At 59.5% G+C, this 41,647-nt stretch carries 37 protein-coding genes (1 of these 37 running past the window's edge); 13 read left to right on the top strand and 24 right to left on the bottom strand.

The window, feature by feature from the left end; all coding sequences use genetic code 11:
• Window positions 1-403, bottom strand: a 403-nt coding sequence (locus EPD60_RS12465) for a hypothetical protein (protein ID WP_131449805.1), incomplete at its 3' end; no start/stop codon positions are given.
• 228 nt (window positions 404-631) lie between these two features.
• Here EPD60_RS12465 and EPD60_RS17010 point away from each other — a divergent pair.
• The 4 genes from EPD60_RS17010 to EPD60_RS12450 all read left to right on the top strand — a co-directional run bounded on the left by EPD60_RS17010 (window position 632) and on the right by EPD60_RS12450 (window position 5,670).
• The gene (locus EPD60_RS17010) at window positions 632-1,144 is read left to right on the top strand and encodes a hypothetical protein (protein WP_131448565.1); all 513 of its coding nucleotides are present in this window, start codon (window positions 632-634) and stop codon (window positions 1,142-1,144) included.
• Complete coding sequence (locus EPD60_RS12460) at window positions 1,065-2,282, top strand: aminopeptidase (protein WP_131449804.1); 1,218 nt, start codon at window positions 1,065-1,067, stop codon at window positions 2,280-2,282. The genes EPD60_RS17010 and EPD60_RS12460 overlap by 80 nt, the downstream gene beginning before the upstream one ends.
• A gap of 487 nt (window positions 2,283-2,769) precedes the next feature.
• A complete protein-coding gene (locus tag EPD60_RS12455) occupies window positions 2,770-5,046 on the top strand; it encodes an ATP-binding protein (RefSeq protein ID WP_131449803.1) in 2,277 nt (758 codons plus the stop codon).
• Window positions 5,047-5,268: 222 nt separating this feature from the next.
• Entirely contained in the window at window positions 5,269-5,670 is a 402-nt protein-coding gene (locus tag EPD60_RS12450) for a GxxExxY protein (RefSeq protein WP_131449802.1), read from the top strand.
• Window positions 5,671-5,804: 134 nt separating this feature from the next.
• On the opposite strand, the gene EPD60_RS12445 is transcribed toward EPD60_RS12450, so the two are convergent.
• From EPD60_RS12445 to EPD60_RS12405, 9 genes are all read right to left on the bottom strand, one after another.
• Window positions 5,805-6,566: a LytR/AlgR family response regulator transcription factor gene (locus tag EPD60_RS12445; protein ID WP_131449801.1), complete on the bottom strand. Its 762-nt coding sequence runs from the start codon at window positions 6,564-6,566 to the stop codon at window positions 5,805-5,807.
• Between the two features lie 371 nt (window positions 6,567-6,937).
• The gene (locus EPD60_RS12440; RefSeq protein ID WP_243647825.1) at window positions 6,938-8,347 is read right to left on the bottom strand and encodes a TolC family protein; all 1,410 of its coding nucleotides are present in this window, start codon (window positions 8,345-8,347) and stop codon (window positions 6,938-6,940) included.
• A gap of 13 nt (window positions 8,348-8,360) precedes the next feature.
• Window positions 8,361-11,528, bottom strand: a complete 3,168-nt coding sequence (locus EPD60_RS12435) for an efflux RND transporter permease subunit (RefSeq protein ID WP_131449799.1) — start codon at window positions 11,526-11,528, stop codon at window positions 8,361-8,363.
• A gap of 21 nt (window positions 11,529-11,549) precedes the next feature.
• Window positions 11,550-12,632 (bottom strand): efflux RND transporter periplasmic adaptor subunit, encoded by a 1,083-nt coding sequence (locus EPD60_RS12430; protein WP_131449798.1) that lies wholly within the window; start codon window positions 12,630-12,632, stop codon window positions 11,550-11,552.
• Between the two features lie 132 nt (window positions 12,633-12,764).
• Window positions 12,765-13,154 carry a hypothetical protein gene (locus tag EPD60_RS12425; RefSeq protein ID WP_131449797.1) on the bottom strand — a complete coding sequence of 130 codons (390 nt, stop codon included), beginning with the start codon at window positions 13,152-13,154 and terminating at the stop codon, window positions 12,765-12,767.
• A gap of 93 nt (window positions 13,155-13,247) precedes the next feature.
• Window positions 13,248-14,621, bottom strand: coding sequence for a glycoside hydrolase family 5 protein (locus tag EPD60_RS12420; RefSeq protein ID WP_131449796.1), 1,374 nt, complete (start codon window positions 14,619-14,621; stop codon window positions 13,248-13,250).
• Between the two features lie 38 nt (window positions 14,622-14,659).
• The gene (locus tag EPD60_RS12415) at window positions 14,660-15,979 is read right to left on the bottom strand and encodes a glycoside hydrolase 5 family protein (protein WP_131449795.1); all 1,320 of its coding nucleotides are present in this window, start codon (window positions 15,977-15,979) and stop codon (window positions 14,660-14,662) included.
• A 46-nt stretch (window positions 15,980-16,025) separates the two neighbouring features.
• Window positions 16,026-16,238, bottom strand: a complete 213-nt coding sequence (locus EPD60_RS12410; RefSeq protein ID WP_165871531.1) for a hypothetical protein — start codon at window positions 16,236-16,238, stop codon at window positions 16,026-16,028.
• A gap of 142 nt (window positions 16,239-16,380) precedes the next feature.
• On the bottom strand, window positions 16,381-16,743 hold the full coding sequence (locus EPD60_RS12405) for a hypothetical protein (RefSeq protein ID WP_131449793.1): 363 nt from the start codon (window positions 16,741-16,743) through the stop codon (window positions 16,381-16,383).
• A gap of 460 nt (window positions 16,744-17,203) precedes the next feature.
• Here EPD60_RS12405 and EPD60_RS12400 point away from each other — a divergent pair, with 460 nt between their 5' ends.
• The 3 genes from EPD60_RS12400 (at window position 17,204) to EPD60_RS12390 (ending at window position 18,512) form a co-directional block, all read left to right on the top strand.
• Entirely contained in the window at window positions 17,204-17,491 is a 288-nt protein-coding gene (locus tag EPD60_RS12400; RefSeq protein WP_131449792.1) for an RNA recognition motif domain-containing protein, read from the top strand.
• Window positions 17,492-17,556: 65 nt separating this feature from the next.
• Complete coding sequence (locus tag EPD60_RS12395) at window positions 17,557-17,802, top strand: RNA recognition motif domain-containing protein (RefSeq protein ID WP_131449791.1); 246 nt, start codon at window positions 17,557-17,559, stop codon at window positions 17,800-17,802.
• 44 nt (window positions 17,803-17,846) lie between these two features.
• Complete coding sequence (locus EPD60_RS12390) at window positions 17,847-18,512, top strand: YceI family protein (RefSeq protein ID WP_131449790.1); 666 nt, start codon at window positions 17,847-17,849, stop codon at window positions 18,510-18,512.
• 225 nt (window positions 18,513-18,737) lie between these two features.
• On the opposite strand, the gene EPD60_RS12385 is transcribed toward EPD60_RS12390, so the two are convergent.
• Window positions 18,738-19,493: a DUF6089 family protein gene (locus EPD60_RS12385; protein WP_131449789.1), complete on the bottom strand. Its 756-nt coding sequence runs from the start codon at window positions 19,491-19,493 to the stop codon at window positions 18,738-18,740.
• Window positions 19,494-19,673: 180 nt separating this feature from the next.
• On the bottom strand, window positions 19,674-21,359 hold the full coding sequence (locus tag EPD60_RS12380; RefSeq protein ID WP_131449788.1) for a sensor histidine kinase: 1,686 nt from the start codon (window positions 21,357-21,359) through the stop codon (window positions 19,674-19,676).
• A gap of 134 nt (window positions 21,360-21,493) precedes the next feature.
• Between EPD60_RS12380 and EPD60_RS12375 the strand changes: the two genes are divergently transcribed.
• A complete protein-coding gene (locus EPD60_RS12375; RefSeq protein WP_131449787.1) occupies window positions 21,494-22,300 on the top strand; it encodes an aldo/keto reductase in 807 nt (268 codons plus the stop codon).
• A 186-nt stretch (window positions 22,301-22,486) separates the two neighbouring features.
• Here EPD60_RS12375 and EPD60_RS12370 read toward each other — a convergent pair whose 3' ends face one another.
• On the bottom strand, window positions 22,487-22,789 hold the full coding sequence (locus EPD60_RS12370) for a GIY-YIG nuclease family protein (RefSeq protein ID WP_131449786.1): 303 nt from the start codon (window positions 22,787-22,789) through the stop codon (window positions 22,487-22,489).
• Window positions 22,790-23,048: 259 nt separating this feature from the next.
• Here EPD60_RS12370 and EPD60_RS12365 point away from each other — a divergent pair, with 259 nt between their 5' ends.
• Window positions 23,049-23,423: a hypothetical protein gene (locus EPD60_RS12365; RefSeq protein WP_131449785.1), complete on the top strand. Its 375-nt coding sequence runs from the start codon at window positions 23,049-23,051 to the stop codon at window positions 23,421-23,423.
• A gap of 95 nt (window positions 23,424-23,518) precedes the next feature.
• Here EPD60_RS12365 and EPD60_RS12360 read toward each other — a convergent pair whose 3' ends face one another.
• The 3 genes from EPD60_RS12360 to EPD60_RS12350 form a co-directional block, all read right to left on the bottom strand.
• Complete coding sequence (locus tag EPD60_RS12360; RefSeq protein ID WP_131449784.1) at window positions 23,519-23,734, bottom strand: hypothetical protein; 216 nt, start codon at window positions 23,732-23,734, stop codon at window positions 23,519-23,521.
• 169 nt (window positions 23,735-23,903) lie between these two features.
• Window positions 23,904-24,353 (bottom strand): hypothetical protein, encoded by a 450-nt coding sequence (locus EPD60_RS12355; protein ID WP_131449783.1) that lies wholly within the window; start codon window positions 24,351-24,353, stop codon window positions 23,904-23,906.
• Window positions 24,354-24,595: 242 nt separating this feature from the next.
• Window positions 24,596-25,045 (bottom strand): hypothetical protein, encoded by a 450-nt coding sequence (locus EPD60_RS12350; RefSeq protein WP_131449782.1) that lies wholly within the window; start codon window positions 25,043-25,045, stop codon window positions 24,596-24,598.
• A 657-nt stretch (window positions 25,046-25,702) separates the two neighbouring features.
• On the opposite strand from EPD60_RS12350, the gene EPD60_RS12345 reads away from it, so the two are divergent.
• Together EPD60_RS12345 and EPD60_RS12340 are read left to right on the top strand one after the other, a co-directional pair.
• Entirely contained in the window at window positions 25,703-26,395 is a 693-nt protein-coding gene (locus EPD60_RS12345) for a hypothetical protein (protein ID WP_131449781.1), read from the top strand.
• A gap of 156 nt (window positions 26,396-26,551) precedes the next feature.
• Window positions 26,552-28,978 (top strand): AAA family ATPase, encoded by a 2,427-nt coding sequence (locus tag EPD60_RS12340; protein ID WP_131449780.1) that lies wholly within the window; start codon window positions 26,552-26,554, stop codon window positions 28,976-28,978.
• A 43-nt stretch (window positions 28,979-29,021) separates the two neighbouring features.
• Here EPD60_RS12340 and EPD60_RS12335 read toward each other — a convergent pair whose 3' ends face one another.
• From EPD60_RS12335 to EPD60_RS12315, 5 genes are all read right to left on the bottom strand, one after another.
• Window positions 29,022-29,249, bottom strand: a complete 228-nt coding sequence (locus tag EPD60_RS12335; RefSeq protein ID WP_131449779.1) for a hypothetical protein — start codon at window positions 29,247-29,249, stop codon at window positions 29,022-29,024.
• Window positions 29,250-29,478: 229 nt separating this feature from the next.
• Window positions 29,479-29,919 (bottom strand): hypothetical protein, encoded by a 441-nt coding sequence (locus tag EPD60_RS12330; protein WP_131449778.1) that lies wholly within the window; start codon window positions 29,917-29,919, stop codon window positions 29,479-29,481.
• Between the two features lie 301 nt (window positions 29,920-30,220).
• Window positions 30,221-33,724, bottom strand: a complete 3,504-nt coding sequence (locus EPD60_RS12325) for an error-prone DNA polymerase (protein WP_131449777.1) — start codon at window positions 33,722-33,724, stop codon at window positions 30,221-30,223.
• A gap of 215 nt (window positions 33,725-33,939) precedes the next feature.
• Complete coding sequence (locus tag EPD60_RS12320; RefSeq protein WP_131449776.1) at window positions 33,940-35,439, bottom strand: Y-family DNA polymerase; 1,500 nt, start codon at window positions 35,437-35,439, stop codon at window positions 33,940-33,942.
• A 476-nt stretch (window positions 35,440-35,915) separates the two neighbouring features.
• Window positions 35,916-36,641, bottom strand: a complete 726-nt coding sequence (locus tag EPD60_RS12315) for an ImuA family protein (RefSeq protein ID WP_131449775.1) — start codon at window positions 36,639-36,641, stop codon at window positions 35,916-35,918.
• Window positions 36,642-37,018: 377 nt separating this feature from the next.
• On the opposite strand from EPD60_RS12315, the gene EPD60_RS12310 reads away from it, so the two are divergent.
• A complete protein-coding gene (locus EPD60_RS12310) occupies window positions 37,019-37,303 on the top strand; it encodes a hypothetical protein (protein WP_131449774.1) in 285 nt (94 codons plus the stop codon).
• Window positions 37,304-37,334: 31 nt separating this feature from the next.
• Complete coding sequence (locus EPD60_RS12305) at window positions 37,335-37,553, top strand: hypothetical protein (RefSeq protein ID WP_131449773.1); 219 nt, start codon at window positions 37,335-37,337, stop codon at window positions 37,551-37,553.
• A 161-nt stretch (window positions 37,554-37,714) separates the two neighbouring features.
• Here EPD60_RS12305 and EPD60_RS12300 read toward each other — a convergent pair whose 3' ends face one another.
• The 3 genes in view from EPD60_RS12300 to EPD60_RS12290 are tightly spaced (at most 30 nt apart) and all read right to left on the bottom strand, a layout consistent with a single transcriptional unit that may run on beyond the window.
• Window positions 37,715-38,542, bottom strand: a complete 828-nt coding sequence (locus EPD60_RS12300) for a hypothetical protein (RefSeq protein WP_131449772.1) — start codon at window positions 38,540-38,542, stop codon at window positions 37,715-37,717.
• A 30-nt stretch (window positions 38,543-38,572) separates the two neighbouring features.
• On the bottom strand, window positions 38,573-39,610 hold the full coding sequence (locus EPD60_RS12295; RefSeq protein WP_131449771.1) for a polyprenyl synthetase family protein: 1,038 nt from the start codon (window positions 39,608-39,610) through the stop codon (window positions 38,573-38,575).
• Window positions 39,607-41,647, bottom strand: partial view of a hypothetical protein gene (locus EPD60_RS12290; protein WP_131449770.1) — the 3' end only. It continues 2,090 nt past the right edge of the window; 2,041 of the gene's 4,131 nt are visible here — the last part of the coding sequence; its start codon lies off the right edge, out of view — the gene reads right to left on this strand; its stop codon occupies window positions 39,607-39,609. Before EPD60_RS12290 ends, EPD60_RS12295 begins: the two co-directional genes overlap by 4 nt.

The following is a 41,647-nucleotide window of genomic DNA, read 5'->3' as shown; positions in this document are numbered from 1 at the left end:
TCTTCGAGAAAACGCCGCCCGCCGTGAGGGCGTTCTTCAGCAGGGTCGTCTGCAGCATTTTGCTGTAGGTCTGGGTCTGCGAAGCGGAGGTCACTTTCCAGTAGGCGGTGGGGCCGAGGTCGGCGCTTGCCTGCGTCTGGCTGTAGAGACCGTCGGCGCGGCCGTCCCAGTTGATGGAGCGGTAGTAAGGCAGCACAAATCCGGTGTTGGCGGTGGTGGCTGTCGTAGCGAGGGTGTTGGTCCCTGTAGCATTGGCGGCGAGGCCTTCGGTGCTGATGCCGGGAGTGGGGGTCGCTGTCACTTGCTGATCGGCCGGGAGAATGTCATCCTTCTTACAGGAGATGACTGTCGTACTCAGTGCGAGGCACAGGAATGCCAGGCTCGAAACGCGGTGTTGTTTCATCGGAGGTTAGGTTAAGTGGTGAACGGTTAGGTTAATGCCTTGCGGCGGTCAATGCCTTGCGGCGCGGTGTAAAAGTAGTCCCCACAAATGGCGATTTGCTTTGACTTTAGATGGGCCCGGCCGATCACGGGGCCAACAGGGATTTTTGGGGGGTGAGGCCCTTTTTCAACGGGTACGCATGCCCGAAAACCCGCGCCAGTATTAGGTTTTAGCGATTAGAGGCCTCTAATGAAGCGATGGTCCAAAGCCGCATTTTTACATGGTTTCGGCGCTTTTTTGAAGCTTGCCCGGAGTATCGCATTAGCCGCAAACAGGCAGAAACCATTAGATGGCGAATGGAAAGCTTTATGCTTGCCCGGAGGCGTTCACAAGGTGTTAACAATCTGCGGCAACACCGGGCCTGCGACCCGTTGGTTCACGACGGCACGGCGGCACAACGGCACGACGGAGGAAAAAACTTATGGGCACTTTTTCGTCAATAATGTTGAACCCGGTTTATCCAAAATCACTTTTCTCCAGCCAAATGACGATGAGCGTTTTTTATCAAAAGAAAAAAACGTTGTGCCGTCGTGCCGTCGCGCCGTCGTGATCCAAGGCTGCTTGCAGCCTCCGCCACTGGCGACAAGACCGCCCCACCCTATCTTCGTCGAAACCCCTTTCCATGCAATTATCAAAGGACCTTCTTTCCAGATACGCCCAGGTAATGGTGCGCTATGCCCTCAACCACGGCAAGGGCATTAACGCGGGTGATACCGTCTTCCTCGTAGGGCAGGAATGCACCCGTGACCTCTTTCTCGCCATCGGCCGCGAAGTGTATGCCGCCGGCGGCAATCTCATTACCAATTACAGCCCCGATAATACGCAGGCCGACTCGCTGGCCCGCTACCTGCTGCAGCAAGGCTCCGAAGAGCAGGTGGGCTTCTTTGCCGCACCCTACTGGCGCGGCATCGTCGAGGCCACCGATCATATCCTGTTCATCGTGTCGGAGCCCGACGTGCACTACCTCGAGGGCATCCCCGCGGCACGTATCAGCCGCATGATGAGCGCCCGCGCGCCCTACATGAAGATGCGCGAGGAAAAGGAAGCCGCCGGCAGGCTGTCGTGGACGCTCTGCCTCTATGGCACCCGGTCGATGGCCGACGAGGCGGGCCTGTCCCTCGAAGACTACTGGGAGCAGATCATCGAAGCCTGCTACCTCCGCGAAGACGATCCCGTGGCCCGCTGGCGCCAGGTGCAGGCCGAGATCGAAACCATCAAGGACAAGCTCGACGCCCTCGCCATCGAAAGCCTCCACCTCACCGGCGCCGACCTCGACCTGCGCGTGCAGATCGGCCCCAACCGCAAGTGGCTCTCCGGTGGCGGCAAGAACATCCCGAGCTTCGAGATCTTCACCTCGCCCGACTGGCGCGGCACCGAGGGATGGATCCGCTTCAACCAGCCCCTGTATTATTCGGGCAAGCGCATCGCCGGCATCGAGCTGAATTTTGAAAAAGGCATCGTGGTGTCAGCCACCGCCACCGAAAATGAAGAGGCACTCCGGGAAATGATCGCGCAGGAGAATGCCGACAAGGTGGGCGAGTTCTCCCTCACCGACCGCCGCCACTCGCGCATCACCCGCTTCATGGCCACCACGCTGTACGATGAGAACATGGGCGGCGCCAACGGCAACACCCACATCGCGCTGGGCAACGCCTACAAAGACACCTACCCCGGCGACTTCTCCGCCATCCCCGACGAGCAGTGGGCAGCCATGGGTTATAACAGCTGCCCCAAGGTGCATACCGATATCATCAGCACCGCCAACCGCACCGTAACGGCTACGCTTGCGGATGGCAGCGAGCGGGTGATTTATAAAGACGGGGAGTTTCAACTGGATTAAGTCAGCGAGGGCCTTGCGGCCCTTTTTTTTGCACAAAGGCACTACGGCCCGACGGCGCGACGAAAAAACCTTGCCTGTAAGCAAACCCATCCCGGGGTGTAGGTTGAAGGTCAATCGAGCTCCTGAAGCGCTTATAAAACATCGTCTCTAAATTTCTTCCGGGGCCGCGGCGGTAATAGGATCCCGATCGCAAGCGATCAGGATGACAGGGGCTTAAAGAAAGGAACAGGGCGGCCCGTGGTGCTGCTCCCGGACTTGCGACTGCCGCCCGGTATATTACCCAAGACTTGTCATCCCGATGCGCGGCATCGGGATCTCTCCACGGCGATTCAGAGACGCCTTCCTGATAACGTCGTGCCGTCGTGTCGTCGTGCCGTAGCGAACAGCGGCCGCTTGCGGCCGTCACATCAACCCGCTAGAAACCCTAACTTTACAGACTACCCTTCACCCGCCGCCGACGAAGCCCACCAAACTTAGCTGCATTCACATGAGACGATTGTGCGTTATCCTGCTTCTATTGTCCGGACTGTACGGCAGCGCCCAGCAGGCGCCCATCGACAGCCTGCTGGCCATCGTGGCGGCCAACCCGAGGCAGGACTCCGCCAAGGTGATGCAGCTAACGGCCGTCCTTCGCCAGTATGCGCGGATGAAGAATTACACGCAGATGGAGGCCTGGGGTGCCCGCGCGGTGGAGGTGGCACGCGCCCTTCCCGGGCAGCGCCTCCTGCCCGGCGTATACCGCCGCCTCGCCGTATGCTACCACGGCGCTGCCAACTACCTGGCCGCCGTGGGTTATTACGAAAAAGCCATCGCAGCGGCACAGCGCACTGGCGACAAGCCTTTTCTCGCGGGCATTTACCTGAACCTGAGCGCGCTTTATTCGTCCATCACCGACTATCCCAAATCGCTCGACGCCAGCCAGCAGGCCATCAACCTGTACAACGAAATGGGCGACACCGAAAATGCCAGCAGCTCGTATATGAACATCGGCATTGTGTATGGCGACATGCAGCAGCAGGACAAGGCCATCGAGTACAAGCGCAAGGCACTGGCCATCTTCAACACGGTAAGCAAGGGCCTGCATTATGGCACCGCGCTCGCCTATAGCAGCCTCGCCGGCAGCCTCTCCTCCGCCAGCGACGCCGACCTGCGCCACAACGGCATCGACCCCGCCGAAAAAAGGAAGCTCGCCCTCGAATACCTGCAGCAGGCCCTGTACATCACCGAGCATGCCGAAAGCGCAAAGTCGCTGCAGGCCGAAGTGTACACCAATATCGCCCGCTGGTACCAGGACGAAGGCAACCTGTCGTCCGCCGCGCGTCACTTTGAGCTGGCGGTGCAGATCGCGCGGCGCAGCGGCGACATCCCCGACCTGGTCAACGTGCTGCTGGCCACGGGCAGTTTCGGGCTCCGCACCGGCGAGCTGGACCGCGCCCGCGCCGCCCTGCTGGAATGCCTCCGGGTGAGCGCCGGCGCCGGCATCCTCAGCAACGAGCAGGAAGCCGCCGAAGCCCTCAGCACCCTCTACGAGCGCAAAGGGATGGCCGACAGCGCCCTTTATTATTTCCGCAGCCACGTGGCGCTCAAAGAGCAGGTGCTCAACGCCGAAAAGGAAAAAGACATCACGCGCCGCCAGCTGAAGCTCGATTTCTCCATCCGCGAAAACGACTACCGCCTGCAGCAGCAACTCACCGACGGCAAGCTGAAGCAGCAACTGCTGCTCGCCGCCCAGCGCCAGCAACAGCTGCTGGTGGAGCAACAGAAAGTGGAGTTGATCAGCAAGGAAAAAGACCTGCAGCGCCTTTCCTACCTGCAGCGGCAGCAGGCGCTCCAGATCGCCCGCGACCGCAAGGAGGCCGAGCTCGACAAGCACCTGCTGCGCGCCGGCTTCGAGCGCGCCGAAAGCAACCGCAAGATCAGCAGCCAGCAGCTGCAGCTCGCCACCGACAAAAAAGTGCAGGGCGTTTTCATCATCGCCCTGCTGCTGCTCACGGGTCTTGCCGGGTTGATTTTTTACGATCGCGCCAAAACAAGGCGCCTCAACCGCATCATCAACGCGCAGAAAGAAGAACTGCAGCAGCTGTCCGTGGTCAAAGACAAGATATTCGGCGTGGTAAGCCACGATATGCGCGCGCCGGTGAGCTCGCTGGTATCCTTCATCCAACTGCTCGAAGGCGGCAACCTGCGGCAGGAAAAGCTTGCTGCTTATGCCGGCGAACTCAAGTCGAGCCTCACGCATACCTCCACGCTGATGAACAACCTGCTTATCTGGGCCGCCTCGCAGATGAAAGGTTTCCGTGCGTCCACCGAGCCCGTAGCGCTGCGCCCCCTGGCCGAAGAAGTGCTGCACACCATCAGCCACCACCTGGAAAGCAAGCATGTGCAACTGCAGCTGGCCATCCCGGAAAATCTCGTGGTCCACACCGACCGCAACATGCTGAGCGTGGTGCTCCGCAACCTCCTGAGCAATGCCGCCAAATACGCGAACGACGGCGGCACCGTAGGCGTGCGCGCCCTGTCGACGGGCAAGGACGTCTGCATCGATATCATCGACGACGGCATCGGGATGAGCGAGGAGATGGCCGCACGCTTCAACAGTAATTATACAGGGGTCACCGACAGCCGCCGTGGCACCGCCAATGAAAAAGGCACCGGCCTCGGCCTGCTGCTCTGCAAGACCTTCGTGGAGCAGCTCCAGGGAAGCATCACGGCCAGCCGCCAGGAGCAGGGCACGCGTTTTAGTGTGACGCTTCCCAATAGCTAGATGGATAGGCTGCAGGCAGCCTTGAGTTCACAACGGCGCGACGGCACAACGGCACGACGTTTTCATTTTTTTACAAAATGCTGTAGGTCGGATCGTTGCGCTCTTTCGGAATGGCCCGGAGAACTTTCAGCACGATTTCTTGGGAAAAACACCACTGATTCCTGAATGTTTACACAAGGTTCTACAGAAGAATGGAAAGAACTTGCGTGTAAATCAAAATCTATGATCACAGACCAGGAAGTGATTGCGGCGGCGATTCTGGACGTTGCCTATTACCTGCATCGCCTTTATGGCCCGGGGCTGCTGGAAAGTATTTACGAAGACCTGATGGAATACGAGCTAAAGAAGCGAGGGTTTCATGTACAGCGCCAGCAGCATATTCCTCTTGTACACGAAAGTTTGCGGCGACCAAGAGCCTGCCGTGCCGACCTCATTGTAAACCACACTGTGCTGGTAGAGCTCAAGTCGCAGACCGACCTGCATAAGGAATATTACAGAACGGTCATCTCCTATCTCCGGCTTTCGCGAATCCGGCTTGGTTTGCTGATCAACTTCGGAGTGCCGTTGCTGCGCGATGGCATTCGCCGGGTGGTAAATGACTTTATCATCCCCGTGCAGGAATGAGCGCCGCATGCTTTTTACGGCACGACAGTTACTTGATATGAGCCGCTATGTTCTGTGGTGAACAAAAAATCCCCGTCGTGCCGTAGTGCCGTCGTGCCATCGTGAAAAATGAGAGGCCGCAGGCCTCGAAAGCCTCAACGCTGCAAGGTCCGGCGGTTGACCAGCTCCAGCAGCTTAGCGCGGTAAAGGCTACCGGTGGCGATCGGCTCGTCGTTGCGCATCGTGATCTGCCCGTCGGCCGACAGGGAGACGATGTGCCGCAGGTTGACGATGTATTGCTTGTGCACGCGCAGAAATTCCGTCGCCGGGAGCTGTTGCTCCATGTTCTTGAGACCCACCAGGGTCATCAGCTTTTTCCCCGAAACCGTCTGTATGCGGCTGAAGTTGCCCATGCTTTCGATATAGAGCACATCGGCATAGGCCACCTGCACATAGCCGGTGCCTTCCTTGATATAGAAGTAATTGTCGCCGGCATCGGGCGCCGCTGTTTCGGTGCCCGTTGCACCCGGCGCGGCCTGTTCTTTTTTGAGCCGCAGGTAGGTGATGGCCTTTTCGGCGGCCTTCATTACGCGGGGCAGCGTTACCGGCTTTACGATGAAGTCGATGATGTCGAGGTTGAAGCTCTCGGCGGCATGCTCGGGGTGGGCGCTGATGAAGATGAATACCGGCGGGTTCTGCAGGCTTTGAATGAGTTCCATCCCCGAGAGCTCGGGCATATCGATATCGCTGAAGACGATGTCCACCGGCTTGCCCCGCAGGATGTTGGCGGCCTCCAGGCCATTGGCGCACACTGCCACGAGCTCGAGCGCCCCGATTTTGCTGATGTGCAGCTCCAGCAGGTCGCGGTCAATCATGGAGTCGTCGGCAATAAGGCAGGTATATCTTTCGGCGGGCATCAGCTAAAATAAGGTATCGCGAATGTACGGCCGCATTTCATCCACCGGCCACCCGGTTTGCTCCACGACAATAAGCACTACGTCAATTTGTAAAAATGCGATGAATAATAGCCCGCACCTTCATATCCGAAGCAGCCGGGGTCGCCTGGACCACACAAAGTCGCTCAATAAACCAACTAATTCCGAATCTGTTCACTTCATTACCATAGCTGCTTTGGATGGATGAAAGGCCGGCGGTTTGCCAGTAAGTAGAATGACCGTCGCCTTCAACCTCCTTCTAGCCGCTTCCGCAAGGACGGCTTTTTTTTATGCCCTCCACGCAATAAGGGCCGGCAATGCCGGCCCTTATCTATGATGGTCTTTCGTGGATTTTAACGCCAGCCACCGCCCAGCCCGCGGTACATATTGATCGCCGCCGCCAGCTGGCCGCGCTTCGTTTCTACCAGCTCCAGCTTCGCCGCCAGCACGTCGCGCTGCGTCATCAGCACCTCCAGGTAGTCGGCACGCGCCGAGGTGAAGAGGGTGTTGGAGATGTCGATCGACGTCGTCAGTGCCGCCACCTCCTGCTCCTTGTAGCCATAGCTTTTGCCCAGGTTCTCGATGTTGGACAGCTGCGTGGCCACTTCCAGGTAGGCATTGAGCACGGTGCGCTCGTAGTTGTACAGGGCCTGCAGCTGCCGCGCGTTGGCGCTGCTGAATTCAGCCTTGATCGCCGACTTGTTGATCAGCGGACCCGCCAGGTCGCCGGCCAGCGAAAAGAGCACCGACTCGGGGAACTTTACCAGGTAGGAAGGGCGGAAAGCCTGCAGGCCGAGTCCGGCCGTGATGCCCAGGGAGGGGAAGAACTCGGCTCGTGCCACCTGCACGTCCAGCCTGGCGGCGGCCAGCTCCTGCTCGGCGCGCCGGATATCGGGGCGGTTGGCGAGCAGCTGCGCCGGAAGTCCGGCCTGCACCGGCGGCGGCGCCAGCTCCAGCAGCGGCGTGCGGCTGCGCGGTATCGGCTGCGGAAAGCGGGCCAGCAGGAAGTTGATCCGGTTTTCGGTCTCCACGATCCGCTGCCGCGTTTCCCATTCGAGGCTTTGCGAGTGCAGCACTTCGGCGGCAAACTTCTGCACCGCCAGCTCGGTCACGCGCGCGGCCTGCTTCTGCACCCGCACGATCTCGAGGCCGTTCTGCTGCAGCTGGATGTTCTGGCGGATGATCGCCAGCTGGTTGTCGAGCGCCAGCAGTTCATAATACGCCTCGGCCACCTCGCCCACCAGCTCGGTCTGCACGAAGTTGCGGCCTTCCACGCTGGCCAGGTAGCGCCGCACGGCAGCTGCCTTGGCGTTGCGCAGCTTCTTCCAGATGTCGGCTTCCCAGGTGGCATACACCGCGCCGGTGTAATCCTTCAGCACTTCGGGCATCTCTTTGCCGGGTTCGATCTCGGTGGCGGCGTCGCCCGCGCCCTGGCTGGTGTAGCGGCCTACCTTCTCGGCGCCGACGCCTACGCGGCCGGTTACAAAAGGCAGGAGCCGTCCCTGCCGGATGCGGATGTCGTTGCGGGCGATGGTGAGCTCCTGCAGGGTGATCTGCAGCTCCTGGTTGCGGGCCAGCGCCGTGTCGATGAGGCGCACCAGGTCGGGGTCGGTGAAGACGGCCCGCCAGGGTGTTGCCGCGGTGGAAGTGGTGTCGCTGCCGCCGCCCGCAAAGCGGGCCGGCGTATCCCGGTTCTCCTTCACCTGCACCAGCGCCGGGGCCTTGCAGCTCGCCAGCAGCAGGCACCCGATCGCAGCGGCCATTCCTATAGTTTGCTTAAGCATATTCATGTTCTATTTCTTCTGTTAGTGGTTCTTCTTTTTCACCGCGCACCAGTACAAAGCGCTGTGCAATGGATCCGAAAATGTAATAGAGTCCGGGTATGATGAGCACGCCGAAGATGGTGCCGAACAGCATGCCGCCCGCGGCGGCGGTGCCGATGGTGCGGTTGCCGATGCGGCCCGGGCCGCTCGCCACTACCAGCGGGATAAGACCTGCGATGAAGGCAAAGGAGGTCATCAGGATGGGACGGAAGCGGATGACGGCGCCCTGCATGGCGGCGCGCAGCACCGTTTCACCCTCCGAATGCTTCTGCGTGGCAAACTCCACGATGAGCACCGCGTTCTTGCCGAGGAGGCCGATCAGCATCACCAGCGCCACCTGCGCATAGATGTTGTTTTCGAGGCCCATCACCTTCAGCAGCAGGAAGGAGCCGAACACACCAACCGGCAGCGACAGGATCACAGCCAGCGGCAGGATAAAGCTTTCGTACTGCGCGGCCAGAACGAGATAGACGAAGCCGAGGCAGATGAGGAAGATGTAGATCGCCTCGTTGCCGCGCGCCACCTCGTCGGCCGAGATACCGGCCCAGTCGATGCCGAAGCCGCGGGGAAGCGATTTAGCGGCCACCTCGCGTATCGCTGCGATGGCGGCACCCGAGCTGTAGCCCGGCGCGGATGCGCCGCTGATCTCGGCGGCGTTGTACAGATTGTGCCGCGTGATCTCCGACAGGCCGTATACCTTTTCAATCTTCATGAATGCAGAGAACGGCACCATCTCGCCCTTTTCGTTCTTCACGTACAGCTTGAGGATGTCTTCGGGCAGGGCGCGGTATTCGGGCGAAGCCTGCACGATCACCTTGTACTGGCGGTCGAACTTGATAAAGCTTGTTTCGTAGTTGGAGCCAATCAGGGTCGACAGCGTGTTGAGGGCATTGTCGATGGACACGCCTTTCTGCTGCGCGATGTCGTTGTCGATCCGCAGCATGTATTGCGGGAAGGAGGCACTGTAAAAGGTGAACACCGATGCGAGCTCGGGGCGCTTCTCCAGCTCCTTCACGAAGTCGTTCGCCACGGTTTCCATCCGCTTGTAGTCGCCGGAGCCGGCCTTGTCGAGCAGGCGCAGCTCGAAGCCACCCGCGGCGCCATAGCCGGGCACGGCCGGCGGGCCGAAGAACTCGATGTTGGCGCCGGTGATCCCGCTGGATTTTTCTTCCAGCTCCTTCATGATCTCGGCGCAGGAATGCTTGCGCTCCGACCAGTCTTTAAGGTTGACAAGACAGGTGCCGGTGTTGGAGCCGGTACCTTCCGACAGGATCTCGTAGCCCGCCAGCGACGACACCGACTGCACGCCTTCCACGTCTTCGGCAATCTTCTGCAGGCGCAGTGCCACGTCGTTGGTGCGCTCGAGCGAAGAGCCCGGCGGCGTCTGGATGATGGCGTAGAACATGCCCTGGTCTTCGTTCGGGATGAAACCCGTGGGCAGGCTGTTGCTTACGAAGTAAGTGCCGACGCAAAAGGCAAGCAGCACCCCGAAGGTGAGCACACGGCGGCTGATGATCTTGCCGAGCAGGCGCTGGTAGCGGCCCTGCGTGCGGTCGAAGCCGCGGTTGAATGCCCCGATGAAGCGGGCCACGGGTCCGCGAGGGGCCTTGCCGTGGTTGTTCTTCAGGATCATGGCGCAGAGCGCCGGCGTCAGCGTCAGGGCCACCACACCCGAAAGGATGATGGATGTTGCCATCGTGATGGAGAACTGGCGGTAGAAGATGCCCACGGGTCCCGACATGAAGGCCACGGGGATGAACACCGCCGCCATCAGGAAGGTAATGGCGACGATGGCGCCGCTGATCTCGTGCAGGGCCATCTTGGTTGCCTTGTAGGGCGAGCAGTGCTCCTGCTCCATCTTGGCGTGCACCGCCTCAATCACCACGATCGCGTCATCCACCACGATACCGATCGCGAGCACGAGGGCGAAAAGCGTGATGAGGTTGAGCGTGATGCCGAAGAACTGCATGAAGAAGAAGGTGCCGATCAGCGACACCGGTACGGCGATGGCCGGTATGATGGTGGACCGCAGGTCGCCGAGGAAGAGGAACACCACGATGCCCACGAGGATAAAAGCTTCCACGAGGGTGTGGATCACCTTCTCGATGGAAGCGTCGAGGAACTTGGATACGTCATAGGAAATTTCGTAGTCGAGTCCTTTCGGGAAGGAGGTGGCCTTGATTTCTTTCAGCTTCGCTTTTACATCGGCGATCACCTGGCTGGCGTTGGAGCCGTAGGATTGCTTCAGCACGATGGCCGCGGAGGAGCGCCCGTTGAGGGTCGAGTAGATATCGTACATGGAGCTTCCGAACTCCACGTTGGCCACGTCTTTGAGGCGCAGCAGCTCACCGTCGGCGCTCGAGCGCAGCACGATGTTCTCGTAGCCTTCCTTGGTGGTGAAGCGGCCGGGGTACTTCAATACATACTCGAACGACTGGGAGCGCTTGCCCGAGCTCTCACCGGTCTTACCGGGCGAGGCTTCGAGGCTTTGCTCGTCGAGGGCCTTCATCACTTCGTCGGCGGAGATCTTGTAGGCCTGCATGCGGTCGGGCTTGAGCCAGATACGCATCGCGTATTCGCGGTTGCCGAGGATGTCGGCGAAGCCCACGCCGTTGACGCGCTTCAGCTCGGAGAGGATATTGATGTCGGCGAAGTTGAACAGGAACTTCTGGTCCATATCCTTGTCGGTGCTGTACAGGTTTACGTACATCAGCATGTTCGACTCTTCGCGGGTGATCTTGACGCCTTCGCGTACCACCAGCGGCGGCAGCTTGTTCACCACCGAGGCCACGCGGTTCTGCACGTTCACGGCGGCGATATTGGGGTCGGTGCCGAGGTTGAACACCACCTGGATGGAAGCTTCACCGTCGTTGCCGGCGTCGGAGGCGATGTACTTAAGCCCGGGAATGCCGTTGATGGCGCGTTCCAGCGGGATGAGCACCGCCTTGGTCATGAGCTCGCCGTTGGCGCCGGGATAATCGGCGGTGACGTTCACCTTCGGCGGCGAGATGTTGGGAAACTGTGTCACCGGCAGGCTGTGGATCGCCAGCGCGCCGAGGAACACGATGATGAGGGAAATAACGATGGAAAGGACGGGCCTTTTTATAAATCGGAGAAACATGGGGATCGGTTTGGGGAAGCCTTATTCGGCCTTCAGGCGGAGACGCGCCATTACTTCCCGGGGTGACTGGTATTCGGTTTCGATCTTGCTGTCGTCTTTTACTTTCTGCACGCCTTCGAGCAGGATCTGCTCGTCGGCTGAAAGACCGCCCGTCACGACATAGAGGTCGGGCATCTCACCGGCCACGGTGATGTTGCGCGATTTCACCACGCCGTTACGACCCACCACGAACACGTAGATCTTGTCCTGGATCTCGTAGGTTGCCTTTTGCGGGATAATGAGCACGTTCTTCATCGGCACGGTCATCCGCACTTTGCCGGTCTCGCCGTTGCGCAGCAGCTGGTCGGGGTTGGGAAAGCGCGCGCGGAAGGCGATATTGCCCGTCTCGTGGTCGAACTCGCTTTCGATGGTTTCCACGTTGCCCGCATAGCGGAGCGGCTGGTTGTTGGCCATGAGCAGGTTCACGGTGCTGCTGCCCCGCTTCGCCGAGTTAGTTTTATAATCGAGGTATTCCGGCTCCGATACGTTGAAGTAGGCAAACATCTGGCTGTTGTCCGACAGGCTGGTGAGCAGGGCGCCTTCGTCTACGAGGCTACCGAGCTTCAGCGGCAGGCGGTCGATGGTGCCGGCAAACGGCGCGCGGATCTCGGTGAACGAAAGGTGCAGCTTCGCGAGCGACACCTCGGCGCGCTCCTTATCGAGCTTCGCGGCCGCCATGGCCAGCTCGTTCTTCGACACTACGTTCTTGTCGGCGAGCACCTTGGTGTTCTGGTATTCGATCTCCGCCTGGCGTGCTTCGGCCTGGGCCTTCAGGTATTCGGCCTCGTAGAGTTTGGGCATGATGCGGAACAGGAGCTGCCCGGCGCGTACCGACTGGCCTTCGTCGACATAGATATTCTGGAGGTAGCCCTTTTCCTGGGCGCGGATCTCGATGTTGCGGACGGAGCGGATCTGCGACACGTACTCCTTAACGAAGGTGGTGTCGGTTTCGAGCGGCTTGGTCACGGCGTACTTCGGCGTCTCTTCTTTTTCGGTGTGACGCGATGCGCAGCTGCAAAGGCACAGCAGGGCCAGCAGGCCCGGGAGCAATACAAATTGTTTCATGGAAAGCTAAATGATTATTAAGCGGGAAAGGCTTCAGGGGAAAAAACACAAGGCACTGCCCGGCGGGTTGGGGCATGCGCATACGTTGGCCTCAGGGCACAGGGTGGCCCGGCAGCGGATATAGATAGGAAATCAGAGACGGAGCACGCGCTGGGCGATGTATATCGCGGTGCCAAAGAAGAGCGGCTGCCGCGAGATGATGAACGATTGCTCGTAGGTGCTGCTGAGGCAACTCAGGATGAGTGCGCGGGAATCGTCGGGCACATAGTCGGCCAGCTGGAGCTGCCTGCGGGTGATGGGATCGTCGTCGTCGTCGGGATCCTCGGCGCTGTCGAAGCGGGCAAACTCCTCACCCGGCTCCTCGGCGGTGGCAATGTCCGCCTGCGCTTTCGTGGTATTGATGATGTGGGTTACCGCCTTTCCAGTCCTTACTTCGGAAGCGCGGCTCCCGGCGTACGCATGCACCGGCACACCCAGCAGGTGCACACAGAGAAACGTCAGGATGGAAAATAGCAGTCTCATCAGCGGGGCCAAAATTAAGCGGACATTAGAAAGCACCGAAATCTCAATGCGAAAACTTCGTGAAAGTTGCCTTTAACCACGGCGAACGGTCGCTTATTTATACCCGGATGGAGATTTTTGGAGACCGGCGCGCTGCGCGGTAATCAGCGGCTTCAGGGCCTTGCCGCGCACTTCGCGGATAAATAAGGAGCCGGTTTCGGGGTCGGTGCCCACCCAGGCGCGGTGCGGCCCGCCCGCGCCGCCACGGATCAATACCGTATCGGACCCTGCACGCAACGGCACCCGGACGACCTTCCGGCCGTCGACCGCCAACTGCAGGTAACCGTTCGGCTGGCCCGCCGGCACCTCCGTCACCACCCGGCATTCGGGCCCGGTGAAGGCAATAGCGAAGCAGGCCGCAGGCGCCGTCAGCTCAAGACCGCCCAGGCGGCGCAGTGCCGCCGCGCCGGCCGGGCGCAGCTCACCGGCCACCAGCAGGTCGCCGGCACTCTTCCCGTTATAGCGCCGCAGGTACGCCCGCGCCAGCCGGCCCGACTCGCTCAGGTCCTTTTCCTGCCAATTGCCGTCGGAAGGTGCCGTCTTCAGCAGCACCGAGCAGAACTCCACTTTGTCCGACACCGACCAGATCACCCAGCTGATGCGCCGCGCCTCCGCCCATTCGATGTAGCGGTTCCATTCGTCGAGGTCGAAAGAGCCGTCGCCGGTGGCTTCCGTGCCGGCGCATTCCGAAATAAAGATGGCCAGGCCTTTGCGCAAAGCCTCTTCGCAGCGCTCGCGCAGCCAGCCTTTGTGCACGGCCGCGTAGAAGTGCATCGTGTACATCAGGTTGCGCACGCTGCGGATGGGATCGGCGGCGGCCAGGTGCAGGTCCTGGTCCCAGTGCGGGCTGCCCACGAGGATGACATTATCGGGATCCTGTGCGCGGATGGCCGCGATCACGGCCTGCGCATATTGCTTCACCTCGGCCCAGGATTCGTGGTCGGGCTCGTTGAAGAGCTCCCAGATCACATTCGGGTAAGCACCCCACTTCTTCGCCATCTCCGAAAAGAAGGCAACCGCTTCTGCTTCGTTGCGGTTGTGACTGTGCCAGTCTACGATCACGTAAATGCCCGCATCGATTGCACCGCGGATGACGGCCTCCACGCGTGCCTTCGACGCCTCGGGGTTGTCGCGGTAGCCCCGCTCCGGCTCGATACCCATGGCGGCGCGCACCACACTGCAGCTCCAGTCGCGGGCCAGCCAGCCCACAGCACCTTCATTATAGAAGCGTGGGTGCCACATATCCCAGCCAAAGCTCATGCCCCGTAGAACTACGGGATGCATCCCACCATCAACCAGCTGCGTGCCCTTCACCGAAAGCGCGCCGTGCACCCGCACCGGCTGTGCCTGCACCAGCAAGCCCACAGCCAGCAGCATGAGCAGCAAGACCCATTTTTGTTTTAAAACGCATTTAAATTCGATACCCATAACCCCGGAGATTTTGGCGTGGGTGAAAGGTAGCGACGTTACTTCTTCGCGCGATTGCCGGGCTTTGCGGCAACACGCGGCAGCCGCTTGCTGTATCGGTCCAGCAAGGCCCAGGTGCTGCTGTCGTTGTCGTACACACCATAAAGGCTCTGCTCTTCCATGGGCGGGTCGCCCATATAATCATCACCAGGCTTCCAGAATACCTGCCCCGGCATGGGACGTGCGCTCCCGTTGAAGGCCCAGAAGCTCGCGCCGGCGATCACCCCGCTGCTGTCGGCGCTGCGCTGCAGGTAGCCGTATACAAGGTCATAATAGTGATCGCGGAGGGTGGTGGCGGTGCCGGGTGTAAAACGCGTGTCGTTGCGCGGGAAGCCGAACTCCTCCAGCACGAGCGGCTTGCGGAGCCGCTCCGCGATGGCGATGTGCTCGCGGATGTAGGCCCCGGTCTTTGCCGCGGCCTGCCCGTAACCGGCGGCGAGGCTGTCGCGTTGCACCCAGCCCCAGTTGCGCGGCCAGATGTGAATGGTCAGGTAATCCACGTTGGGGCCGCTGTGCACCTGCTCAAACAGGGTGGCGCTCTCCGTGCCGATGACGCCTTCGTGGCCCAGCGTTACGAGGTGGCGGCGGTCTTTTGACTTGATGAAGGCGGCCGTTTCGCGGATCCAGGCGGCATAAGCCTCGTTGGCGGCCGGACGCATGGGCCGCGGCTCGTTCACCAGCTCCCAGGCCATGATAGCCGGGTCGTCCACGTAGCGCCTGCCGGTGACGGTATTTCTACGGGCCAGCACATAAGCCACCTGCCTGCGGTAGTCGGCAAGGCAGGGTGCGCAGGTATAAAAGCGGCTGATGATGTCGCGCATCTCGTCCCAGCCCAGCTGCCGCCGCAGCACGCTGTCGGCCAGCTGCCCGTTCCAGTTGAGGTATTGCAGGAAGCCGCCACTCCACTCCCAGTTGTTGCTGAAGAAAAGCACCGCCTTCATATCGCGCTTGGCAAGCTCGGCCAGCAGCACGTCGAGTCCGTCGAGGACATGGGCGTCGAAAACGCCTTTTTGCGGCTGCAGCGGCGGTCCCACGCGGGGCACGCCGTTGATGAGGCCCCTCCCTTCGGCGCCGGCCAGCACGCGCAGGTTGGTGATGCCGTGGGCTTTCAGAAAGTCGAGCTCGCGGCGGAGGCGGCCGATGCCCCGCGCCGGGTCGGGCAGCAGCGGCAGCAATCCGCCGTACCAGTAGTTGGTGCCGGAAAAATAATAGGGATGCCCGTCCAGCCAGAGCCGGCCTTCCTTCCGGGATACAAAGCCCGGCTGGGCGGCGGCCAAAAGCGGGATCAGGAAGCAGGATAACAGAAGGGCGCGCAGCATGGCGGTATTTTAGGTGAAGCCGATGTTCGCCCTAAAACTACTTTTTTTATGCACCCTTGCCGCCGTTGCGGAGAGCTTCATCACCCGGGGTAAACGACAGGGCACTGTCGCCGATGGTGCCGCTGTAGCTCCAGCCGTTGGCTTCGGCCCATTGACGGAAAAGCCGGAAAACGCTTTCGGGAGACTGGGTGTCGGGGATCTCGAGCACCATATTGATACGGACTTCCTGGGGCATGGGCAGTTTTGGTTGGAGGCGCAAAATAGTAAATTTACGCAAAACCGCACGTGTTTTTACGATATGCAAAACGCCCGCGGGATGGCGGGCGTTGCAGCGGGAGCGTTGCTCCCAACTTATTTATTACAACTCTGCGGACGAAAACGCGGTCCCGTCCGCAGGATGATCAGGCATTGGAATCGCTCACGGGCGCGTCCTCGTTGAGGGCCACGCGGCTTACCGACAGTTCAAAGCGGGGGCTGAGGCTGAGGGTGTAGGCGCAGTTGGCGGAAATGGTGCGAACCGTCTCATCTTCCACCAGCACCTGGCCGAGGGCGGCGGCAAAGGGGAAGTCGACGATCACATTGGTGAGCTTGCCGTTGCTGACGCCGAGGCTGAACTTATAGCCGGCCTTGCGGGTGAGGCCAAGGCGCTCGAAATCCTGCACATTCAGTTTGAGAACCTGGTCGCCGGCCAGTGCACGCTTCATAACGATGCGGATCACGGGCAGGTATTTTTGCCAGATGTTGATATACATTTCTTGTGTCATAACTTGTTCATTTTAACGGTCCGGCGGCGGCACCGGTTCCCGGGTAAAGCTTGTATGACGGTTGGTCGCAGGGAAGCTTTCAGGGACGCGGGGCCCGCGGCACAGGCGCGTTTCATCCGGCAGCCGGCCAGCCAGGCAAAGAACCTGGATGCCCCGGGCGAAGATCGGTTTGGGTAAAGCGATTAAGTGCGGAAGAAGCGATTTGTGTCCGGAAACAAACAATGAAGGTAGCCCCGTTTCGCCGCAAAAAGGCATTTTATTTCTGCCCGCGGGGGCATCTTAGCAAATAATTAGCGGCAATTGGGTTTATTTAGACTAGCTTCACCTGGTTAACATCTGCGCCTACGCATCTAGTATCGGCTAATTATCCTGCTTCGCACTTCAACCTGCCTCCGCACTTTAGTTACACGCTTACTCTCTGCTTTCCTCAGATCATTTTTTATTGCATCAACTCCCACGTATGAACATCTACGTATCAAACCTCAACTTCAACATTCAGGATGAGGACCTGAAATCGTTCTTTACTCCTTATGGCGAGGTAACGTCTTCCAAAGTAATCATGGACAAGCTGACCGGCCGCTCTAAAGGCTTCGGCTTTGTAGAAATGAGCGACGACACCGCCGCCACCAAGGCAATCGCCGAGCTCGACAACGGCTCCGTTGAAGGCCGCAACATCCGCGTAACCGAAGCGCGTCCGCGCGAAGACCGTCCGTCCAATAACGGCGGCGGCTCCCGCAACCGCTGGTAAGCATACCGAGAGGCCTCCTACGGGAGGCCTCTTTCTTTATACACGCTTCACCTTTTACATCTGCGATGCAGCTACTGGTTAACAACGTGGACCCCAATCTCCTCGAATCGGATTTACGGCGCCTCTTCCGGCCTTATGGCGAGATCAGCGACGTAGTAGTTATGCGGGACAAGAACAGCCATCGCCACCTCGGCCGTGCACTGGTGGAGATGCCGGTTACCCGGCAAGCCGAAGCCGCCCTCAGCAACCTCAACGGCTGCCGTTTCGGCAACCGCAGCCTCGCCGTTTCCATTGCTCCTCCCACCTGGTAGCGCTCGCGTGCGCATGGTTTTTGCCTCAAGGCGGGAAAAACAATATGATCCGCACGCTTCTCCTCCCCCTCCTGCTGGGCTTACTGGCGGCCTCCTGCTCCGACAACCAGCCGAAGGGCGACAATGCGACCATCACCGACAAACAGGCTACCGCGGCTGCCACCGGTACGGTGTTTACCATAGATACCGCGGCCTCGCGGATCCGCTTTACCGGTCATGGCGTGGGCAAGAACCACCCGGGCATCTTCCGCCTTTCGTCCGGCACGGTGGCCCTTAACGGCAACACGGTGAGCGGCGGCAACTTCGTCATCAATATCCACTCGATGGAGCTCGAGCAGAAAGGATCGATGTTCGAAGACAAGCTGCGGCCGCACCTCATGAGCGGCGACTTCTTCGACGCCAACAAATTCGGCAGTGCCCGCTTCGAGATCACCAAAGTAGCACCCTATCAGCCCGGCAGCAAGGACACGTCCATCGTGCAGGGCGCCAACTACTCCGTCAGCGGCAACCTCACCCTCAAAGACGTGACGAAGAACATCACCTTTCCCGCCCGCATCGACCTCGATGGCAATACCCTCAAGGCAAAGAGCAATTTCGACATCGACCGCCGCCAGTGGAAAATGAATTACGGTAACGATAAAACGCTCGGCGACAAGTTCATCTCCGAAACCGTGAACATCGAGCTCGACCTGCAGGCGCGGAAGCAATAAAAAAACCGGTGCGAACAACTAAATGGCCTCCCTGCGGGAGGCTTTTTCATGTGGTGGAGAAGCGGGCCGCAAACGGCCCGGGTCGCGAAGGCACGGCGGCACAACGACACGATGTTTTATTTTCCTGCTTACCCGGACGGGCAACATTTGCGAAAGCAAAAAAATGTATTCGTCGCGCCTTCGTGCCGTTGCGCCGTTGTGAAAAAGGCCGCTCGCGGCCATCCATCACCACCGCGGGCAACCGATACCTTTCGACTTTCCTCTTCCGCCACCCGGTGAGCCGAAGCGCCAGCTGGCTCCGAGTATGTAAGACTGGTAATGATCGAGGCGCTTCGGGTTGCCCACGGCGCTGAAGCCGTCGAGGTAGTCGGTGCGGGCGAGGCGGTAGGAGGTTTCGAGGTGCAGCGAGAGGGCTTCGGTGAGGTTGTAGCGCAGCCCCGCGCCGAGGGGCACCACGGGCACGGCCCGCGGCGGCGCGGTGGCCAGGTCGGTGGCGAGGCCATCCATCACCCGCTTGTCGCCATTGAAAAAGGCCGTGTTGAAGGCACTGGCATCGCGGTTCACCTTTACAAAGGCGTAGCCGACGCCCGCAAAAAGGTAGGGCTGCAGCAGCCAGCGGTTGTCGGGGCGGTAGACGGCCTGCAGGGAAATCTCGGAAACCGACGTGCTGAACCGGAGGGCCCGCTCGCTGCGCCAGGCCGGCACTGTATAGCGCGCATCGTCGCCGTACACCGAGCCGTGCTGCAGGGTGGCGCGAAGCGCGAGGCGCGATGTCAGCTGCCGGGCGGCCCAGAGAGCAACCGCCGGACGTGCCGTGCGGTACGAGCCGGCGGGCGATGGTGTGAGGTCGCCCTGGTAGATCATCGCGCCCAGCCCGGCGCCGACCTCGTTGGGTGTTTCGGTGCTTTGGGCAGAAGTGCGGGCGGCAAGTGCGATGGCCGCGGCCAGCAGGTAAGGGCGAAGCATTGGACGGTGTTTCATTGGTTATGGGGTTGCCCCGGCGATCGTTTCGCACAGCTTGCGGCTGCGCCCGGGAGGCTTCCGCCCCCATAACGCCGCAGGGTGCCCCGGGCGTATCGGCAAACGATGAACGGGTGCAGAACGTCGGTGAAGAAGCTAAAAAGGATGGATGGTGTATTGGCGAAATGAAAGCCCGCCGGGTCAGAGCGGCAGCCAGAGCCGGAAGGTGGCGCCTTCGCCGGGACGACCTTCGGCCTCCACGCGGCCGCCGTGCTGCTCGGCCACACGCTGCACGATGGAAAGCCCGATGCCGGTGCCGGCATACTGGTCGCGGGTATGCAGGCGCGAAAAAAGCTGGAAGATCTGCGTGGCGTATTGGGGATTGAAGCCGATGCCGTTGTCGGCAACAGAAATGACGGCGAAGCGGCCGCTGTCCGAAACGTCTTCGGTTGCCCATACACGGATGTGGGGCGCCACGCCGGGGCGGCGGTACTTAAGGGCATTGCCCACCAGGTTTTCGAACGACTGCAGCAGTTGCCGGTGGTAGCCGGGCACCACGGGAAGGGGCGCTACTTCGAGGTGGGCGCCCTGGTCGGCGATCTCCAGCTCAAGGTCTTCGCGCACCCGTTCAAACAAGGCGCCGAGGTCGACGGGCACCTTTTGCTGCCCCTGCTGGCTCAGGTGCGAGAAGCGCAGCAGGTCGTTCACCAGCTCGCTCATGCGCGCGGTGGCGAGCTCCATCTTGTTGAAGGCGCCGTGCTGCTCTGCGCCGAGCTGGGCGCGGAGCTGCTCGCGCAGCATACTGGTAAACACCTTCACCTTGCGGATCGGCTCCTTGAGGTCGTGCGAGGCAGCGTGCGCGAACTCTTCGAGCTTCGAGTTGGAGCGCTCCAGCTCGGAGATCTTTTGCACGAGCTCGTGCTCCAGCTTCTTCACACGGGTGAAGTCGGTAAAGTGCACCAGCACTTCGTCGCCAAAGCGCTGCGCGCTCATCTGGTTATAAAGGTCGAGGCCGTCCTGGTCGTAGTGGATTTCCCAGGTGCGGGCCCTGCCGTCTTCGTAGGCAGCCACCACCTCGGAGAAGGAGCTCGTCTGGAAGTAACCGGGAAACACCTCGCCCACGCGCTTACCGGCGATGTCGGCCGGCCTGGCGGCGGCGTATGCGGCATAGGCCTCGTTGGTAAGCACATAGCGAAAATCCACGAGGCGGCCGTTCTCGAACACCGGGCTCAGGATCTGCAGCGGCTCCTTAAAGAGATTGATCACCTGCTGGAGGTAGTGGTTGGCGGCCTCGAGCGAGCCGGTGGCGGCCTGCAGCTCGCGGGTACGCTCGGCCACGAGCTCATTCACCGCAATGCGCGCCTGCACCTGGAGGGTCGTTTCCATACAGGTAACGAGCACGCCGGCGATGTTGCCGTCCTCGTCGTTGGCGGGGCTGTAGCTGAAGGTCCAGTACACCACTTCGAGTTGCCCATTGCGCCAGATGTCGAGACGCTCGTCTTCGCGCCACGTGGGGCCTTCGCCGTCGAGCACGCGGCGGATCATGGGGCCAATATGCTCCCAGATCTCGGGCCACAGCTCTTTGCCTTTGCGCCCCACGGCAGGGTGTTTCCCGGTATTGCCCAGCGAGGGGCGATAGGCATCATTATAAAAACAGTAGTGCTCGGGGCCCCAGAAGAGAAACATCGGGAAGGGGCTTGCCAGGATGGTGCCTACGTGGATGCGCAGGGCGGCGGGCCAGCTGTCGATGGGCCCGAGGGCCGTAGCCGCCCAGTCGAAATCACGGGTGATACGGGAGAGTTCGCTGTCGCCCTGCAGGAAGGCGGGTGTTTTCTTTATGGTGGAGGTGGTGGGCACGAGGCGATTTGCGGCACCAAGGTAGCGCATATGGATGGGATGACCATGGAAGAGCGGAGGAGATCTCGGATCTGGTGTGGAATCTGGCAAATACCGAAATTCATCACCTCACACATCGACAAACAAATCCGAGATCCGACATCGGAGATCTAAAAATTCCCCCCATGCGCTCTCGTCCTATTCCCTCATCCGGTGAACCTCTTCCCGTTATCGGCCTCGGCACCTGGCAGACCTTCGACACCGACAGCAATGACGCGTCGCTCACCGAAGTGCTGCACACCTTTCATGCGGGCGGTGGCCGCCTCATCGATTCCTCGCCCATGTACGGCCGCGCCGAAAGCACAATCGGCCGCCTCACCGCGGCGATGCCCCAGCGCGATGACTTCTTTTACGCCACCAAGGTTTGGACCACCGGCCGCGCCGAAGGCATCGCGCAGATGGAGCAGTCGTTCCGCCGCATGGGGCGCCCCACCATCGACCTGCTGCAGATCCACAACCTGGTAGACTGGAAGACGCACCTGTCCACCCTGCGTAAGTGGAAGGAAGAAGGCCGCGTGCACTATATCGGCATCACCCACTACACCGACGGCCAGCACGCCGAGCTGGAGCGCGTGCTGCGGCAGGAGCGCTTCGACTTTGTGCAGTTCAACTACTCCATCGCCGACCGCCATGCGGAGCAGCGCCTCCTCCCCACCGCCGCCGACCTCGGCGTGGCCACCCTCATCAACCGCCCCTTCGGCGAGGGCGCCCTGCTGCGCCGCCTCGCCGGCACGCCCCTCCCCGGCTGGGCCGTCGCCCGTGGCATCAAGAGCTGGGCGGCGTATTGCGTCGCGTTCATCCTGGCGCATCCCGCCGTTACCTGTGTCATTCCCGCAACATCGAAGGCGGAACATATGCGGGAGATATTGGAGGGGGATGTGGAGCTAACGAGGGAGGAACTGGAGAAGGGTTTTAGGGTTCTGGGGTTCTAGGGTTCTGGGTTTTAAAAGGTTCTAGGATTACCAAGGTTTCGAGGTTGACAGGATGCGAAACCGTTAGTGAGTCGCGAAGCCGTTAGTAGGTGGCGGAGCGACGGCGCAGCCGTCATTGCGAGCGCAGCGAAGCAAACTCCCAGACCTTAGGACAGTTCGCCGCAGAAGAAGATTTTGATCAAAGACCTACCTCCAAAACAACTTCTTCCACAAATCCTCCCAACCCGGGTTCATCGACTCAATGAGCTGGATCTTGGCTTCCCTGCTTCCTGCCTTGATCCGCTTTTCTTCCGCAATCGCCTGCAGCATCGTGGGATACTCGGCGTAGTAAACCAGCTTTGATAGATTATACCGCGCAGAGAAATGCTTTTCGCCTTCTGTGGGATGCAGGTGTTGGTAAACTCTATGATACAGATTGCTGCTTACACCGGTATAAAGCACCGTGTGGTGTGCATTGGTGAGGATGTAGACGTAGCCGCGTTTTGCCATAGGGGAAACTCATAAAACCGGTGCGCTTTTCCATGAGGATTGCAACAGGATTTACCGGGATTTTTCTGATGGAATCTTGCGGCTTTCCGGGCAGTCTTAAGGTCAGGGAGTTTGCTTCGCTGCGCTCGCAATGACGGCTGCGCCGTCGCTTCGCTACCTACCCATAGCTTCGCGCTTTACCAAGCACTACCTGCATTACCGCATTACCGCATTACCACATTACCGCATTACCACATTCCCCTTTCCCGACCTTTACCCCATGCCCGCCACGCTCGCTCCCGTCTTCAAGCCCGAGATCTCCTTCAAGGTGGAAACGCTCCCCGATACCGAGCGCAGCACCATCGTGCACGTTACCCTGCCCGAGCTCACGCTGGCGCGCATCTGGCCCACCACCTTCCTGGTGCAGGACGACGGCACACGCAAGCGACTGCTCCATGCCTTTAATATCACGGAGTATCCTCACTGGAAACTGTTCTTCCCCGGCGAGCGCTTCACCCTCGTGTTCGAGGGCCTCGACAAGCGCTGCCTCTTCTTCGACCTCCTCGAAGACATCCCCGAGCCCGGCGGCTTTCACATCGAAAACATCGAGCGGAATAGGAGCGATGTGTACCAGGTGGAAATGTCGGATGGCTGATGGCTGATGTCTGATTTTGGTTCTAAGGTTCTGGGGTTCTGAGGTTACCCACCCAAACCCACATCAGCCATCAGCCATCCCACATCAGACATCCATCAGCGGTCCTCCCACGGATTATCCCCGTCCCGCTCGCGCTCGTCGCGGTACTGCGGCTCGGCATTGGAGGGCTTTTTCGCGGCGTCGCTGATCTTGTGCAGGCGGTCCGACAAGGGGCCATGCATGTGCTCCTGCGGGTCGGTGCTGTGAAGGGTTTCCGGGTCGGGGCCAAAACCGCCCCGGTGTTCCTGCGGCTTTTTGTTTTTCTCTTCCATAACAATGGGTTTTTTCCCTGCTGTAACCGGTACAAAGGCTGGGCCATAAGCGGCTGAAAGAGGTTAAAAAATGAGCAAGGAAGAAAGAGAAGGGAAGCGGGGAAAAGGAGGAGCTGATGGGAGATTACATGAATACATGAGTACATGAAGGGAGAAGGAGCTGGCGCCTTTACTCGATAAACCCATCCTCGATCTTCTTTGAATAATCGGCCGACTCGATGATGGTGTACGTCACGCGGCGCGGGTAGCGAATCCCGAAGATCCAGTAGATATTCCCGACCCCGGTTTCGATCACCTTGCCGGTAGCATGCGCATCGCTGCCGAGCAGTGTCCAGTCCTTCGTCTTTTCCTCATACGCTTTCACGTTGCCGGTGCTGTACCGGAGCGACACCACCTTACCCTTCACGGTTCGCAACACGAAGGAGTCGCGGCCATCCGTGAAGGCCCGGTAGTCCTTGCGGGCGCCTACGGCACGGTAGCCGTTGCGCACCAGGGCAGCGTATAATTCGTTCGGTTCGCGACGCAAGGCAAAGAGGGCGGTGAGCACATCATCGAGCGTCTGCCCCGCGGCAGGCAGCGCGCACAAGGCCAGGAAAAAAGGCAGGAAGCATCTTTTCATGTAAAGGGGGTTGGGTGATGAAATGGCTTATCGGTCATTTCCGGATGGCGGGTCGGGATCCCGGTGCTACGCACCGGGATGACAGCTTCCGGGGATGATCCGGCGGGCGGCCCGACCGGCAGTCGCGTAGCCGGGAAGCGCTCCCCGGGCCGCCCTTATGCCTTCCATTATGCCGGTTGTCATCCTGATGCGCAGCATCAGGATCTCATTCGGCACCGCGCCACCTTATTCGGTCCCGTCGTTTAATAGCCCCGCTCCTCGTCCTCCTTGGTGTACTGGTACGAGCGCCCGACGGAGTACGTAACCGCGGCGCTATGCCGCTCGGCGTAAAACGTATAAATCAGCTCCGGCCCGGTAAAGGCGAGATACATCTCATAGGAGCACTTGCCCCTGGTGGCGCACTTCAGCTTCATCAGCCGTGCGGCATGCACCGCGAAGCCGGTGGTATCGACGGGCGTATACGCGAGCTCGTCCAGCTCGCCGCCCTGGTAGCGAAACACGAGGCAATCGCCGTTACGCGAAAACATGCGCTCCCCCTTTTTCGCGGGCTCTTCGCGGTAGCCCGCCGCCACCAGGCGCGCCTGCAACACATTGGGCTGGCTGCGCTCCGCATACAGGCTCAGCAGGCTGGCCACCAGCTGGGCACCGGCGCCCGCCGGCAGCAGCAACAATAAGAACAGCATTGTACGCATACCGCTTCTTTTCCCCCTAACGCGCAGGCCCACCCGAATCGTATCCGGAACACCAAATTCGTGATGTGGTTTTTACGATCCCGCACCCGATTAATACGGAATTTTCGCGTCGCCTTTTCCCTTATATTATAGCAGGGGCGCGGTACCGGGCGAATCCATTCATTTTCAAGCCGTTTGAAAAACAGGGGCAACAGGGAGTAGAAATACGGGTTTGGCCCCCTCTTGCATATCTCAAACCACCGCATTAGCTTCGGGATACCAACGCATGAAAAACCACCTGCACCCTGAGTCCTTCAGATAGCTATTGCCGAAAACGCCCTGTATGTGCTGAAACCCTCAGGATGCTCTTGTCAGAAATTACACCTGTATGCTGAAGCCTTCAGGATGGTATTGTCGCCGGCGACCTATATATCCTGAACCGTTCAGGATGGTATTGTCAAATGGAACATATATATCCTGAAAGCTTCAGGATGGTATTGTCAAAATGAACATATATATCCTGAAGACCTCAGGATGGTATTGTCAAAAGTGACATATACACCCTGAAGGCTTCAGTATGGTGCTGTCCGGCTTGACATATATATCCGGAAGGCTTCCCGGCCGGAAAAGCACCAGATCAACCGTTGTCTCACATTTTATAATCATAAACCGTTGACAATGAAAAAAATCCAGCTTTTCCTGAGCAATCCCTTCGACCACCCGCGCATCACCACCCTGCGCCTGGTGCGCTTTGCGCAGAACGCCGCCGAAGCCCTGCGCGGCGAGTTCCCCGCCCTGGCCACCGCCATCGACAACCGAGTAGAAGCCGTGCTGCAGACCCTGGGCGCCGTCGCCTTCCATAAGTCGGACGGCAAGGACCGCACCCGCGCCGTCAACGACTGGCTCCGCGACCTCCGCGACTTCATGCGCGACAACGAAGACGCCCTCTCGGTGGCCCTCGGCGGCCGCAAGTCGGCCGGCTTCACCGCCCTGCTGCCCCAAGGCGTGAGCGAGTTCACCAACCTCACCAAGACCAAGGCGCCCGAAACCCTGAAGCGCATCAAAAAAGCAGTAGATATCCACAGCCGCTCCCTGCCCGACACCCTCCGCAACGGCCTCAACAACTTCGTTACCGGCTGGGACGGCCTCCGCGCCGACCAGCAATCCACCCTCGAAACCCTCGACGCCGAACGCAACGTCCGCGACTCCGCCCGCCTGGAGCTCGAATGGACCCTGATCGATGCGCTGCACGATGTGGCGAAGGCGTATAAAAAGGAGCCGGAGAAGGGGGAAAGGTTTTTTGAGGAGAGCTTGTTGAGAGGGGTGACGAGGAGGAAGAAGAAGGAGGAGGGAGTTACTGTGAATGGATAAAAGGAAAGACCCGCGTAGGCGGGTCTTTCCTTTTATGCCGATAAAGTCCAAATAAAATGACCCACTAATATTAGGGATCGAAAATGGACAATTTCACTAGATTAGCAACCAAGCCAAACAAACCTGTTTGAGACGCACAAGACCAAACCAACTGATATGATCAAAAAAATTGTTTCTATTTCCCACCTTGGAGTGTTCGAAAATTTTATGTGGGATACCTGTGTCGTTAGTTCAAACGGAAATGTTTCACCTTTTCTAGACTGCAACATTTTATATGGTCGTAATTATTCGGGGAAAACGAGCCTTTCTAGAATATTCCGTGCCTTCGAAGTTGGCAACGTTTCGGATAAATACCCCGATGCAGCATTTAAAATAAAATTTTCCGACGACTCTGTACTTGACCAAACCAACCTATCAGGGCATGATAAGTGCTTTAGAGTTTTCAATGAGGATTTTATTCGCTCCAATTTTAAATTCGTAACAAACCCAGAAGATAATACCGCCGAGTCTTTTTCAATCGCCGTGATCGGGGATCGAAATAATGAAATCGAAGAAGAAATTTCAACCATTCAAGTTAGCTTAGGAACGAATGAAGAGGGGCACGAGTCAGGGCTATATTTATCCCAGAAAAGCGCGCAGGAACTCGTAAATCGGCTTCAGCCAGAACTGACGGAGCTTGAAAGAGAGTTAGAAAAATCTAAGAATTGGATTGCCAATAATAATCCCGAAGGAATTCGCTACAAAAGCGAATTGTATGGCAATCAAAATTACAATGTACGAGAGTTAGAGAAGGACATCCATATTGTGTCGTCTCCAGATTACAGCAACATTTCCGACATTAACCGGAACGAGTATTACCAAGCACTGAAGGAAGTCATTAAAGCGCCTCTTGCCGAATATTCACCAATTGTTTTTCAGTTTGAGCTCTTATGCGAAAAAGCTAAGGCCCTCACATCTAAACGCGTCGGGCAAGCTGGCAAAATTGAAGCCCTGGCTCGTGATGCAGCAATGCAGAAATGGGTCGAAATGGGAATGCAGCTTCACGTCCAAAACCAAGCGTGTGGATTTTGTGGCGGAAAAATTTCTGATGAGCGTTGGAAAGACCTTCAAGGCCATTTCGATGACGAAATCTTATTTCTTAAACAAGAGATAAACAATTGTATAGAGGAAATCAACCGCTCCATTTCAATTCTAAAATCATTTAAGAAACCGAATTTATCGAACCTCTATATCCGCTTTCAAGAGAATTTTGAAAAAGGTTTAAACGAAGTAGAACAATTACTCGAAAAGTTTATTTCTGCGCTTACACATTTGATCGACTGTTTGAATAGAAAGCAAGAAAATCCTTTCGAGGATGTGGCCATTCAAAAGACCCAACTGCATTCAAAAGAATTAGTAGAATCTTTAGAAAGACTGAACGAAATCATAAGAATCTCAAATGCTTATTCGAGCAATCTAGCAGATGAACATAAGAAGATTAAAGAAAGACTGAGACTTGACCGCGTAAGTCGATTCGTAATTGACACCTCCTATTTTAATAAACTTGATTCAATAAAAAACTTAGGACTTGAACTAAGAGCAGCCAACGAGGCTGTTAGAAGTGCAAACGAAGCCATTTTTGAAAAGCTGAAACTTATCGAGCAAAAAAGAGCAAGTCAAAATGACGAGAGGGTCGGCGCGGATAGGGTAAACTTCTATTTGCGTGAATATTTCGGAAATAATCATCTTCATTTAGAAGTGGTAGAGGAAAATGCTGGCTCTGGACACAAGTTTGAAGTGCGGAGATCAGAACAAAAGGCGCACCATCTAAGCGAAGGAGAGTGCAGATTAATAACATTCTGCTACTTCGTGGCAAAACTTCATGACACTGCTTCTCTGGGCCGCAAGCCTTTGATATGGATTGATGACCCGATTTCAAGCCTTGACTCAAACCATGTCTTTTCTATTTTCTCTTTTATTAGTGTTGAGGTTTTAGACCAAGATGTAGCAGGTCAAATATTTATTTCGACTCACAATCTTGAGTTCCTAAAATACCTGAAACGACTATCTTGGAAAAAGCGGAATATCGACGGAAATATAATGCGGAATGGCAGAGGAGATGCAGTAGACCGTTCTAAAGAATACTTTATTGTTGAAAGACTTGGAAACATCTCACAAATACGCCTAATGCCGAAATACCTTAAAGAATATATTACAGAGTTTAACTTCCTCTTTCATCAATTATATCAATGTGCCGAAATCGAGCGTGTTGATGACTCGAATTATCACCTTTATTACAACTTTGGAAACAATGCGAGAAAGTTTTTAGAATTGTTCATGTTCTTTAAGTTTCCAGACTCTTCTGAATTTGATTTGAAGTTGCGGAGATTCTTTGGAGATGAAGATCTACCCGTTATTTTATCCAACAGAATTAATAACGAATACTCTCACTTATCGGGTTGCTTAGAAAGGGGTGAATTGCCGATTGAAGTTCCAGAAATGAGGCGGGTTGCATCACTCATTATAAGCAAATTAAGAGAGGACCAAGGACAGTTTCAAGCTTTATGTGCCAGTGTTGGGATTAATTCAGAAGCTTTAGTGTAAGCCTGCAAACCACCTTCTGTGTTTAGATAGGTACATCCTGGCTCTATTGTTTAATTTTCTTCTTTACCCCATGACCCGCTCCTCCTTCCTCACCCGCCTCGTCGGCATCGCCGGTCCCGGCTTCTTCGGCATTGCCGACATATAGCGGCTGCATCCCACCTACCTGCTGCAATGCTTTAGGGCGGCTTTTCGCTTTTACCGGGGCATGGAGCTGCTGCCGCTGCTGCAGGCCGGCGATGCGCCCGTGCCGGGTAACGGTATTTATACGCACCGGGATAACCTGGAGAGCGTTGGGTGGGTGACGGATCAGGGAGGGAGAAGGTGGCTGGAGTTTGGGTGGTGGGGGTGAATAAAGCACCCTGTTCAAGGTTGAAGGCGGACACTTCTCCGGCTTCGGCCATTCCTTAGGTCGGGGAGTTTGCTTCGCTTCGCTCGCAATGACGGCCTGCGGCCGTCGCGCAAGCGAAGCTAGCACCCGCCCATTCACCATTGACCATTCACTATTCACCCTCCCCGCGCTTCGTATAGATGGCGATGGTGCCGCCCGGCGAGCCGCCGGCGATCACCACGGGGCCCTTCATCACTTTCACCAGCGCGATGTCGCTCACCGGGATGGAGTTGATGGTGGCGGCGTCCACGCGCAGCTCGTCGAGGTAGAGGTTGGCGAGGTAGCCGCGGATATAGGGGTAAGGGATGCCGCGGTAGTAATACACCTGCAGGCCGGCCACGCGGCCGGGGAGCCACCCGAGGATGTTGGTGTAGGCCTGGGCGCCGCGCGCGGCGGGGTCGCTTTCCATATCGAAGAGGTCGCCGTCGACGCCGCGGAAGAGGGCCATCTTGTAGGTCTTTTCGAGGGCTTCGATGCGGCTTTGCGGCAGGCCCTGGGCAGCCATGGGGCCCGCACCCGCCAGCAACAGGATCAATACCAGGAGCTGTTTCATATAGGTGGCTTTAGGGCTACCCAAAACGCCGCAAGAAAGGGGCCGCGCGGTGCAAGGAAGTGTTAGAAGTTAGTGCTGCATAAAGCCCGGCGTAGCCATTGGCTGAGATCCCGATCGCCGGCGATCGGGATGACAAGCGGAACGAGGGAATCTGCAGGGCGGCCCGTGGTACTACTACCGGCCGCTGGGATTCAGATCGGGCCGCCCGTTGGAATTTTCTGAATACTTGTCATCCCGATGCTACGCATCGGGATCTTAACGCGGCAACTCTGAGCCGGATGCTGTTCCTGTCCCGGAAGACTCAGCGGAAGTCACGGCTCTTTCCCAGCTCCCTTGCCCGCCGCGCGTCTTCCATGCTGCCCTTTGCTTCGTCGGCGCGGGACAGGATCGATATATCCGGGATCTCGCTCCCTTCAGACCCATCCCCCGGCCCCTTCCCAGACCCCACCCCCCGCCCCTCCCCAAAGGGGGAGGGGTGTTGCTCCCCTTCCCCTTGGGAAGGGGTTGGGGGATGGGTCAACTTGCGCAGCAGCTTACTCCCATCCCAGCCCTTTTTCACAATCACGTGCACCACGATGCCTTCGCGTTGCACGGTGCCGTCGGCCACAAAGAGGCGGGCGCCCACGATGCGGCGCTTGTAGGTCTCCACCACCTGCGGAAAGAGCACCAGGTTGCAGGTGCCGGTTTCGTCTTCGAGGGTCATGAACCACACGCCTTTGGCGGTGCCGGGGCGCTGGCGCACCAGCACGAGGCCGGCCACGCGCACGGGCGTGCCGTGGGGCAGCGTTACGAGGTCGGCGGCGCGGGTGCACAGCCCGCGGTCGAGGTCGGGGCGGAGAAAGTGCACGGGGTGCGCCTTCAGCGAGAGGCCCTGGGCGTTGTAGTCCTGCACCACGTGCTCCGACTCCAGCAGCAGGGGCAGTTGTACCGCCTCGCCCACGGCGTCGGGTGCCACCTGCCCTTCAAAGAGGGCCTGCGGGCGGTCGCGCGTGCTCAGCTCCCACAGGGCCTGGCGCCGGTCGAGGCCGAGGGAGCGGAAGGCGTCGGCGTCGGCGAGGCGCTCGAGGGCGGCGGTGGAGAGCCCCGCGTCGCGGAGGGCGTTGATGGTGGCATAGCCGGCGCCGCGCTTTTCGAGGAGGAGGCGGGCGTCTTCGGCGCGGAGGCCGGCGATGAGGCGGAGGCCCAACCTCACCCCCCGGCCCCCTCTCCCTGTGGGAGAGGGGGAGCGTGAAGGGAGAACAATTGAAGGAAGAGGGGTATCCTGCTCCCCTCTCCGCTGCGGAGAGGGGCTGGGGGTGAGGTTTGGAGAAGCACCGGGGAGTGGGGTTGGGGGCTGGGGTGTGAGGTCATGCTCCCACCCCGAATAATTCACATCCACCGGCAACACCGCCACCCCATGCCTTACCGCATCCTGCACCAGCTGCGCGGGCTGGTAAAAGCCCATGGGCTGCGAATTGAGCAGGGCCGCGCAGAACACGTCGGGGTAATAACATTTGAGCCAGCAACTCACCCACACCAGCAGCGCAAAAGAGGCGGCGTGGCTCTCCGGGAAGCCGTAGGAGCCGAAGCCCTCCAGCTGCTTGAACACGCGCTCGGCATAGTCGCGCGTATATCCTTTGGCCACCATGCCGCTCACCAGCTTGTCGCGCCACTCGCTCACCACCCCTTTGAATTTGAAGGTGGCCATGGAGCGGCGCAGCCCGTCGGCCTCGGCCGGCGAAAAGCCCGCGGCCACGATGGCGATCTTCATGGCCTGCTCCTGGAAGAGGGGCACGCCGAGGGTGCGGTGCAGCACGTCGTAGAGCTCCTGCGTGGGATAGGTCACGGGCTCCTCGCCGTTGCGTCGTTTCAGGTAGGGATGCACCATATCGCCCTGTATGGGCCCGGGCCGCACGATGGCCACTTCGATCACGAGGTCATAAAAGCTGCGCGGCCGCAGGCGCGGCAGCATGCTTTGCTGCGCGCGGCTCTCGATCTGGAACACGCCGATGGTGTCGGCCTGGCAGATCATGTCGTACACTTTCTTCACTTCGGGCAGATCCTCATCATGCGGGATACTTGCCAGCGTATGCTTCACGCCGTAGTGCCGCTCCATCAGCTCAAAGGCCTTGCGGATGCAGGTGAGCATGCCGAGCGCCAGCACGTCGATCTTGAGAAAGCCGAGGGTTTCGATATCGTCCTTGTTCCACTCGATGCAGGTGCGGCCGGGCATGCGGGCGTTGAGCACGGGACAGAGCTCCGTGAGCTTGCCGCGCGTGATGACGAAGCCGCCGGTGTGCTGCCCCAGCTGCCGCGGAAAGCCGATGTATTGCTGCGTCAGCTCGAGGGTCTTGCGCAGGTGCGGGTCGCGCGGGTCCATGCCGGTCTGGCGCACGACTTCTTCGTCGATGGGGTCGTCGCTGTAGTGGTGCCCCAGCACGCCGGCCAGCTTGCCCACGGCGTCGAGCGAGAGGCCCATGGCCTTACCCACGTCGCGGATGGCACCGCGGCCGTGCACCTGCGTTACGGTGGCCACGATGGCGGCACGGTCGCGGCCGTACTTATTGTAGATATACTGGATCACCTCCTCGCGGCGCTCGTGCTCGAAGTCGACGTCGATATCGGGCGGCTCGTTGCGCGCAGCGGAAAGAAAACGCTCGAAGAGCAGGTCGAATTTTTCGGGGTTCACCGAGGTGATGCCGAGGCAGAAGCACACGGTGCTGTTGGCCGCCGAGCCGCGCCCCTGGCAGAGGATGCCGCGGCTGCGGGCGAAGCGCACGATGTCGTACACGGTAAGAAAGTAGGGTGCATAGTTCACACCCGCGATGAACTTCAGCTCGTATTCGATGGCGGCCTTTGTCTTCGCGGGCAGCGGCGTGCCGAAGATCTCCTCCGCGCCTTTCCAGGCCAGGTAGGTTAATTCTTCCTGCGGCGTGCGTCCTTCGGAAGTAATCTCTTCAGGGTATTCGTATTGAAGTTCATCCAGAGAAAACGTGCACTCTTGCGCGATGAGCGCGGCGCGCTCCAGCGCTTCGGGGTAGTGCATGAAGAGGCGGCGCATCTCGGCCTCGGGCTTCAGGTACCGCTCGGCGTTGGCCAGCAGCCGGTAGCCCGCGCTCTGGATGGTGCACTTCTCGCGGATGCAGGTGAGCACGTCCTGCAGCTGGCGGCGCGCGGCGTCGTGGTAGTGCACGTCGTTGGTGGCTACCAGCGGCACATCGTGGCGGCGGCTCAATTCGTGAAGACGATGCAGCTGCTTGGCGTCGTCGCCGTTGTAGCGGCGTGTGGCAGCCAGCGACAGCCGCGGCAGGCGCGCGCGGTACTCGGCCAGGGCCGGCTCAAAGCTTGCGTCGAAGCGGAAGTCGGCATCGAGGCTTTCGGGCGGCAGCGCGATGCAGTGGAGGCGCGCTGCATGGCGGTATACGTCTTCGCGGTAGAGATGGCAGTCGCCTTTCTCCGCGCGGCCGTTGCCGGTGGAGAGCAGCACGCAGAGCTCGGCCCAGCCCGCGCGGTCGAGGGGATATACCAGCAGCGAAGGCCCGTCGAGCAGGTCCAGGCGGCAGCCGGGCAGCACGCGCACTTCGTGCTTGCGCCCCGCGGCATGCGCGCGCACCACGCCGGCGAGCGTGTTGCGGTCGGTGATGCCGATGGCATCATAGCCCAGTTCGGCGGCATGCGCCACCAGCTCCTCGGGGTGCGAGCCGCCGCGGAGGAAGGTGAAGTTGGTGAGGGTTTGGAGTTCGACCCAGCTCCCAACCTCACCCCCCGCCCCTCTCCGAAGCGGAGAGGGGTGCCCCTGTGGATCATTTCTTATAGCAGCAGACATTCTTAAAAGGACAAGGCGTTGAAATGTTCAATATGCAATGCTCAATTTTCAATGTTCAAATGGCTGCACCCCCCCTTGAGCATTGAACATTGATTATTGAATATTATTCTTCAGAGTAATCGAACAGAAGAAAGACGACACCCTTAAGTACAGACGAACAGAGTCACCCCTCTCCGTCCCGGAGAGGGGCGGGGGGTGAGGTTGGGTGGGCGAGGTCACGCAAAGCACCCATGCAAAAACCACTGCTCCGTCCTTTCCGCGGTATAGTGTCCCTCGCGGTACACCCAGTATCTCCTGCCGACCTCGTCTTCGAGGCAGTAGTAGTCGCGGTGGGGGCCGCCGCCGATCCACCACTCGGGCTCGATGCGCTCGGGGCCGTCGGCGCGCACCACCTTGTGCAGGGTGCCGCGGTGGCGAAAGAGCATCGGCGGGTAGTCGGGCACGGGCGCCGTCACCTCGATGCGCTCGGGCGGCGACAGCAGGTGGAGGGGCCGCGGCCGGTCAACCTTCCACTCGGTGCCGGTGCTTTCGGTGAGCTCCCTCGCGGGGCGGAAGGCGCGCTCGGGCCAGTAGTGCTCGGCGGGCAGGTAGCGGTGCAACGTATGCGGACCGAGGCGCGCCGCCAGCCGGTCGAGCAGCTCGGCCACCTGCGGGTGCGCGAGGCCGCCGGCCGCTTCCCAAAGCCGCTGCTGCGCGGGGTCCTGGTCTTCCACCACGGTGGCCTCCAGGAGAAACAGCTCGATGCCCATCGCCGGCTCGATGGTATCCACCTTGAGACTGAAAAGATGAAAGACGTGCTCCACGTGGTGCGTGGGGCGCCCCGTATTTATACTGATGCCGGGCTCTTCGCCGTCTACGCGGTAGCCGCGGAAGACGGCCGCGCGCAGGCCCTTGCCTTCGGCGGCGAGCCGCGCGCAGAGGGCTTGCAGGAGGCGCTCCAGCGCCATGTCGATGCCGGTGCGCGTAACGATGGGCTCGATGCAGGGCAGGCGCTCCACGTAAGGTGCGGGCGGACACACCGGTTGCACCCCCTCCTCTTCCTCCCCCAGCGCGCGGCGCAGCTGCTGCCCGATGCCGTCGCCGAAGCGGCGGCGCAGCGCGGGCCGCGCGAGATCGCACAGCTGAAACACGTGGCGGAGGCCCAGCTTGTTGAGGCGCTGCACCGTGTCACCATCGAGGCGCAGGGCCGCTACCGGCAGGGGACGCAAGGCTTCCTTCTGCGCGCCTGCGGGCGCAATGTGGGTATTGCCATAGCGCGCCAGGGCCCAGGCGGCGCCGGGCGTGTCGGCCATCGCCGCGCGTACCGTATAGCCGCGCGCGGCCAGCCTGCGCCGGATATCAGCCAGGTAAGCTTCCTCCCCACCCCACAGGTGGGCGCAGCCCGTGGCGTCGAGCAGGATGCCCGCAGGTGCGTCGGTGGCCGCCACCGGGGTAAAGCGGATGCACCACTCGGCGATGCGCTCCAGCAGCTGCGGTGCGAGGCCCGGCTTGTCGTCGAGGGCCTGCAGGCCCGGGTGCAGGGCGCGCGCGTCGGCCAGCACGGTGCCGGGATGAATGCCCAGTGCCGTTGCCCGCGGGCAGGCCGCCGTGACGACGGCGCGGTTGTGCACCGGCGTCTTCAGCACGAAGGGAACATCCTTCAGCGCCGGCTGCTTGCGCGCATGCCAGTCGGTGGCGAGGTAGGGAAACCAGATGGAAACGAAGCGACGCATCATAGCATGGGTTTGGCAGGGAGCTCCGCGGCAGCCGCAACACCGGGATGAACCCGTGTAAGGCAACTACCGGAAACAAACGTACTAAATATTTTAGCAAAACAGGGGCCGTTTTGTCCACATAACCGGCGGGCACAAACGAAGAATGCCGGCGCGCGTGGCCGGCATTCTTAAAAGAAATGCATTTTGTTTTGGGTTGCCTGGTTAACGCCGTATTTCCCTGCGGCGGTTTTTTTACCGCGGAGGGACGCGGGAGGTCAGAGAATACATCTTTAGCTGCTGCATCACTCCCGGATGGAAAGGCTGTTGTCCGAAGCCCCTGGAGGCCGCCAGGAGGGCTGCGGGCAGCCTTTGCTGCGCGCTCTCGCAACTTCGTTCTGAATGAAATTGCTTCCAGGAGGAAACTTCCACCAATATTGTATTTCTCTGCTCTCCGCGTCCCTCTGCGGTTACCTTCCGAAGTGCAAAGAATTGCTACATCAACCTGCCTTCCGGTGCAGGCGCGCCACCGGCGCTACTTGCTGCAACACCTCGCGGAAGGCGCCGCCGCGCCATTCTACGTCCCAGCTGCCGGGGCGGCCGTTGCGGGCTTTGAGCAGCTGCACGCGCCAGCGCGGGTGGCCGATGCCGGGGAGGCCTTCTTCGGGTACGCTTTGCAGGGGCGCCACGCGCCAGCGCGCCACGGCGGTAGTGGCAGCAGCGCGCGCATTGCGGCGCAGCAGGAAGCAGGGCACACCGCTGCTTTCAATGGCCAGCTGGAAGCGGCGGCTCCCGGTGAAGTCGAGGTCTTTCAGCTCGCCCACCACCGCCGACAGCGCGCCGCAGCGAAGCGCCTCGCCCAAGGCCCAGCAGACGTCCTTTTCTTTTTTAAGATCGAGAAACAGCACACGCTCGGGGCGAACGCCAAAGGCGCGCAGCGCCGGCGGGTATACACGGCGCCCCGTGCCCGCCCACAACACCGCGCCTCCTTCCTTCATGATACCCGAAAGCAAACCCGTGATAAAGGCACTCGTTGCCGCGCCTTCTTCCGGTGCCGCACATACGAACTCGTGCACCGCTGCCTGCGGAAAAACGCCGTTGGGAAAAGCGCTGTTGATGCGCCCGAGCCCCAGCGGGTCGCCGCCCGCCGCCAGGGGCGCTCGGAATCCCTGCAGCTGCAGCATTTCCTTGCGGAGGCGATCGAATATTTCGGCTTTTGCAGGCATGTTATCCGGTGCAATCTTACTAAATATTTTAGCAAAGCACCTGCCAAAAAAATGCACATGCAGGCCAATCGGGAGCCGGCATGCTGAAGATCGGCTCTTCAGAAAGCTTATACGTAGCCGGACATATAAAAAACGGGAGACCCAAGATAACACGGGCCGGATGCACGGTAGCGGCAACCGTCGTCTTAAAGTTGAAACAAAGACCAGCGGCGGTGAACACGGGAAAGGAAAAACCTGCGCAAACGATTCCGGAAACAATTGCACGAAAATGAAGACCCGCCCCGGACGGGCATCTGCTTACACATTTCGTATCATTTCTTGACCGATGTCAAGCACGGGCGCCGGCGGGTAGATTTTATTTGCAATAAACCACGACCATGCCTGCCCGCTTTTATCCGGGCGCGCTGTTGACGATCAGCACGCTTGCCCATGCTTATTTCTGGATACAGGTGCTCCTGAATGCGACCGGCGCCTATCATTTTGTGCTGGTGGGCGTTTTCACCGAGCTGCTCACCATCCCCTGCCTGCTGGCGCTGGCAGTCGGCGCAGTATTGCTACCGGTGTACCTGTATCGCGGCTGGCTGCGGGGCAGGCAGCGCCTCATTGCCTGGCTCCTGCTGGCCAGCACGGCAGCCCTGGTAGTCATCGCGGCGCGGCTCTGAGGCTGGCAGACGTTTTGCACCGCATGGGGCTATGAACCCTGAAAGCAACAAACCCAACGAAGAACGCAAGGCCCCGGCCGGCACACCCGACCCCGCCATATTGCACACCACCGACCCGCAGGAGCATATGCATGGCCCCCTGTCGGACGCGATGCACGGCATCGGCGGCGCAGTGGAAAATACGGATACCAACGAGCCCGCGGTAGAACGCGCGGAGCGGGACAGTGCGCGCGAGCGTAGCTCCGATTAAGCAGCAGGCAAAAGAACGCAGGTTGGTTTTGATGATTATGAGGTACGCCGGTCGTACCAGGTGCGTTAAGCTATCATAAACCGTAACCAATCTGCGTTTCCCGGCCGCACCGCCGGGCAGCAGCACCCGCTCGGGAATGATGGGCTCCGGGTTGGCCTGACTCAGGCATAGACTCCGGAAGAAAAGATATGGTTCACCTGCTGCGTGAGCATATTGCTGATGTCGCTGAGCGTACCCGGCGACGAAAGCGTGTTGTTGATATTGTCGATGATGGCCGTACTTACCTTCTTGTAATTCGCCGCCTGGTTGGCCAGGAAGTTGAAATCCGGGCCGCTGTCCATCTGCACGGAGATACAGATATTGGAATTGCGCGCCGCGCCATCGGCTTTGCAAAGCTTTTGGGCGCCGGTGTCGGGCGGGGCAATGAGCTCCATCTTGTTGACCGTCACCATCAGTTGACCGGGATGCGCGGGATCGGGATCGATATTCATATCGATCGTTCCCTGGGCGATGAAGACCTGCGCCGTGAAGGTGCCGGTTCCCTCCACGCCGAAGTCCTGCTCCGGTGTCGAATCCGTTTTGCATTTCTGGTCGAAGCGGTAGCGGCCGATGATGGTCAGGTACTGGCTGGTGACGTAGGGGCCGGGCGCGAGCTGGTTGAAGTTGAGCGTACCCTTCACATTGGTGTCGGTAATCACCGGCATGTCGGCGCCCGGCTTCAGGTTATAGAGTCCTTTCACCACCACGTCGGTGAGGCGGAGACTGGGATAACCCACACAGCTCCCGGCGGTGGTGCCGCTGATGCAGGCAGCATCGTTGCTTTGCGGAAGCGTACCCAGGTCCCACGCATCCACATGGTAAGGATCATACTGGTGTGCCTGCTGTCCCAGCATCCTGGGCAGAAAGAACGGCGAGTTGGGGTCGGGCATCTGCCGCCAGAGGTAATTGACGAGGAAGGTCAGGATCGGTTCGTTTGTTGCCTTATTCATGATCGCGTTTTATTAATGGTTTTGAAAATGCTAGCCATCCACAACGGCCCTTGCGAGGTCGCGGAGGCAGCGGGCGTAGGGATTGTCGCCATATATTTCGAGTTCTTCGCAGGCCTTCAGCATGTACACACGCGCCTCGGAATAAGCCTTGTCGATCCCGGGCGAAGCGGGCACAAGGCTCGTAGCCGCGGCAAAAACTTTTTCCGTGTACGGCCTTCCCGAAAGAATCTGCCGCACCGGGTTGCGCGGCGGCAGGCCTTCCAATACGTAGATATACGGGAGCGTGATGCGCCGGTTGCGCAGGTCGATGAAGCGCTCCTTGCCCGAGCTGCCGGCGTCCTGGAAGATATCCTTCAGATCGTCCATCACCTGGAAGGCGCGGCCGCAGTAAAGACCGTATTTCTCCATGGCCGCCACCTTGCCCACGCGTGCCTCCACCAGGCGGGCACCCGCCTCGCAGGAAAGCGCGATGAGGCGGCTTGTCTTGCGATCGATGGTGCGCAGGTAGCGCCGCCGCAGGAAGTCGGTATTCCAGCCCCCGCGTTGCCGCAGCTCGTCGATCTCACCCTTGCACAGGTCGAGCGCGGTATCGAGGTAGTGACTGACAAGGCGCAGGTCTTCCTGTGTCTTTACCGAACTCACAAAGCGACGCATCGACTCGATCATCTGCATGTCGCCTACCAGCATCGCCACTTCGTTGCCGCTTTCGGCGTTGAGGCTGGGCAGACCGCGGCGGAGCGGGGCGCGGTCCACGATATCGTCGTGCAGCAGCGAACCCACGTGGAGCATCTCGAGCGATACCGCAGCAGTAATCACCTTCGGCGGCAGCGGCTTACCGACGGGCGATGCCCCGTTGAGGCGGGCGCTCAGCAGGAGCAGCATGGGGCGGAAGCGTTTGCCCCGCCTGTAGATCTCCATCGTGTTGGCCGAAAGGTAGCGCCGCTGTGTGCGCAGGGTTTTCAGCAACTCCTTCTCGAAGCGCTCCAGGTCGGCGCCCACGAGGTCGCGGGCGGCATCGAGCGGACCAGTCGTCAGTTTCGGTTCTTCAAGGTCGATGGCTACATTCATAAGGTACCCACGATTTGATTGCCGGTATTCATCGCTTCCAGGAATTCGGTGTAACGATGCCTGCGCCAGGGACGCAGGGCTTCGCGCAGGGGCTCGAGCGCCTCCGCCTCTTCGGCGTCCGATTTCTGCGCTGCCACGGCAAACAGCGTAATGAGCTCCTCCACGAAATAGCCTTGTTGCAGTCTTCCGGCCACCGAGTCGTCGAGGAGGCGCTGCAGGCGGGCCCGCATGTCGGCATCGCTTGCGGCAAGACGCGCCAGCACCGGCTGGTTAAGGTAATAGTGCAGCAGCAGGTGCTGCGCACCAGGTGCGAAGGCAAGCCCCTGGAGCAGGTCCATATCGGGGCGCGCCGTGTAGCGGGTGGGGCGCGCCAGCAGGCCGTAAGCCTGGTTGACCGAGCAGAAGGAAGCAATATCGCTGACGAGCTTCTCAGCATCGCGCAGCAGCATCCCCCACACATCCACGAGCGCCTTGATGATTTCGCCCATACCGTATCCAACCGCGCGCAACAGGTCCACCGCGTCTTTCGCCAGCACCTTGTATACATCTTTGAGCACGCGGGCGGCATCGCTGGCCGCTTCGAAAAGCTTTTGCTTCACGGCATCCACCCACTTCGACACGTCGTTGAGCAGATCGCGGAATAGCTTCTCCGGGTATTTTACAAACAGGTCGATGAGCGCCTGCTTCAGGTCGCTCCACGACTTGATCTGCAGCTCCACGTCCACGGTGAGCGTGAGTGATCCCCAGGCAAAGGAGCCCTTCACCGCGAATTTGAAACCGGGGTTAATGTCGAGCGTAACCGACATGTCGAGGTGCATGTGGATGTTGATGGCGGGCACCACCGTCACACCGCTTACCTTGAGGTCGCCCGTGTGGAAGTCGAGGTTGATGGCGCCGCCGACGCTGCCGTGGAAGTTGAAGTCACCGCCGGCCCATTTGACCGAGCAGGCCATCTGCGCCTTGAATACGTCGAGCAGGCTTGTGGCCGTTTCAAACACGAAGCCGCCGTTCGATACGTAAGCGTAGAGCGACTGGGTGAAGCCCAGCACGGTAAGCGATCCCGAGAGCGTGAGCACCGGCTTGTTGTCGGTGGCCAGTATGGCGCTCGTATCGATTAAACCGTAGGGACCTTTCGAACCGGTTACGTCCGAAAGCTTCACCACACCACCGGCAAGCGAAAGTGCTTTGTCGATATAGCCATAGGCTTTGATACCGGTGTTGAAATAGATCTCCACATCGAAGACGGCTTCGAAGCCGTAGAAGAGCACGTCGCCGCTTGCATAAAAACCGAGCGGGTAGTTGGTTCCGGTGGCGGGGTTCTTCCATCCTGCCGGGTCGAGCACCAGCGCCATGTCGAATTTGCGGAAGCCGATGCTGTTGAGCACGGGAACTTTCGTGAGGTCGAGCGTGGTGAATTCCTTGATGATGTCGGTGAGGAAGATCGCCTTGTCCTTATCCGTTTCGTCCATCTTGAACACGAAAGCATTGAGCTCCGGAATTTCACCATCGAGCACGCCACCCACGAGGTCCATCTCCAGGTTCACCACGTTTTGCGTGCCCACTTCGATGTTGCCGCCGAACCCGAAGAAGAGCTCACCCGCGGCCATCACACCCACTTCGCCCCAGAAGTTGTGAATGGTAAGACCTTCGAGGCCAAGCGGGTCTACCCAGCCTTTACTGCGCGCCGGCGGCGCCGGGCTGCCCGGGCCATTTCCCAGCTTCGCCAGCGCCTGGCGTTGGCGCACATGCTGCTGCAGCATCCGCTGCTGGTTATCGTTGACATATTTCTCGTCGGCTTTGAACACAAAGAAGAGACTGAACTCTCCTTCGAGGTTGAGCGCGCCTCCCGCAACGAATCCGAGTGTCACCTCCTTTCCCTTGTTGGGTCCGGCAATCTCGGTGAAGGTGAAGCTCACGCCCGCCTTCAGCTCGAAGGATGCCGTAGCCGGGGAAATGGTCATCGTGAATCCTTCAAAGGCATATTTCTGGGTACCTGCCGACTGACCGATGGTGGCAACTAATTGTGAATTGGCGATC

The organism is Flaviaestuariibacter flavus (assembly GCF_004337505.1).
GTDB lineage: Bacteria > Bacteroidota > Bacteroidia > Chitinophagales > Chitinophagaceae > Flavisolibacter > Flavisolibacter flavus.
The sequence above is the reverse complement of the archived record's forward strand: the minus strand, read 5'-3'. Positions and strand labels throughout refer to the sequence as shown.

Coding starts and splice junctions, on each gene's coding strand:
- EPD60_RS17010 (WP_131448565.1), top strand. CDS start 632: ATGAAGCGATGGTCCAAAGCCGCATTTTTACATGGTTTCGGCGCTTTT.
- EPD60_RS12460 (WP_131449804.1), top strand. CDS start 1,065: ATGCAATTATCAAAGGACCTTCTTTCCAGATACGCCCAGGTAATGGTG.
- EPD60_RS12455 (WP_131449803.1), top strand. CDS start 2,770: ATGAGACGATTGTGCGTTATCCTGCTTCTATTGTCCGGACTGTACGGC.
- EPD60_RS12450 (WP_131449802.1), top strand. CDS start 5,269: ATGATCACAGACCAGGAAGTGATTGCGGCGGCGATTCTGGACGTTGCC.
- EPD60_RS12445 (WP_131449801.1), bottom strand. CDS start 6,566: ATGCCCGCCGAAAGATATACCTGCCTTATTGCCGACGACTCCATGATT.
- EPD60_RS12440 (WP_243647825.1), bottom strand. CDS start 8,347: ATGGCCGCTGCGATCGGGTGCCTGCTGCTGGCGAGCTGCAAGGCCCCG.
- EPD60_RS12435 (WP_131449799.1), bottom strand. CDS start 11,528: ATGTTTCTCCGATTTATAAAAAGGCCCGTCCTTTCCATCGTTATTTCC.
- EPD60_RS12430 (WP_131449798.1), bottom strand. CDS start 12,632: ATGAAACAATTTGTATTGCTCCCGGGCCTGCTGGCCCTGCTGTGCCTT.
- EPD60_RS12425 (WP_131449797.1), bottom strand. CDS start 13,154: ATGAGACTGCTATTTTCCATCCTGACGTTTCTCTGTGTGCACCTGCTG.
- EPD60_RS12420 (WP_131449796.1), bottom strand. CDS start 14,621: ATGGGTATCGAATTTAAATGCGTTTTAAAACAAAAATGGGTCTTGCTG.
- EPD60_RS12415 (WP_131449795.1), bottom strand. CDS start 15,979: ATGCTGCGCGCCCTTCTGTTATCCTGCTTCCTGATCCCGCTTTTGGCC.
- EPD60_RS12405 (WP_131449793.1), bottom strand. CDS start 16,743: ATGACACAAGAAATGTATATCAACATCTGGCAAAAATACCTGCCCGTG.
- EPD60_RS12400 (WP_131449792.1), top strand. CDS start 17,204: ATGAACATCTACGTATCAAACCTCAACTTCAACATTCAGGATGAGGAC.
- EPD60_RS12395 (WP_131449791.1), top strand. CDS start 17,557: ATGCAGCTACTGGTTAACAACGTGGACCCCAATCTCCTCGAATCGGAT.
- EPD60_RS12390 (WP_131449790.1), top strand. CDS start 17,847: ATGATCCGCACGCTTCTCCTCCCCCTCCTGCTGGGCTTACTGGCGGCC.
- EPD60_RS12385 (WP_131449789.1), bottom strand. CDS start 19,493: ATGAAACACCGTCCAATGCTTCGCCCTTACCTGCTGGCCGCGGCCATC.
- EPD60_RS12380 (WP_131449788.1), bottom strand. CDS start 21,359: ATGCGCTACCTTGGTGCCGCAAATCGCCTCGTGCCCACCACCTCCACC.
- EPD60_RS12375 (WP_131449787.1), top strand. CDS start 21,494: ATGCGCTCTCGTCCTATTCCCTCATCCGGTGAACCTCTTCCCGTTATC.
- EPD60_RS12370 (WP_131449786.1), bottom strand. CDS start 22,789: ATGGCAAAACGCGGCTACGTCTACATCCTCACCAATGCACACCACACG.
- EPD60_RS12365 (WP_131449785.1), top strand. CDS start 23,049: ATGCCCGCCACGCTCGCTCCCGTCTTCAAGCCCGAGATCTCCTTCAAG.
- EPD60_RS12360 (WP_131449784.1), bottom strand. CDS start 23,734: ATGGAAGAGAAAAACAAAAAGCCGCAGGAACACCGGGGCGGTTTTGGC.
- EPD60_RS12355 (WP_131449783.1), bottom strand. CDS start 24,353: ATGAAAAGATGCTTCCTGCCTTTTTTCCTGGCCTTGTGCGCGCTGCCT.
- EPD60_RS12350 (WP_131449782.1), bottom strand. CDS start 25,045: ATGCGTACAATGCTGTTCTTATTGTTGCTGCTGCCGGCGGGCGCCGGT.
- EPD60_RS12345 (WP_131449781.1), top strand. CDS start 25,703: ATGAAAAAAATCCAGCTTTTCCTGAGCAATCCCTTCGACCACCCGCGC.
- EPD60_RS12340 (WP_131449780.1), top strand. CDS start 26,552: ATGATCAAAAAAATTGTTTCTATTTCCCACCTTGGAGTGTTCGAAAAT.
- EPD60_RS12330 (WP_131449778.1), bottom strand. CDS start 29,919: ATGAAACAGCTCCTGGTATTGATCCTGTTGCTGGCGGGTGCGGGCCCC.
- EPD60_RS12325 (WP_131449777.1), bottom strand. CDS start 33,724: ATGTCTGCTGCTATAAGAAATGATCCACAGGGGCACCCCTCTCCGCTT.
- EPD60_RS12320 (WP_131449776.1), bottom strand. CDS start 35,439: ATGATGCGTCGCTTCGTTTCCATCTGGTTTCCCTACCTCGCCACCGAC.
- EPD60_RS12315 (WP_131449775.1), bottom strand. CDS start 36,641: ATGCCTGCAAAAGCCGAAATATTCGATCGCCTCCGCAAGGAAATGCTG.
- EPD60_RS12310 (WP_131449774.1), top strand. CDS start 37,019: ATGCCTGCCCGCTTTTATCCGGGCGCGCTGTTGACGATCAGCACGCTT.
- EPD60_RS12305 (WP_131449773.1), top strand. CDS start 37,335: ATGAACCCTGAAAGCAACAAACCCAACGAAGAACGCAAGGCCCCGGCC.
- EPD60_RS12300 (WP_131449772.1), bottom strand. CDS start 38,542: ATGAATAAGGCAACAAACGAACCGATCCTGACCTTCCTCGTCAATTAC.
- EPD60_RS12295 (WP_131449771.1), bottom strand. CDS start 39,610: ATGAATGTAGCCATCGACCTTGAAGAACCGAAACTGACGACTGGTCCG.